38 protein-coding genes and 1 CRISPR repeat array (1 of these 39 cut by a window edge) are annotated in these 51716 nt (G+C 42.0%); of the genes, 29 read left to right on the plus strand and 9 right to left on the minus strand.

Translation table 11 applies throughout. The features are described 5' to 3' along the window. The 6 genes from holA to AB5123_RS01365 all read left to right on the plus strand — a co-directional run. Window positions 1-208: the final stretch of a DNA polymerase III subunit delta gene (gene holA, locus AB5123_RS01340; RefSeq protein WP_302838894.1), read on the plus strand. Its footprint begins 851 nt before the window's first position; only the last 208 of its 1059 coding nucleotides appear in the window; the start codon falls outside the window, past its left edge; its stop codon occupies window positions 206-208. A 3-nt stretch (window positions 209-211) separates the two neighbouring features. Next, window positions 212-835 carry a toprim domain-containing protein gene (locus AB5123_RS01345; protein WP_117891662.1) on the plus strand — a complete coding sequence of 208 codons (624 nt, stop codon included), beginning with the start codon at window positions 212-214 and terminating at the stop codon, window positions 833-835. A gap of 58 nt (window positions 836-893) precedes the next feature. Beyond that, window positions 894-2216, plus strand: coding sequence for an MBOAT family O-acyltransferase (locus tag AB5123_RS01350; protein WP_242998726.1), 1323 nt, complete (start codon window positions 894-896; stop codon window positions 2214-2216). 20 nt (window positions 2217-2236) lie between these two features. Continuing rightward, complete coding sequence (locus AB5123_RS01355) at window positions 2237-3334, plus strand: DHHW family protein (protein ID WP_337812044.1); 1098 nt, start codon at window positions 2237-2239, stop codon at window positions 3332-3334. 109 nt (window positions 3335-3443) lie between these two features. Beyond that, window positions 3444-4532 (plus strand): aspartate carbamoyltransferase, encoded by a 1089-nt coding sequence (gene pyrB / locus AB5123_RS01360; protein ID WP_242998227.1) that lies wholly within the window; start codon window positions 3444-3446, stop codon window positions 4530-4532. Between the two features lie 208 nt (window positions 4533-4740). After that, entirely contained in the window at window positions 4741-5751 is a 1011-nt protein-coding gene (locus AB5123_RS01365) for an N-acetylmuramoyl-L-alanine amidase (RefSeq protein WP_368364470.1), read from the plus strand. Between the two features lie 70 nt (window positions 5752-5821). On the opposite strand, the gene AB5123_RS01370 is transcribed toward AB5123_RS01365, so the two are convergent. Beyond that, window positions 5822-6103 (minus strand): hypothetical protein, encoded by a 282-nt coding sequence (locus AB5123_RS01370; protein ID WP_022286784.1) that lies wholly within the window; start codon window positions 6101-6103, stop codon window positions 5822-5824. Window positions 6104-6315: 212 nt separating this feature from the next. On the opposite strand from AB5123_RS01370, the gene AB5123_RS01375 reads away from it, so the two are divergent. The 5 genes from AB5123_RS01375 (at window position 6316) to AB5123_RS01395 (ending at window position 13861) form a co-directional block, all read left to right on the plus strand. Next, on the plus strand, window positions 6316-7311 hold the full coding sequence (locus AB5123_RS01375) for a LacI family DNA-binding transcriptional regulator (protein WP_278642366.1): 996 nt from the start codon (window positions 6316-6318) through the stop codon (window positions 7309-7311). A gap of 87 nt (window positions 7312-7398) precedes the next feature. Then, the gene (locus AB5123_RS01380) at window positions 7399-8859 is read left to right on the plus strand and encodes a sodium:alanine symporter family protein (RefSeq protein WP_041337278.1); all 1461 of its coding nucleotides are present in this window, start codon (window positions 7399-7401) and stop codon (window positions 8857-8859) included. Between the two features lie 237 nt (window positions 8860-9096). Further along, a complete protein-coding gene (locus AB5123_RS01385; protein ID WP_302838897.1) occupies window positions 9097-10524 on the plus strand; it encodes an ABC transporter substrate-binding protein in 1428 nt (475 codons plus the stop codon). Between the two features lie 177 nt (window positions 10525-10701). Further along, window positions 10702-11409, plus strand: a complete 708-nt coding sequence (locus AB5123_RS01390; protein WP_117876516.1) for a response regulator transcription factor — start codon at window positions 10702-10704, stop codon at window positions 11407-11409. Continuing rightward, entirely contained in the window at window positions 11384-13861 is a 2478-nt protein-coding gene (locus AB5123_RS01395) for a sensor histidine kinase (protein WP_368364471.1), read from the plus strand. Before AB5123_RS01390 ends, AB5123_RS01395 begins: the two co-directional genes overlap by 26 nt. Before the next feature lie 88 nt (window positions 13862-13949). Here the strand turns inward: AB5123_RS01395 and AB5123_RS01400 are convergent, their stop codons facing one another. The 3 genes from AB5123_RS01400 to AB5123_RS01410 form a co-directional block, all read right to left on the minus strand. After that, window positions 13950-16472 (minus strand): heavy metal translocating P-type ATPase, encoded by a 2523-nt coding sequence (locus AB5123_RS01400; protein ID WP_368364472.1) that lies wholly within the window; start codon window positions 16470-16472, stop codon window positions 13950-13952. Window positions 16473-16486: 14 nt separating this feature from the next. Next, window positions 16487-16816 carry a metal-sensing transcriptional repressor gene (locus AB5123_RS01405; RefSeq protein ID WP_288162494.1) on the minus strand — a complete coding sequence of 110 codons (330 nt, stop codon included), beginning with the start codon at window positions 16814-16816 and terminating at the stop codon, window positions 16487-16489. Between the two features lie 162 nt (window positions 16817-16978). Further along, window positions 16979-18361, minus strand: a complete 1383-nt coding sequence (locus AB5123_RS01410) for an LCP family protein (RefSeq protein ID WP_337812041.1) — start codon at window positions 18359-18361, stop codon at window positions 16979-16981. Window positions 18362-18725: 364 nt separating this feature from the next. Here AB5123_RS01410 and AB5123_RS01415 point away from each other — a divergent pair, with 364 nt between their 5' ends. The 9 genes from AB5123_RS01415 to AB5123_RS01455 all read left to right on the plus strand — a co-directional run bounded on the left by AB5123_RS01415 (window position 18726) and on the right by AB5123_RS01455 (window position 32056). Next, window positions 18726-20354: a CTP synthase gene (locus AB5123_RS01415; protein WP_022286793.1), complete on the plus strand. Its 1629-nt coding sequence runs from the start codon at window positions 18726-18728 to the stop codon at window positions 20352-20354. 181 nt (window positions 20355-20535) lie between these two features. Further along, the gene (recG, locus tag AB5123_RS01420; RefSeq protein WP_368364473.1) at window positions 20536-22572 is read left to right on the plus strand and encodes an ATP-dependent DNA helicase RecG; all 2037 of its coding nucleotides are present in this window, start codon (window positions 20536-20538) and stop codon (window positions 22570-22572) included. Window positions 22573-22660: 88 nt separating this feature from the next. Continuing rightward, the gene (locus AB5123_RS01425; RefSeq protein WP_368364474.1) at window positions 22661-23227 is read left to right on the plus strand and encodes a hypothetical protein; all 567 of its coding nucleotides are present in this window, start codon (window positions 22661-22663) and stop codon (window positions 23225-23227) included. A 287-nt stretch (window positions 23228-23514) separates the two neighbouring features. Further along, window positions 23515-24711, plus strand: coding sequence for a type II secretion system F family protein (locus tag AB5123_RS01430; protein ID WP_117923114.1), 1197 nt, complete (start codon window positions 23515-23517; stop codon window positions 24709-24711). A gap of 102 nt (window positions 24712-24813) precedes the next feature. Next, window positions 24814-26298, plus strand: coding sequence for a pilus assembly protein PilM (pilM, locus tag AB5123_RS01435; protein ID WP_329963424.1), 1485 nt, complete (start codon window positions 24814-24816; stop codon window positions 26296-26298). Window positions 26299-26300: 2 nt separating this feature from the next. Continuing rightward, window positions 26301-27011 (plus strand): type II secretion system protein GspM, encoded by a 711-nt coding sequence (gene gspM / locus AB5123_RS01440; RefSeq protein WP_347503403.1) that lies wholly within the window; start codon window positions 26301-26303, stop codon window positions 27009-27011. 147 nt (window positions 27012-27158) lie between these two features. Continuing rightward, complete coding sequence (locus AB5123_RS01445) at window positions 27159-29363, plus strand: hypothetical protein (RefSeq protein WP_368364475.1); 2205 nt, start codon at window positions 27159-27161, stop codon at window positions 29361-29363. A gap of 17 nt (window positions 29364-29380) precedes the next feature. After that, entirely contained in the window at window positions 29381-30190 is an 810-nt protein-coding gene (locus AB5123_RS01450) for a type II secretion system protein (RefSeq protein ID WP_022286800.1), read from the plus strand. A gap of 18 nt (window positions 30191-30208) precedes the next feature. Further along, on the plus strand, window positions 30209-32056 hold the full coding sequence (locus AB5123_RS01455; RefSeq protein WP_368364477.1) for a type II secretion system protein: 1848 nt from the start codon (window positions 30209-30211) through the stop codon (window positions 32054-32056). Between the two features lie 131 nt (window positions 32057-32187). On the opposite strand, the gene AB5123_RS01460 is transcribed toward AB5123_RS01455, so the two are convergent. Continuing rightward, window positions 32188-33012 carry an A24 family peptidase gene (locus tag AB5123_RS01460; RefSeq protein ID WP_041337286.1) on the minus strand — a complete coding sequence of 275 codons (825 nt, stop codon included), beginning with the start codon at window positions 33010-33012 and terminating at the stop codon, window positions 32188-32190. Window positions 33013-33171: 159 nt separating this feature from the next. Here AB5123_RS01460 and AB5123_RS01465 point away from each other — a divergent pair, with 159 nt between their 5' ends. Further along, window positions 33172-34851, plus strand: a complete 1680-nt coding sequence (locus AB5123_RS01465) for a GspE/PulE family protein (protein WP_041337287.1) — start codon at window positions 33172-33174, stop codon at window positions 34849-34851. 27 nt (window positions 34852-34878) lie between these two features. Continuing rightward, window positions 34879-35949: a type IV pilus twitching motility protein PilT gene (locus tag AB5123_RS01470; RefSeq protein WP_022286804.1), complete on the plus strand. Its 1071-nt coding sequence runs from the start codon at window positions 34879-34881 to the stop codon at window positions 35947-35949. Window positions 35950-36019: 70 nt separating this feature from the next. Here the strand turns inward: AB5123_RS01470 and AB5123_RS01475 are convergent, their stop codons facing one another. The 4 genes from AB5123_RS01475 to AB5123_RS01490 form a co-directional block, all read right to left on the minus strand. Next, window positions 36020-36901: a DMT family transporter gene (locus AB5123_RS01475; RefSeq protein WP_117923120.1), complete on the minus strand. Its 882-nt coding sequence runs from the start codon at window positions 36899-36901 to the stop codon at window positions 36020-36022. After that, complete coding sequence (locus AB5123_RS01480) at window positions 36891-37295, minus strand: DUF3783 domain-containing protein (RefSeq protein WP_117923121.1); 405 nt, start codon at window positions 37293-37295, stop codon at window positions 36891-36893. The genes AB5123_RS01475 and AB5123_RS01480 overlap by 11 nt, the downstream gene beginning before the upstream one ends. 158 nt (window positions 37296-37453) lie before the next feature. Continuing rightward, a complete protein-coding gene (yicI, locus tag AB5123_RS01485) occupies window positions 37454-39796 on the minus strand; it encodes an alpha-xylosidase (RefSeq protein WP_046441435.1) in 2343 nt (780 codons plus the stop codon). 347 nt (window positions 39797-40143) lie between these two features. Beyond that, a complete protein-coding gene (locus tag AB5123_RS01490; protein WP_337812032.1) occupies window positions 40144-41391 on the minus strand; it encodes a CapA family protein in 1248 nt (415 codons plus the stop codon). A 263-nt stretch (window positions 41392-41654) separates the two neighbouring features. Between AB5123_RS01490 and cas3 the strand changes: the two genes are divergently transcribed. From cas3 to cas2, 7 genes are all read left to right on the plus strand, one after another. After that, window positions 41655-43859, plus strand: coding sequence for a CRISPR-associated helicase Cas3' (gene cas3 / locus AB5123_RS01495; protein ID WP_337812031.1), 2205 nt, complete (start codon window positions 41655-41657; stop codon window positions 43857-43859). Window positions 43860-44165: 306 nt separating this feature from the next. Further along, window positions 44166-44885, plus strand: a complete 720-nt coding sequence (gene cas5c / locus AB5123_RS01500; RefSeq protein WP_265290754.1) for a type I-C CRISPR-associated protein Cas5c — start codon at window positions 44166-44168, stop codon at window positions 44883-44885. Beyond that, window positions 44879-46672, plus strand: coding sequence for a type I-C CRISPR-associated protein Cas8c/Csd1 (cas8c, locus tag AB5123_RS01505; protein ID WP_368364476.1), 1794 nt, complete (start codon window positions 44879-44881; stop codon window positions 46670-46672). Before cas5c ends, cas8c begins: the two co-directional genes overlap by 7 nt. A gap of 17 nt (window positions 46673-46689) precedes the next feature. Beyond that, window positions 46690-47556 (plus strand): type I-C CRISPR-associated protein Cas7/Csd2, encoded by an 867-nt coding sequence (gene cas7c / locus AB5123_RS01510; protein ID WP_117863907.1) that lies wholly within the window; start codon window positions 46690-46692, stop codon window positions 47554-47556. After that, window positions 47556-48236, plus strand: coding sequence for a CRISPR-associated protein Cas4 (gene cas4 / locus AB5123_RS01515; RefSeq protein ID WP_118158050.1), 681 nt, complete (start codon window positions 47556-47558; stop codon window positions 48234-48236). The genes cas7c and cas4 overlap by 1 nt, the downstream gene beginning before the upstream one ends. Next, on the plus strand, window positions 48229-49251 hold the full coding sequence (cas1c, locus tag AB5123_RS01520; RefSeq protein WP_117891630.1) for a type I-C CRISPR-associated endonuclease Cas1c: 1023 nt from the start codon (window positions 48229-48231) through the stop codon (window positions 49249-49251). The genes cas4 and cas1c overlap by 8 nt, the downstream gene beginning before the upstream one ends. Before the next feature lie 11 nt (window positions 49252-49262). After that, window positions 49263-49553, plus strand: coding sequence for a CRISPR-associated endonuclease Cas2 (gene cas2, locus AB5123_RS01525; protein WP_117857740.1), 291 nt, complete (start codon window positions 49263-49265; stop codon window positions 49551-49553). Between the two features lie 159 nt (window positions 49554-49712). Then, window positions 49713-51657: a CRISPR direct-repeat array (repeat unit 32 nt; unit sequence GTCACGCTCCACGTGAGCGTGTGAGTTGAAAT). Window positions 51658-51716 lie beyond the last annotated feature (59 nt).

Raw genomic sequence — 51716 nt, forward strand, 5'->3', positions numbered from 1 at the left:
CAAAGATTTTTCCTATGCGAAAAACAGAGAGTTTGCAGTAAAAAACGCCTATTCCGAGTGCGGAAATATCTCGGCGGAGCGTATAAGAAAAACGCTTGAGATTCTTTCTGAAACCGACCTTATGCTCAAAACAAGGTCACGGGGAAAAGACGGAGATATGCTCACCATCGAGCAGGGGCTTGCAAGGTCAATGGCGTTAAGGTGTTAGTAAATGGAAAAACTTAAAATATCAAGGGCAATAATCGTTGAGGGAAAATATGATAAGATAAAGCTTTCGTCCATAGTTGACGGTGTTATAATCGTCACTAACGGCTTTCGTATCTATAAAGACCCTGACAAGGCAGCGCTTATAAGATACTATGCTCAGCATGGCGGAATAGCAATTCTTACAGACTCTGACACAGCAGGCTTTCGCATAAGAGGGCATATAAAGGGTATCGTCCCCAAAGGCGATATCGTGAACGTGTATGTTCCTGAGATATTCGGCAAAGAAAAGCGCAAGACAGAGCCGTCAAAAGAGGGCTTGTTAGGGGTCGAGGGCGTTCCTGCGGATATTATCAGGGAAGCATTTGAAAAAGCAGGCATTATAGGCGAAAAGGTCGCAGACAGAGAACTTATGACCAAGCTTGACTTTTATGAGCTAGGTCTAAGCGGCAGACCTGACAGCAGCAGGCTCAGACAGCTTGTGTGCGAAAAGCTGTCGCTGCCCAAAAAGCTCACTGCAAATGCACTGCTTGAAGTGGTGAACACAATGCTAGATAAAGAAAGCTTGCAAGCACTCATAGAGGAATTGACCTCAGAAAACAATAAAGACAAGGAGAATAGCGTTGGTTAGTCTTGAATTTTTATATTTCTTTCTTCCTGTTTTTATGGGAGTATACACTTTGTCAGGGGTGCGTTTCAGAAAAGCCGTGTTCCTGCTTGGAACAGTTGTGCTGTGTCTGTGGGTGTCCACATGGGGGATAATACCAATGGCGGTGTGTGCTGTTGTATCATACTTTTGCGGCAGGCTTATCCACCGCTTCGCAGACAAAAAAGGACTTAAAAGGCTATGGCTCATATTATCGGTGATAGTAAATATGGCAGTGCTTCTTGTATTCATAAGAAGCGGTCACAGCAGCTATGACGTGACGTCTATATTCACAGGCAAAGGCGCAATGCTAAAGCTTTTCCCTGTGTGGGGAGCGGGCGTTTTCACTCTCCATGGCATCTCCTACTGCATGGATATCTATAGGAAAGAAATAGAGCCTGAGAAGAATTTTCTTTTGGTATCTCAATATATATGCTTTTTCCCATGCTTTAGCTGTGGACCGATACTCAGATTTTCGGATATGAGCGAACAGCTTAGAAAACCTGTCATAACCTCTGGAAAGCTTGCAGAGGGCATAAAGCTTATGCTTATAGGCTTTGCGGAGAAGCTTTTTCTGTCGGATCCTATGTATGAGATGTGGCAGCACATAAGGGGAGTAAGTGCAGATTCGCTCTCCGCCGCTTGTGCATGGCTTGGGATAATAGCTTTCTCCTTTGCGTTCTACTATGAGCTTAGAGCTTATTCGCATATTGCACAGGGTATTGGTTCAATGCTCGGCTTTGAACTTCCTGATAACTTTGATCTGCCGTTTATGTCAGCAGGCTTCAATGAGCTTATAAAACGATTTGCCTGCACCTTTTATAGTTGGGTGAGAGATTATTTCTACAGACCTATATGTAGAAATAAAGACAGCGTTTGCCTTTGGGCATTGATACTGTCTGTGCTTGCAGGCTCGGTTTGGTATGGCTACGGCAGACACACAATGCTGTGGGTAGCGTTTATTTGTGTTATGCTTGGCATAGAATATCTCTTGAAAAATATTCTTGCGGCTGTGCCGACATGGGTAAGATGTGCGGTGATGAATGTTCTGTTTCTTATAGGTCTGCCGTTTCTTGCGATAGACAGCCTGCCTTCAGCCTGCGGATATGTTGCCGCAATGCTCGGCGGGGGAAGCTTTGCAGGAGATGTTCTTGCATCGTATGTGATAAAAACAGGAGTTGTGATGTATCTTATCTGCGGCTTTTTTGCAACAGGTATCGGCAGATATCTCAAACGCAGGACAATGCAGCTCAATACTAATATAGTTTACATAATCGAGCCAATGCTCACTATAGGATTTCTGCTTATCAGTACAGCGTTTCTTGTGGGCGGAGGTAATTCGTCTATGAATTTATTCGTGAGATAAAATGGGAGGAGTGAACATTAATGAAAAAGGCTGCTGATTATATCGCAGTAAGCGCATTTTTTGTAATAGTCATAATGTTTGCGGCATATACTCTCGTGATGGGCAGACATGGATCTGAAAGTGAAAAGGCAGACAGTTCAGATATAAGACATAACGTTCAGAACTATGTTAGCAGTAATTTTCCTCTAAGCTCAAATTGGAAGTCGCTCAGAACGACCATGTTTGTGATGACTGGTAAGAAAAATTTTGATAATATCTATATCCTTAAAAATCGTCTTGTAGAGATCACAGATTTTGATAAGGACAGGCTTGATAAAAACATCTCGCAGATAAATGAATTTTCAGAAAACACAGATACACCTGTATATGTTATGTTAGCTCCGACTGCCGCAGGTATCTATTCTGCTAAGCTGCCTGCTTATACTTCAAACACAGACCAGCGTGAAATGATAGATAATATCTATTATGACCTAGACAGCAGGATAGACACCATAGATACGTTTTTTCCTATGTATTCTGCAAGAAATAATTACGTTTACTATCGTACAGATAGAAAGTGGACTTCCTTCGGGGCGTATTTTGCCTATGCAGACGGCATAAAAGAGCTGGGTTTTGAGCCGGTCGTTCTGTCCAATTACGATCAAGAATATACCTCAAATTCTTATTATGGGGGACTTTACAGTGAACTTTGCTATAACAGCATAGGCGCAGACAGAGTGAACATCTTCCGTTCTAAGTATAAGACTACTGTGGATTCTGTGGAGCTTTACAGAGGAGAGCAGGTGCTTACCTCAAAATCTGTTTATTTTAGATCTGCACTGAAAACAGCAGATAAAACGGCTATCTTCCTGCAAGGTGACAACTTTACTAAGGCAACGGTCAAGACAACTGCAGAGGACGCACCAAAGCTTCTTATCATCAAAGGAAGCTATGCCAATACCCTTGTGCCGTTTCTTACCCCACACTACAGCGAGATAACCTTGGTAGACCCTGACAAGCTCAAAGAGGAAGGCAAGACCCTTTCTGACGTGGCAGATACGAGTGCATATGACCAGATATTATTTATGTATGACTGCGATCAGTTTGCAGATGAAACAAATTTTGACCTGCTCAAATAATATGGGCTATGTACTTGAAAAAATGGAGCAGGTGTGATATAATAAAGAAAATGCCGTACAAGGAATGTGCGGCATAATGTATGTCTGAATATTTGAGAGGGTGTTTGATGTGAGTGAGCAAAAAAACAGACTTGATCTTATTGATCTTAATGACTATCCCGTATCTTGGTGGCTGAAACTTCTTGACCTCGGTCATAAGATAGTTCAGGATCCTGCCGCCTATAGCGAGGCTTGCAAGGGCAAGATAATGGGTACTCTTTTCTATGAGCCGTCAACAAGAACGCAGATGTCTTTCCAGACCGCTATGCTGCGTCTTGGTGGAACGATAATAGGCTTTGACAATCCTGCCACTTCTTCCGTTGCAAAGGGAGAGAATATCAAGGATACCACAAAGATAGTTTCCGGCTATGCCGATATCATGGTAATGCGTCACCCTACCGCTGGATCGGTAAAGGCTGCGGCACTCACTGCTGATTGCCCTGTTATCAACGCAGGCGACGGTGGACACCTCCACCCAACACAGACACTTACAGACCTGCTTACACTTAGAGAAGAAAAGGGCAGACTTGATAACCTGACCATAGGCTTCTGCGGCGACCTTAAAAACGGCAGAACAGTCCATTCCCTTATTAAAGCAATGGTATGTTTTCCAAACAATAAGTTCATATTAGTTTCAACTTCTGAGCTTGCTTTGCCTGTGTATGTAAAGGATATCCTTGAAGCGGCAGGCATGGAGTACAAAGAAGTTACCGACCTTGAAGAGGTTATCGGTGAGCTTGACGTGCTATATATGACAAGAATACAGAAAGAGCGTTTTGCTTCTGAGGAGGAGTATCAGTCTCAGAGCGGAAATTACATACTCGATACAAGAAAGCTTTCAATGGGAAAGCCTGACCTTATAGTGCTTCACCCTCTGCCAAGAGTCGATGAGATAGCTATCGAGGTGGACGACGACCCGAGAGCAATGTATTTCAAACAGGCAAAATACGGTATGTATATCAGAATGGCACTTATACTTACAGTTATAAACGGCGATGGTGCTTCGCAGCCGCTTATGAAGGGCAGAGTGCATAAGCACATTGATTGTTCAAATCCTAACTGTATCACTCACCATGAAAAGTATCTGCCACATTGGTTCAAGGGCGACGGCACAACGCTTGTTTGCGAATATTGTGACGAGAGAACATTGGTGGAATAAAATAAGAGCTTAATGGGGTAAACAAAGGCTGTGTCAGTCTTTGCTTACCCTTTTTTATTGTGCAGATAGCGTATATTAATAGCCTTGTGATATGCAAAATCGTTAAAAGTAACGATTTTCTTACAATATGGTAACAAACAGTCTTGAAATAATGTTGAGCGTGTGGTATAATTAAAATGGATAAATTTTTTACAGGAGCTTTGATCTAATGAATACACTTTCAGATGAGGAGTTTGAACAGATCTACGGACGAAAGCTTGTCAGAAGGGTGAAAAAGAAAAAAATATACTGGAACAGAATTATTATTGCATTGATAATACTTATCGGCATTGTGACTGGTCTGGTAAAGCTGACAGCCTTGGTAGTATCAAAGATCAAAGGAGACGACACGCAAAAAACAAACAAGGTATTGAATAATACATCTTCTGTCGCTGTGAAGGAGGACGCTTCTTCTGCTGAGGATAAAAAAGACGTGCCTGCGAAGTATTCAAATATGGACTTTACAGTGTGTGTTGACGCAGGCCACGGTGATTATGACGGCGGCACAACTGACGCCTCAGGAACAAGATATGAAAAAGACGATAACTTAAAGGTCGCACTTGAGGTGCAGAAATATCTTGAAAAATACGGCGTCAATGTGGTGATGATAAGAGATGATGACTCTTTCCTTGAGCTTGACGAAAGATGTGCAAAGGCAAATAACGCCAAGGCTGATATGTATGTTTCACTTCACCGGAACAGCTATGACGGTGATATTTCGGGCGTTGAGGTTTGGGTGAACAATTCTGAGCCTGAATATGACACAAAGCTTGCACAGAATATACTTGATGATCTTGAAAAGGTAGGTATATCTGAAAATAGAGGAGTACAGTATGGCTACGTTGGCAATTCCGGTGTAAACTATTACATAAATGCCGACACTGTTATGCCAAGCTGTCTTGTGGAGCTTGGATTTATAACCGAGGATATCGACAATAAGCTTTTTGACGAACATCTTACCGAGTATGGACAAGCTATTGCTGATGGTATAGTTCAGACAGCTATTGATGTTGGTCTTGTTGATGAAAGTGGCAAAAGACTTATGTCTGAGCAGCTTATCTCACCTGAGAAGCCTGTGAACAATAAGGATTCTTCATCTGCGGCTGACGCTATGACAACGCCGATGGAGACGGATTCTTCTGCTGACGTTTATAATACTCAGGAAAACGAGTGGTATTGATAACAAAAAAATAAAAGCGAACACAGTTCGTTTCTGCTAATGCAGAGAAACCGTGTTCGCCTTTTTGTTGCTAAAGCTCTTTTCTAATGAGTTTGAATTTCTCAAATTCTTTCGTCAGGTCTGCCAGAACGTTTTCAAGACCTTTTTCAGAGTATTCTTCGTGATATTCTGCCACAAAGTCTGTTACCTCCGTGACGCACTTTGTGCCGTACCATACTCTGACATAAAGCTCTTTTTCATCGCCGAGAATAGGGTCTATGCGGTAGCTGAAATTGGTGTAATTGCTGCCAGACCAGGTGTTTTTTTCTTCAAAATAGTGAAATGTGGGTATATCAAAATAACCATGGAGCATTGTATATTTTCCTTTCAAAAATCATTCGTTTATGATATTATAGCATATCACTGTTCCTTTTTCAAGCATTTAGTCTAATTCTTAATTAAATTAACCTAAAAAACGTTTACAATTTTGTTAGGAATGTATATTGGAGAATTGTTCAAAATATGTTACAATTAATAATGGTATGACTATTTCAGCGGTATGCTGTCGCAGAAAGGATAAGATCTATGAGCATTACAATAAAAGATGTTGCCAAGGAAGCCGGTGTTTCAGTGGCGACAGTGTCAAGGGTTCTCAACGGAAGCTGTAACGTATCAGATGAGTCAACAAAAAAAGTCAATGAAACTATTGCAAGGCTCAACTATTCTCCGAATTTTCTGGGAAGAAATCTTAGAAAGTGCGAAACGAATGTTATTCTTGTAATTATGCCGACCTCTGAACATTCTCTTTATTCAAAGATAGTCATGGGTATGCAGGATTATGCAGGACAAGTTGGTTACGATATCATAACTGCAGTTTCCTATTCAACCTCGACCGCTGAAACAAGGCAGATGAATATGCTTTTTAACAGAACTGTTGACGGTGTTATCCTTCTTGGCACTCAGTATGACGCAGATTCACTTAATAAGCTCGCAGAGAATTATAACGTTGCTCTGTGTTGTGAGGGCGTGGAGGGCGCAAATGTGCTTACTGTCGCTGTTGACGATGAACAGGCTGCGTTTGACGCTGTCGCTGCTCTTATCAAAAAGGGTCATAAAAGGATAGGCTTTATCGGAACGAACTCTTCGGCTATCTCCTCCACTGCAAGAGAGAACGGCTATATAAGAGCATTAAAAGAATATGGCATAGCAATAAAGAATGAATATATCTATAAAGAGTCCTATGACTATGACTGCGGAGGCAGAGCGTTTGAATATTTCAATGCACTTGCTGAGAAGCCTACGGCGATTTTCGCTGTGTCAGACTTGCTTGCTATCTCTGCAATGCACAAGGCAATAGATATGGGCATTGATGTGGGCAAAGATGTCGCCATAATGGGATTTGACAATATATCCATGTGTGAGTGGATAATCCCTACGCTTTCAACGGTTGAACAGCCTTGCTCAAAAATGGGCGAGCTTGTTGTGGCAAAGCTTATTGAGAACATGAATAAGACTACTAAGGATAATCATTATTATACTGTTGACCACAGGATAATTTTAAGAGAGTCCACAGGCGACTAATTACTTTCGTAAAAATAGATAGGGGAGAAATAAGGCAGTTTTTCCGTAAAAACTGCCTATTTTCTGTAAGAAAGGATTTTTTAGGGCATGGAGAAATTTACAAAAATACTTGAAACGATAGATGGCTATGTCTGGGGCATACCGCTTATCGTACTCATTATGGCAGTGGGAATATTCCTCACCTTTAGGCTAAGGCTTCTTCAAATATTCCACCTGCCAAAGGCTTTGAAATTTATGTTTCAGAACGAAAATGGCGGCAAAGGCGAGATATCGAGCTTTGCAGCACTTTGCACCGCACTATCCGCAACCATAGGTACGGGAAATATCGTCGGTGTTGCAACAGCCATTGGTGTGCTTTCAGGCGGACCTGGAGCGCTCCTCTGGATGTGGATAGCTGCTCTCCTTGGTATGGCAACAAAATTTTCCGAGGGCTTTCTTGCTATCAAATACCGACGTATGGACGCTGACGGACACGTTTGCGGCGGACCATTCTATTACATAGAATACGGCATGGGTAAGAAGTGGAAGTGGCTTGCAAAGGTATTTGCGTTCTTTGGCGCTTGCGTTGGTCTTTTTGGTATCGGTACTTTCTCTCAGGTGAATGGTATCTCATCGGCAGTTCAGGCTTTCTTTGATCCTAAAAAGGAACATACAGTGAATATTTTTGGTACTGACTATACATGGGCTGTTATAATCTCTGGACTTTTGATAACTATTTTTGCCGCACTTGTTATTATCGGAGGCATAAAGAGGATCTCAAGTGTTTCTCAGGTAGTTGTGCCTTTTATGGCGGTCGTTTATATAGTTGCTTGTCTTTCACTTATTGTTATAAACATTCAGAGGCTCCCTCACGCTGTTGCCCTTATTTTTGAACAGGCATTCAGCTTCAAGGCTGTTGCAGGCGGATCTCTTCCTACAATGTTCATTGCTATACAAAAGGGTGTTGCCAGAGGAATTTTCTCAAATGAGTCAGGTCTTGGTTCGGCACCTATCGCAGCCGCAGCCGCTCAGACAAAAGAGCCGGTAAGACAAGGTCTTGTTTCTATGTGTGGCACATTTATCGACACTATCATTGTTTGTACTATGACAGGTCTTGCTATCGTAATGATGGGAAGCTACGAGGCTATCAACCCAGTAACAGGCAAGCCTTTTGAGGGCGTTGAGGTCACAAATCACGCTTTCCAGAACGGCTTCTCGTTCCTGCCGTCAATGATACCTGCATTTATTCTTATGGTTTGTCTTGTGTTCTTTGCTTTCACAACTATCCTTGGCTGGAACTATTACGGTGAAAGGTGTATGGAATATCTTTTTAACAGCAACATGAAGGTGGTCATGGTCTACAGATATCTCTATATCCTCGCTGTATTTATCGGACCATATATGACGGTTTCTGCCGTTTGGACGATCGCTGATATCTTCAATGGACTTATGGCACTGCCAAACCTTATAGCGTTGCTTGCTCTCAGCGGTGTTATCAGTAAGGATACAAGGCGTTATGTGGCGAAGTATTCCAGAGCAAAACGAATCAATAAGCTGGTAAGAGCGTAGATATCGTATTTTATATGAAGCGGAAACGGCTGAATGTGGTTTCCGCTTTTTTTTATGCTGTGGGCTTAATCACCAAAAAAATGAATGGTTATTTGTTGAAATCACCAAAAGTATTTAAAAGAATGTAACAGTGGTTGTAACTTTGTTGACAACGATTACATTCAGTGATATAATAGCTTTGTAAGAATCAAGGAAACGTTTTCTAATGAAAACGATCTGTTACGGAGGTTATATATAATGAAAAATTCCAAGCGTGTTATTGTCGGTGCAATGGCTCTCTTGTCAGCAGTGAGCGTAGCTTCATGCGGCAGCTCATCAGGCGGCGATTCAAGCAGCTCTTATGTTGATAAGGTAAAGGTAGCAAGCACCGACGATATTGCTACTATCCCTGATGGTTCGGAAAAGGAGTTGGAGTGGCTTTCTTATTTTGACATAAACCCAACTAAGAAAGAGCCGGAAAAGAGAACCGACCTTACTCTTTTTGAGGAAAAGGGCGGTAAGATCAAGTATTCTCAGACATCATCAATGAACAAGTATGATAAGCTCGCAGCAAGACTTATGTCTAACAATCCACCGGATATGTTCTGGTATGAGCAGTCTATGACATTCCCTGCAAACTGTATCAAGGAAATGTTCCAGCCTGTTGATGATATCGTTGATTTCGACAGTGCTATGTGGAGCGATGTCAAGGACGTTGCAGAGCAGTTCACTCTCAACGGCAAGCACTTTGTTGCACCTATCAACTTCCTGCCAGGTTCTGTTATCACATATGATAAGTCTATGATAGACGCTGCTGGTCTTGATGATCCATATGAGCTTTATCAGAACGGCGAGTGGGATTGGAACGCATGGTATGACATGATGTCAGAATATGTTGAGGGCGCTGCTGCTGACGAGGAGAGATACGGCATAAACGGTTGGTTCGCACCATTTATCTTCCAGTCAACAGGCAAGACTCTTATCACATATGACGCTGATAAGGACGAGTATGTTTCAAATCTTAATGACGCTGACTTTGTAAGAGCATCTGATATGCTTTATGATATTGCAAAGAATGGTATGTACTATCCTGATTGGGTAGGACAGGCAGGCGACGCATTCAAGAAGAATATCCTCTTCTATGCAATGGGTCCATGGGCTTCTACCGGTACACATTCACCAAAGGACGGCGACAATTGGGGCGTAGTTCCAATGCCAAAGGATCCTAACTCTGATAAGCTTTATACAACTATCGACATGAATGCGTATATGTGGGTAAAGGGTTCGACAAAGAATGACGCTATGAAGTGCTGGCTCGAGTGTGCAAAGATAGTTTATACTCAGGATACATATAAGGATATCGAGAAGGAGAAGTTCTTTGTAAACAATCCTAACTGGACAGAAGATATGTATAACGTAGCTTACGTTGACCTTGTTACAGACAAGTTCACTAAGATATTTGACCCTGGTTATGGCATCTCCACAACTCTGTCAGATAATGACGCTGCAACAAATGATACTAAGGAAGCTGTTATTCCTTATCTGTATACTTCAGTTATGAAGACAGATGAGAATGGCTCACAGTATACGTGGACACAGCTCAAAGAGCAGTATAAGGGTACGGTTGATTCAGAACTTAAAACTCTCAACGAGCAGTATCACGCATATTTGGAAAAGAATAAGTAATATAACTTGCCATATAAAGACGGACGGAATTTATTTCGCCCGTCTTTTTTTGTTGTAATGTCAGAAAAAATGTGATATAATCAGAGAGTACATTAAGATTTAATTAAGAATTATGTTGAGCTGTTTTTAAAGAATGTGGCTTATAATAATAAACGTAAAAGAAAGGATCGTGCCGATATGGAGATAAAGGAGCCTGTAATCCTTGTTGTAGATGATGATAAAGATATAGTGGGAGCTATCGCAAAACTGCTTGAAATGGAGGGCTATAAGGTAATAAAGGCCTATGACGGTCTTGAGGCTTTGGAGAAGCTCACTGAGAACAGCATACAGCTTATACTCATTGACGTCATGATGCCTAAGCTGGACGGACTTTCTACAATGATGAAAATAAGGGCAACAGAGAATATCCCTATACTTGTGCTTTCCGCTAAATCTGAGGATACAGATAAGGTGCTTGGGCTTTCAATGGGCGCTGACGATTACATAACAAAGCCTTATAACCCTATGGAGCTTGTGGCAAGGGTAAGAAGCAACCTGAGAAGATATATGCAGCTTGGCGCTATCGACACGGCAAACAAAACGGATATTATAGAAATAGGCGGTCTGGAGCTTGACACTAAGGCAAAAAGCTTAAAGGTTGACGGAGAACCTGTCAAGCTCACCGCCACGGAGCTTAAAATTCTTGAGCTTCTTATGAAAAACGCAGGCAGGATATTTTCTGCCGAGGAGATCTATTCAAAGGTATGGAACGAGGACGCATATGCCGTTGAAAACACGGTAATGGTACATATTCGTCACATCAGAGAGAAAATAGAAATAAACCCTAGAGAGCCGAAATACTTGAAGGTGGTGTGGGGAATTGGCTACAAAATCGAGAAAATTTGAGCAGGCAGAATGGTTTAAGATATTCTCAGCTAAAAAGATGAGAATTATAGCATTTGTGCTTGCCTGCGTTATTGCAGGCGGTTTTTGCTTGTCTTTGGTGCTTTATGCTAACAGCCATGCCGACAGCAGCAGTAAGTCTTATCTTAAATCAGAAAGCTATAAGCTGGCTTCCAATGAAATGTATGAGGAACTGTGCGTTACAGCTTCGGCTTATCTCAGATATGTTGATGAGGATCGGAATTACACCCAGTCTAGACACTTGCTCAATGACTATCTGAATTATCTTGATTACAACCGCTATAAATACAAAAAAACAGAAGACGGTATCCAGCTTATTGATAGTCAGTTTGATTACTATGTGGGGATTACTCAAAATGGCGAAACAAGATATCTGTCAAATATAAAAGATATAGAAAATTATGACAGTGAAACGGATAAGATAAAAGCTTTTAAATCATCACACAAAAACTATATACTCCGCCGTGATAACGAGGTAATGAGCGACAGAACTTCATCAGGACAGATAGTTGACTACTATTACAATACAGCGGAGTATCAGGATAACGTGACAGAAGAGTTTTATGCCGACAATCTTGTGCCCGTAGGAGGAAGTTATTATGATAACTACGGCAGATATTTTTACAATTACGGCAATTATGATCCAATAGCTTTCTATAATGTAGACTCAAGATATAATGTTATTAAAGGTCTTGATTTGAAAAACGGTCTGAAATGTTCCGACAGGCTTGAAGATGAAGAAATTAGTGACAATTATGACACTGATGACGGCAATGTATACTATGACTATGACAACGGCAGATATTATTATGAGGATGATTATGGAAACACATGGGCAAAATGTGAAAACCTCTATGACCTGCCTGATTACAAAGCGACAGACAATGACGATTCAGGTATAACGGTATTCTTTGCGCCGAAAGCTGAAAAGCTTACGGCCATGGAAAAGGAATACACCGAGGCTTTGAATGATATGTATCGTGCAAAGCTTTTTGTGATCGTTTTTGGCGTTATTGAATTTATGCTTGTGTGCTATCTGCTCCTGATCTGTGCATATAATGCAGAGCCTGAGAGCGTTGAACGTTGGAAGCAAGGCAATTTTCTAAAAAAAGTGCCTACGGAAGTTTACCTTATCCTAATGGTATTGGCTATCACATTTGCTTTTGTATTTGGCGCCTGCTGGAATTATTATGTGAGCATTACAAAAAATATTTTTGATAATGCTTTGGCTAATTCCGTTTTCAGAAATATCCTTGCTGTAGCATTGTTTGCATTGGCATATTTTGCAGGCTTCGGCTCGCTTATGGAGTTTGTTGGCAAGATAAAGACAAGAAGCATATTCAAAGAAAGCCTTATTTGCAGATCATGTAAGTTCCTATGGCCCAAGTACAAGGAAACATCACTGTATCACTATTTTCATGGACTTCCGCTTGGAGTGAAACTATCCATAAGAACGATAGCCATAGGCGTTATACTGTTTTTGGAATCCGCTTATTATTCCAGTGCAGATGTTGAGCCGTTCTTGCTTGTTGTGGCTTTGATACTGATGGTGTTAGATATTCGTGACTTCTCACAGCTTTCAAAGCTCAGCAAACAGATAGACAGCCTTGGAGAAGAAAAGCCTTATGAGGGCAAGATAAGAAAAACTTCGCCGGTGTATGCTGAATCTGAAAAACTCAACTCAGTTCAGGATAAGGTGAGAGAGTCGGTGGAGCAGCAGATACAGTCTGAGCGTTTGAAAATAGAGCTTGTGACAAACGTTTCACACGACCTGAAAACACCGCTGACTTCCATTATCAGCTATATCGACCTGCTTAAGAAAATGGATCTTGACGATGAAGCTTCGAGCTATGTGAAGATACTTGATAAAAAGGCGCAGAAGCTCAAAGGCATTGTGTCTGACGTTTTCAGCATAGCAAAAGCCACAAGCGGCGTTGATGTAAACCTAACAAAGCTTGATTTTGTGATGCTGTTAAATCAGTGCATCGCAGACGCAGAGGACAAGATAGCTGACAGTGGCAAGATAGTAAAGATAAACATAAATGCCGACAGCGCAATGGTAATGGGCGACGGCGACAAGCTTTACAGAGTGTTCCAAAACATTGTTGACAACGCTCTGAATTACTCTATGGACGGCACAAGGATATTCCTTGATGTGTACAAAAAAGCGGACAGAATAGTATTTGCCGAGAAGAACATTTCGGCAACGCCGATAAACTTCACGGAAGAAGAGATACTTGAAAGATTTGTGCGAGGGGATAAGTCACGAACAGACGGTGGAAGCGGTTTGGGATTATCCATATCAAAGAGCTTCACGGAAGCCTGCGGTGGTATCTTCAATATCGAAATAGACGGAGATATGTTCAAGGCGATAGTCGAAATGCCGATAATTCAGGAGGATACGGTAGAAAAAACCGATGACAAAACGGAATAGCGTAAATAATAAAACGGTGGAGAATGACAAACACTCTCCACCGTTTTTACATATACGCAATTACTATGCGTGAGATAAAATATCTGCGTTATTTTATCCCCTTTACCTTATACCCAGCGTCCGTCACCGCCTTAGAAAGCACCTCGTCAGCCACGTCCTTGTCAAGTGTGATGTAAGCGCACTTGTCCTCAAGGGAAACATCTGCTGTAACGCCGTCTATCGCATTAAGCACCTTCGTTACTGTGCCTGTGCAGTGTGAACACATCATGCCGTCGATCTTCATTACCTTTTTCATTTTTCCGTCCTCCGTTTTAGTATTTATTTCAGCCTTTGCGGCTTTGTTTTCTCTGACACTTTTAAAAAGATTGAGCCTTAACGCATTGGTCACAACGCAAACTGAGCTTAAACTCATTGCCGCTGCACCGAACATAGGATTGAGCTTCCAGCCAAGCAAGCCGTAGAATACTCCTGCCGCCAGCGGAATACCAAGCGAGTTGTAAATAAGCGCCCAGAAAAGGTTTTCCTTGATGTTCTTCATAACGCTCCTACTGAGCTTGACAGCCGTAACAGCATCATTCAGATCGCTTTTCATTAGCACGATATCAGCCGACTCGATAGCAATATCCTGTCCTGCACCGATAGCTATTCCAACATCTGCCGTTGTAAGGGCAGGTGCGTCATTTATTCCGTCGCCTATCATGGCTACCTTTTTGCCCTGCTCCTGCAATTCTTTGATTATTGTAGCCTTGTCCTCAGGCATAAGCTGTGATCTTACCTGTGAAATGCCAAGCTTTTTCTGTATTGCTCTAGCTGTTTTCTCGTTGTCCCCTGTGAGCATTACAGTTTCAATGCCTGCCTTTTTGAAGCCCTCTATAGCCTCTGCACTTGTCTCTTTTATCTTGTCTGCAATGAACAGAATGCCTGCAAGCTTGTTGTCAATCGCTGCATAAAGTGGTATCTCACCATTGTCAGCGTGAGCATGAGCCGTCTCCTCAACCATCGATATGTCAACTCCGCTGTTATCCATAAGCCGCTTGTTACCGATAAGAACGTTTCTGCCCTCAACAACAGCCGATATACCACCGCCTGCTGTTTCTGTGTAGCTTTCAGCAGGGGAGAGTTCAATGCCATTTGTCTTGCAGTGGCCTGTAACGGCCTTTGCAAGTGGGTGTGATGAACCGCTTTCTGCCGAGCCACAAAGCTTTTTAAGCTCTGAAACATCAAAATCACCAAACGCTTGCGCTGAAATAAGCTCAGGCTTGCCTTCAGTGCAAGTTCCTGTTTTGTCAAGAACAACAGTGTCAATGCTGTGAGCAGTTTCAAGGCTTTCAGCGGATTTTATTAGGATACCGAACTGTGCCGCTTTACCTGTTCCTACCATTATTGCAGTGGGCGTTGCAAGTCCCAATGAGCATGGGCAGGATATAACAAGTACTGATATCGCCATGTTAAGAGCAAATGCGAAGCTATAGCCAAGTAGCAACCATACTACCAGTGAAATAAGAGCTATCGTTATAACTATAGGCACGAACACAGCGCTTATCTTGTCTGCAAGCCTTGCTACAGGCGCTTTTGAAGCGGAAGCGTCCTCAACGAGTGCGATTATCTGTGAAAGTGTTGAGTCTTTAGCTTGCTTCTCACACCTTACCTTAGCAAAACCACCAGCCGATACGCTTGCACTCATAACTCTGTCACCCACTGCCTTGTCTACAGGTATGCTTTCGCCTGTGAGTGCAGATTGGTCAACAGTGCAGTTCCCATCAATAAGAACTCCGTCACATGGCACAGACCAGCCAGCTTTGAGCAGGAATACATCTCCCACCATTACGTTTTCCGCAGGAACTTCCACTTCCTCGCTGTCACGGATAACAACTGCCGTCTTAGGCGCAAGGTTCACAAGCTTGTTCACAGCATTAGCCGTCTTGTCTTTTGAGCGAGCCTCAAGATATTTTCCCACAGTGATAAGTGTGAGTATCATTCCGCATGACTCATAATATAGATTCATCATATACTCATGTGCCGAGCCAAGGTCGCCCCTGCCCATAAAGTAAGCCATTCTGTAAGTGCCGTAAACACTGTATATGAATGAAGCAGCCGCACCAAGAGCTATAAGGCTGTCCATGTTAGGGGAGCGGTGGATAAGATTTTTGAAGCCGTTTGAAAAATAGTGAAAGTTTATTGCAATGATAGGCACTGTGAGCAAAAGCTGAGTGAGTGCGTATATCATCATGTTTTTGTGCCCTGCAAAAATAGGGGGGATAGGTATGTTCGCCATGTGTCCCATGCAAATATAGAACAGCGGTATCAAAAAGCCCACAGACCACCATAGGCGTTTCTTCATCTTTTTACTTTCGTCCTGAGCCGCCGCAACAGGTGATGCAGTTTTGTTTTCTTTGTCGCCTATCTCGCTTGCTCCATATCCTGCACTTTCAACAGCATTTATGACCGACTGAGCGTTAGTTACGCCCTCGTCAAGATCTACCGTCATTTTGTTTGCAAGCAAGTTCACGTTTACGTCCATTACGCCATTTACCTTACTCACAGCCTTTTCCACATGAGCCTGACACGCCGCACAACTCATGCCAGTTACATTGAATTTTAACTTTTTCATAGATATTTGCCTTTCTATTTAAGCTTTTTCATAAGCTCTAATACTTCATCGACAACTTCAATGTTGCCGCTTTGTATCTCCTCTGTCATACAGGTCTTCATATGTTCCTGCAAAATAAGATAGCCGAAGCTTTGCATTGCACTTTCAACAGCTGCAACCTGAATGAGTATATCTCCGCAGTAGCGGTTATCGTCAAGCATTTTGATAATGCCGTTTATTTGTCCCGAAACTCTGCTTAGCCTATTCTTTAGCTGTTTTATTTCCTTATCATCACGGGGAGTGTGCTTGTGCCTGCAAGTATCACAGCAGCCGCATGACAGTTCTTTATCATTTCTGTTGTCCATGTTTTTTGCCTCCTTACTATATCAAATACCCATACGGGGTATCTTTTGCTGCATATATATTATATACCCCTTATGGGTATTTGTCAACCATTTTTTATATTTTTTGCAGAAAGCAAAAAAATATCCGCCTTCCCCAAAGGAAAGCGGATATCAATTATTCAGTTAGTAGCCGTAATACCCAGTGTCATAGCTGTAGTTGTAAGCATTTTCTTCCTGATACTGCTTGATAGCTTCGTCAATGTTTTTACAACTGCCGTAAACTATATATTGAATGAATGCAGAGTTTGCGGCAAAGTCCGGATTAAGCACGTCCATGCTATAGATGACTTCGTTTGTGAAATAGCCGTCAGCAGGTATTCTAAGCTGCTGGATATCATATTTCATATAGTCAAAAGCATTGAGGAGCAGATTTGCGATCTCTCCATCAGTAAGGTCTGTGTTTATCTCAGGAAGGACTTTGTTCAGAAGCTTGTCAAGCTGAACAAGATTGAGCTTCTTGGATTCGGTTATGATCTCTGAGATAACACGTCTTTGACGTTCGGTACGCTCATAGTCGGAATTTCCTACATATCTAAGCCTTGCAAACGCAAGTGCCTGATTTCCGTTAAGATGAAGCTTTACCTTATCCTCATCACTCTTGCCCGCAAATATGTCGTCGCTTATATAGTCAGTGCCTTTCTTATTTTTAAGGTATTTATTCTGTTCAGCCATCGGCTTCTTCATGCCCTCGGCTTCAGCCTTTGACACTTCCATGTCGATGCCACCTACAGTCTCAACTATATCTATAAACGAGTAGAAATTCACTCTTGCGTATCTGTCTATCTGGATACCGAAATAATCCTCAATACACTGTTCAAGATACTCACAGCCACCGTGCCAGTAAGCGCTGTTGAGCCTGTTGCCCTCGTCAAACTGCGCCATGTAAATGTACATATCACGCATAAGGGAGGTCATTGTAATAGTCTTGTTCTTGGTGTTTATGGAAATTATCATCATAACATCAGTATTTCCACGGCTCTCCTCTTCTGTATCACGGATATCCTCGCCAATGAGCAGAATGTTCGTTACGTCCTCGCTGGATATCTTGGAGGACTGCTTTTGTAGCTGAGCCTTAAGCTCGTCCTCTTTTTCCTTTGCGTCAAATGTATCCGCCTCACTTGTAAGCTCGCTGGAATTTATAGGCGCTCTGCCTGAATTTATCTTAGTGTCTTTAGTTCTGTCAAGCATTCCTGTGTAGTGGAAAAACAAACCTACGATAATGGCAATTATAATAATGAATACTACAAATATTATTCCAAGAGCAATACCCGTCTTTTTCTTCTTGCTCCAGCCTTTTTTCTTTTTTGGCGTCTTATCCTGCTTTGGATCAGACTCATGTGTCGGATCAGCTTTCTGCTGTTCCTTTGAGGGGATAGGTATGACCCCCGTAGGTCCGTTTGAGTTTGAAGCATCAAGTATCTTTCTATTTTCTATTGCATTGGATATTAGCGACTGTAAATCCTTATCTCCCTGAGTGTTGGAGGTGTTCTTGTTGTCGTTGTCCATAAAATAAACCTCGTTTCCGATTAAAGTCAGCAAGCCGGAAGTCTATAGCTCGTTTAAGCATAATACAATAATAGTATATACTATTTTACCTCAAATTACAACATAAATTTCGTACGAATTTGACTTTAAAATTACATCAATTTTTATAAAATCAAATAAAACCGCTTTAATTTACAACAATTTTACAAGAGCTTATTTCAGCTATTTGATAATTTATAAAAAATTCAGAGAAAAATAGAAAAAACACTTGCCTTTTGTATAAAAATTTGTTATGATATTAGTAAGAGCGAAAAGGTGAGTTGTGTCCACATGATCTCACCTGATTTTTTTGTGTTTTATTTTTGATATATGGAGGAGAAATGATATGCCTACAAAATATGTCTTTGTAACAGGCGGTGTAGTATCAGGTCTTGGAAAGGGCATAACCGCTGCGTCACTGGGAAGATTGTTAAAAGCAAGGGGCTACAGCGTTACCATTCAGAAATTTGACCCGTATATAAATGTCGATCCAGGCACAATGTCACCTTATCAGCATGGTGAGGTTTTCGTAACTGACGATGGTGCGGAAACTGACCTTGATCTTGGTCACTATGAGAGATTTATCGACGAAAATCTTTCTATCAATTCAAATGTTACCACAGGTAAGATATACTGGACAGTTCTTAATAAGGAGAGAAGAGGAGATTATCTTGGCGGCACAGTTCAGGTCGTTCCTCATATCACCAACGAGATAAAGGATCGTCTTTACAGGGTAGGCAAATCAACTGACACAGATATAGTTATCACAGAGATCGGCGGAACAGTTGGCGATATCGAGTCCACACCATTCCTCGAGGCTATCAGACAGGCTTCTATCGAGCTTGGAAGAGAAAATTCCGTATTTATACATGTGTGCCTGCTGCCTTATATCTCAGGCTCAAAGGAGCTTAAATCAAAGCCTACACAGCATTCCGTAAAGGAACTGCTTTCTATCGGTATCCAGCCTAATATCCTTGTTCTTCGTTCTGAAATGGAGATACCAGAGGATATGAAGCAGAAGATAGGCCTTTTCTGCAACGTAAGAGCAGAGGACGTTATACAGAATCTTACAGCACCATCACTTTATGAAGTGCCTCTCTGGCTTGAAAAAGAGGGCCTTGCAGATGTTGTTTGTCATCATCTTAAGCTTGAGTGCAGACAGCCAGACCTTAAAGAGTGGCAGGAAATGATAGGCAGAGTTCATAGCTGCAACAAGAAAGTAACTATCGGTCTTGTTGGCAAGTATGTTGAGCTTGAGGACGCTTATCTTTCCGTAGCAGAAGCTCTCCGTCACGGCGGTTTTGAGAACAGCGCAGAAGTTGATATCAAGTGGATACAGTCTGAAAATCTCAATGAGAACACTGTAGCTGAAATGCTCCACGGCTGCGACGGTATAATCGTACCGGGCGGCTTTGGTGACAGAGGAATCGAGGGCATGATCGAAGCTATCAAATATGCAAGAGAACATAAGATACCAATGTTCGGTATCTGCCTCGGTATGCAGATGTCTGTTGTTGAGTTTGCAAGACACGTTGCAGGACTGGAAGGGGCAAATTCTTCCGAGTTTGGTGACACTCCATATCCTGTTATAGACATCATGGACTCACAGAAAGATATCACAGAAAAGGGCGGCACGATGCGACTTGGCCTTTATCCATGCAAGCTTGCAGACAATTCAAGATGTGCTGAGATCTATTCAGCACCACAGAATCTTATCCGTGAGCGTCATCGTCACCGTTGGGAGTTTAATAATGAATACAGAAAGCTTCTTGAAGATAAGGGTCTTATGCTTGCAGGCCTTTCACCTGACGAAAAGCTTGTTGAGATAGTAGAGCTTCCAAAGAATGTACACCCATGGTTCGTTGGTGTTCAGTTCCACCCAGAGTTCAAGTCAAGACCAAACAGAGCGCACCCTCTGTTCAGAGATTTCATCAGAGCTTCTATCGAGTATTCTGAGTTTGGCGAGAAAATATAATAACATATAGTTTTTATCAAGGACAGATGATTTTTTCATCTGTTCTTTTTTTGTGCAAAAATGCAAAACGCACAGGGAAAATGGCGTAAATATGTATGATTTGAATAAAAGTCATTGACCTTTTATGTGATATATGATATAATCGTATTAAGTGAAGTAAAAGCTGACAGGTGGTGAGGATTTGTTAAAAGATCTTGAAAAACCAATAGAGTATCTAAAAGGCGTTGGGGAAAAGCGTGCCGAATGTTATGAGAAATTAGGCGTGAAAACGGTCTATGACCTGCTTTGTCATTATCCAAGAAGTTATATCGATTATACCTCCCCCGTGCCCATAGCCGACGCACCAATTAACGAGCCTTGCATAGTAAAGGGTAGAGTAGTTAAAAAGCTCCCTGAAGCCCATATTAGAAAAGGTCTGTCAGTGTACAAAGTCATTTTTACCGACGACGTCACCGACCTTGTAATAGTTATCTATAACAGCGAGTATATGTATAAACAGCTTGAAGTGGATAAAGAGTATTACCTCTGCGGCAGGATAACAGGAAACCTTGTGCGAAAAGAGATAAATTCTCCTGTGATACTTTCGGCCGATACGGAAGATAAAGTCCAGCCTGTCTATCACCTCACAGAGGGTCTTAGTCAGCAAATGCTCAGAAAAACAGTAAGGCTCGCCCTGAATGTTTTTAATAAGAATATCTATGAGCCGCTGCCAAAAAGCATAATGCAAAGGTATAATTTCTGTTCTCTTGAATATGCTTTGGAGAATATACATTTTCCAAAAGATATGCACATCTGCGAGCTTGCGAAAAATCGCCTTGTCTTTGACGAGCTTCTTGTTTTGCAGCTTGGTATGCAGCTTATGAAAAGCCGAAGCCGTGAAAAAAGCGGCTTTGTGCTGAAAACGCAGGATATGGACAGCTTTTATAACGCTCTGCCTTTTATCCTTACAAACAGCCAGCAAACCGCCATAGAGGATTGTATCAGAGATATGCAGAAAGAACAGCCTATGAACAGACTCGTTCAGGGCGACGTTGGCTCGGGTAAGACCGCAGTTGCGGCAGGAGCGGCATATTTTGTGTATGAAAATGGCTGTCAGAGCGCACTTATGGCGCCTACTGAGATACTTGCAGAACAGCATTATGAAACCTTGAAAGGCTTCCTTGAACCGCTAGGCGTAAAGGTGGCACTGCTCACAGGCTCTATGACCGCAAAACAGAAAAAGCTTGTGAAAGAGGGGCTTGAAAACGGTGAATACGCCGTTGCAGTTGGAACACACGCTCTTGTTCAGCAGACAACGAAGTTCAAAAAGCTTGCCCTTGTCATAACAGACGAGCAGCACCGATTTGGCGTTGAACAGCGTGCTGCACTTGCTTCAAAGGGTGAAAATCCCCATAAGCTTGTTATGTCAGCCACACCTATCCCTAGAACTCTTGCCCTTATGATATACGGCGACCTTGATATTTCTGTACTGAAAGAGCTTCCTAAGGGCAGACATCCCGTTGAAACATATGCCGTTACAGGAAAGCTTCGCGAGCGTGCTTTTAACTATGTTAAAAAATATCTTGACGAAGGCAGACAGGGTTATATAGTCTGTCCAATGATAGAGGAAAGTGATATGGACTTGCAGGACGTTAAGACCTATGCTAAAAAGCTTTCTCAGGGTACGTTTAAAGATTACACTGTGGGACTTCTTCACGGCAGAATGAGCGGTGCTCAGAAAGAACAGGTCATGAACGACTTCAAGGAGCATAAAATAGACCTGCTCGTTTCCACAACAGTTGTGGAGGTAGGAGTTGACGTGCCTAATGCGGCAATAATGGTAATAGAAAATGCCGACAGATTTGGTCTTTCCCAGCTTCACCAGCTTCGTGGTCGTGTGGGAAGAGGTAAATACAAATCAAGTTGTATCCTCATTACAGACAACGTGAATGAGGAAAGCGTGAAAAGGCTTAAAATTTTGGGCAAGACTAACGACGGCTTTAAGATATCTGAGGAAGATCTTAAACTCAGAGGTCCCGGTGACTTTTTTGGAAGCAGACAGCATGGCCTTCCTGCATTGAAGATAGCGGATATGTCACAGGATATGGATATACTAAGAAAAGCACAGGAAGCCGCACAGCTTATCAGAAACGCAGACCCTAATCTTGAGCGTACAGAAAATATATATCTAAGAGAGCTTGTGGATAAACTCTTTGATAAAACTATGTCAGATAATTGAAAGATGTAAAGTTTGAAAACTTTATCGTGTAAGATGAGATGTAAAGTATAAAGACTTTATAAAGCAAAAGAATAAAACGGAGGTAGTTATGGAGCCAATAAAATTTTTAAAGTACATTCTGTCGAGAATAGGGATAATGATCGTTCTTACGCTGTTTTCAGCCTTTGCAGGCATTGTGCTGATACCGGCTCTGGTTACGGTCTTTCCGTCAAGCACATCTGCTTTCAAAAGCTTTATGACAAATAGTAATGTAGACTCATTTATAGGCTTTGCGGTCATGCTTATATTTTTCATAAGACTTTTTTATGACGACGGCAAACGCCATGCCGCATATGAAAATTGGAGCTGGGTCAATATTACAATAGTGTATCTTCTTATGCTTCTAGTGTATTTTATTCCTGCAATATTCAGGGATTCATTCAGTCAGGAGGGCAAGGGAGATATCTTCTATAAGGTGCTTTATTATCCGTGTATATGGCTGAATGAAGGCGTGGGCATGAACTACCTTGTAAGCGTGATCCTCGGCATAGGACTTCTTCTTGCAGCGTCCTATTGTTTCTATCTGATAGCCTATAAAGTGTATGTTCATAAGCATCCTGTCATTCTCAAAAGTATGAAATCTTTTAGTGCTGGCAAGACAGATAATAAAGTATAAATTGTATTATTTGAACATAAATAAGAGTATTTACTATCAGAAATCTGTATGAACTCGCTTTAAATATTAAATATTATTTAAAATGTTAGTTTAATTATTCTATTTGTACAAATTCGATAAATTTGTGAAGATTATTTTGTAAACAAATTAACGCTTAAAAAGCACTCAATCACTTGCGAAAAGATGAAAATAATGTTATAATTATAAAAATGCGTTTTGTGTATTTTTAAAGTTTTTTGTTATGAATGCACAAAATGTATAAATAAGTGGAGGTGTATCTACATATTATGAAGAAATTTTCCTATGTTGCTAAGGATACCTCGGGAAAAACCATAAAGGGTATCTATGAGGCTGAGGATGCACAGGAAGTACTGGACAAGATCCACGAACAAGGTCTTTTCTGTATAAGTTATTCAGAAGCATTGGGCGGTGCAGGCAAACAATCTGTGCACAAGTTCAATACTAAGGAACTTGCTTTCTGCTGCCGTCAGCTTGCGGCAATGATGACATCGGGTCTTACCATTGTTAAAGCGCTCGACATTCTCTATAAGGAAGAGGAGAATAAGGGTGCAAAGGATGTTTGGAGAAGCGTTTATGACGATGTTCAGAAAGGTCAGAGCTTTACCGAGGCCCTCGATACAAGAAGAGGAAGCTTTCCGGACTTTTTCATCTCAATGGTAGACGCAGGTGAGACCTCAGGTACGCTCGATATGACAATGCAGCGTCTGAGCGATTACTATGCAAACTCAAACAAGTTGAACAATAAGGTAAAGAGTGCGATGACTTATCCTATCATACTTGGCGTTCTTTGTATCGTCATGGTAATCGGTATGTTTACGTTCATCATGCCTATATTTGCAGGTCTTATGCCAGAGGATCAGATGCCTGCACTTTCTAAGGCTCTCTTCTCATTCAGTGACTTTTTCAAGGCAAAATGGTATATCATTCTTATCGTGGTCGTTGTTTTGATATTCGGTTGGATATACGCCTTGAAAGTACCGTCAGTCAGACTTAAATTTGACTACATAAAGATAAAGATGCCTGCCGCCGGAAAGCTTATGGTAAAGATCTACGAGGGTCGTTTCGCAAGAACTCTTTCATCACTTTATTCAAGCGGTATCCCAATGGTAGAGTGTCTTGAACGTTCGTCAAGAATACTTGGAAATGCTTATGTTGATAAGATGTTCATTCAGGTAGTTGATGAAGTTAAGCAGGGCGCACCGCTTTCAGCGTCACTTGCAAAAACAGAGATATTTGAAGGAATGTTTACTTCCATCATCTATGTCGGTGAGGAATCAGGTGCTCTCGATGAGATCCTTGAGAAAACTGCTGACTACTATGAGGAAGAAGCAGACGCAGCCGTTACAAGACTTGTAGGACTTATGGAACCATTGCTCATCGTGTTCATGGGTGTTGCGATCGGTCTTTGCCTTGCGGGTATCTTCCCACTGCTCTACGGTTCATTGTCAGGTCTGGAAAACTAAGGGTCTGCATTTTATGTTCGTTAATTTTAAATATCTCCTCTCCTTTAAAACGGAGAGGGAAGATATTTGTTTTGAAAAATAATTTAAGAGGTGAAGGAATAAATGCTATCATTTGATATTTCTGATAGACAAATCAACATTGTTAAAGGTGATAACTCCTCTAACAAGATAAGGATCGAGAGATCTTTGCAGGTGGACATTCCTGAGGATATGATCCTTAATGGTGAGGTCATCAACCTTTCAGGTCTGTCTGAGTTACTGCTCACTCAGCTCAAGGCTGAGGATATGATGGATAAGGACGCTATCGTTACTTTTTCATCGAGCAACATCGTATTCAAGGAGCTTGTAGTTCCAAAGGCAAAGGGTAATGAGTTCCTGCTTATGGTACAGAACCATATGAGCCAGGAAATGGGTATCACAGATGAGTATTCTATCTCATATACAGTAGTAGGTGAAGCAGGTGAGGATAATCCTGGTGCAGTGAAGGTGCTTGCAACAGCTTGCCCTAGTACGATAGTTGAAAGCTACAGAAAGCTTTATAACATTATGGGCATGAACCTCAGATCTGTTAACATCGGATGTAACTCTATCGCAAGAATCGTTCTTGCTGACAAGTCCAACATGGAGAAAATGCCACTGTTGGTTTGCCAGATCGATAAGAACTTCCTTGGTCTTACACTTTTTGAGAATGGACAGATGGCATTCGCCAGATACGTTCCTATCTCAGAAGAAGATTATGATTCTGACGATTATATCACTGAAGCTCTTAACGAGAACATCTTCAGAATGGAGCAGTTCAATAAGGCAAGAGGCGGTTCAGGACTTGAAAATGTTATTCTCTATGGCTTTATCGAGGACTACATCAAACTCGTTGACGCTCTTGACGGTCTTGATATAAAGGCTTCCGTTCTCGGTGTGCCTGCTCAGATCACAGGTTTCGAGAACTTCGAGTTTACAGTATTCGCTAATGCTATCGGTGCTCTCTATAAGAGAAACAAGGCTACAGAGAAGATCAACCTCCTCGAAGTCGATCAGTCCACAGGTAAGGGCGGCAACAGCGGAATGGGTTCGCTGCTCATGACAGGCGGTATCTTCGCTGCGGCAGCCGCAGTGCTTATCGCAGGTGCAACACTTGTTATTAATCTCAGGAAGAGTTCTATCGAGAAAGATATAGACAAGACTAATGATAAGATAGCTGTTTGCAATGAGAAGATCGCCCAGAACCAGATACTTCACAATAAGATGAAGATCATGCAGGATTATTCAAACTATGTTACATCAGCAAATGCAGCTCTTGAAACACTTCCGGTCGTGTCAAGTGAGATGTTTGACGACATCAAGGAAGCTCTTGGTTCTTTCAAGTATGAAGGCTTTACATATAACCTTGAAGCTGGTACAGTAACACTTACTAAGGTTGAGCTTGATGATCAGTCAGATGTAAAAACAGCAATCGATGCCCTTGTAGGTACAGGACTCTTCCAGGAAGATGTAGGATACAACGGATATTCGATCGGTGAAGACGGCAGCTCAGGCGTAACGCTTGATTCGCTGACACTTTATCTTAAAGAAGAGGGCGAGGGTGAATAATTATGAAGTTGAATTATCGTGATAAAATGATTTTGATAGTAGTATTCGTACTGCTTATAATTGTTGCAGGTTTTATGCTCTTTATTAAGCCTGCCATTGATGAGTGTAGTCAGGCAAGCAGTGATCTGGAATCAGCAAAGGTACAGCTCAGCGAGCTTGAAGATCAGGTAGACAAGGATAAGAACCTTGCCGCTGAGATTCAGACACTTTATACAAGCACCTCACAGGTCGCAGCTAACTTCTATGATTATCAGGTAGCATACAAGGCTACTGATAAGGTTCGTGAGCTTTTTAATGTTGATGATGTAAAGATCAAAAACTCCAATATGACTATTTCATCATACGGCAGCACAGTTCTTTCACCTTTTGCTTATGAGTCAACAGCAACAGCTACTGATTTTGACACTAAGGTAGATGAATACAATAATGCAAGCAAAACTGATTCATCAGCTGCAGACGCAAACACAGATGAAAATGCAGCTGATACCAATGAAACAGCTGCACAGACAATAGGTTACTATAGCCTTGACATTCAGTTCAAAAGCTCGCTTTCAGGTTTCAAGAATTTTGCTGACAACCTGACAACAAACAACGAAAAGAGCATGGTTATCCAGAATGTTAACATTGAGAATGTCAACGAAAGCGAGATCTCCGGTACAATGACACTCAATATGTACGTTTTGAAGAAGCTTGCTGATCCTTCTGCCAGCTAAGAGAAAACTATTTGGTAGGATAAGGAATATTTCTTATCCTGCCAATTAGTGCTATATAATGATTAAAAATTTTATATAAGTAATCAACTTGTGTAAAATGAAAAAAGTATAGCATAAGTGATAATAAAACTAAGAAAGGTGGTTAATATGAAGAATACTCCGAAGAGGAAACAAAGAAACAAACCCGGAGTCGTGCTTTTCACAGCGGTTGCTGTCATGCTCATGCTGTCAATACTTTTGACTGCAACTGTTTCTTATGTTTCGGTAAACAGGACAAAAACAAATGATAACTATAAGAGCAAACAGGCTTATCTGACAGCTTCATCTACTCTTGAAAGCTTTATTAATCAGATACAAACTGATACTGCTCCTACCAATGACCCTACTGCAAAGGCTCAGCAGAAAAAGGCCATAGATAACCTTAAAAAGCTGGCAAGTGCTAACAGCGGTAAGGGTACTACTACTACTGTAAGTTACAACGGCGGTGACGGTAAAAGCGATAATATCGGTACCACAAAGATAACTGTAGCACAGGAGGGTACAAGTGTTGCAAATATCGTTGTTACCTGTGAAACTACTTATCTGGGAAAAACTGAAAAGGTAGCAGCTCATATTTCCACGCAGTCAGTTACAAAGCCTGCCGAGTATACAAATACTATCGAGCTTGTTGGTAACGGCGGCGCAGGTTACGATAACCTTAACGTTATCGGTGATATGGCTGGTATCAATAATACAACTGGTAAGGTCTATAGATTTACAAACAATACCAGTATCTATGGTTCTTATCTTATGTATGGTTCTTTGGAGGTTTCAACTCAGCCTCTTATCATGCTCAAGCCTAGTCTTGTAGGTGAAAAGCAGGGTTCAACTGTTACAATTTCTGAAAACCTTGATGTTTCAAATGAATTCCGCATCAACTCCACAATGGCAAGAGCAGACGGATATAACTATGTTAATATCGGTCAGAAGCTTTCCACTTCAAACCATATGGACGTTGGTTCTTCAGGTTTTGATGTCGATTTGTTCTGTTGTGAAGCTAACATTGGCGGAAATTACTATACACAGTATGGTAACTTCTACGTTTATAAGGGCGCAGGTGCTTATAATGGCGATGCAACATTTGGTGCAAATGGTCAGACGATCAATGGCTCTCTCTATGTCGAGGGTGATCTTAATGTCACAAAGTCACTTAAGGTAACAGGCTCAGTTTATGTTACCGGCACTATCACGGGTAAAGATAAGATCGTCTGCCAGGCTTCAAATATTCATGAAGGAGCTGTTCTTAGCAAAGCAGGTCGTGACGCAAAGCCACAGATACCTGTATCTGCTGATGCCTATGTATATTATCCGGAAGATTTCTTCATGAGCAATGATACTAATGTGACAACGATCTCTGATGAATATCAGGCTTTCTATGATGGCTCAAACACTAAAACTTTCAATACCTTTGCAAGCGATCCAAGCTATTGGAATAATGTTGACTACACGCTTACTGAGCTAATAGACCTTACAGGAACAGGAGCTAAGACTCCAGTTACAAGCCGCTACAAATTGAGAATAACATCAAGCTGTACATGGGCATCTGATCTTTCGTTCAATGATTATGGCAATGGTTCAAGGATCCTCGTTGATGTTTCTGATTCTTCGGGTGATATCGTTATAAGACTTCAGAATGGTCTTAATCTTGGAGCAGAATGGTCACCTGTAATAGTTGTTAGAAATCGTTCAACTATAATTGATACGACTACAGGTGACAGAAAATACAACTGCTATTTTGTTTCAGACTCAGGCAGTGCTATTACACTTAATGGTATCGACTCAGTAACAGGCAAGTCACAGCATTCAGGCTCTAGTGCTTGTAACTATAGCTTTAAGGGACTTAAGGTATTTGATTATGATACTTACGTTCGTATGTTTGATTCTTCTGTTCTCAATAATACAAAGGGTAACCCTGGCTTACCACAGAGCGGCTTTGTTCTCAACCCTACATCTGTAGATGTTGCAGGCTCTTACAGACCGAAAAACAGCAGCATCATCTTCCTGTTTGGTGAGAACACAACACTTAACGCTACAGATCAAAGCTTCTTCCAGGGCTCATTCTATTCACCACAGGCTATCGTTAATATCGCAACAAGCGGTCTTGGCGGACTTGTGGTAACAGACTCAGCAGGCGGAAAAATGACCGTTCAGTGCTGTGCGGTCGGCGTAGTTATCGCAAACAGCTTTGGTAACGCCAATACAGCGTTCTATGTATACACTAAGCCTTCAACTACTTCTGTAATGCAGAATGCGAAGGGCGGTAAGGACGATTCAGCGTTCGGATATACTCTTGACAGATATGATCACTATTAATTGAAAGGAGTATACTCATGAAAAAGAACAGCAAAAATAAAAAGGGTATGACTCTTGTAGAGGTCATCATAGCAATGGCACTTTTGTCAGGTATGTCAGCTATGCTTGTTACAGTTGCTGTAGCGGCAAAAAAACAGAATCTTGAAAACTACTACCGCAACAATGAAATGTATACTCAGGCAGTAAATGCCGAGCAGTATAATGATAACAAGACCGTCAATATGAACGAGTTGAAGGTAAACAAGTTCTCTTCAAGTGGCAAAACTACAAATGAGTTTGCCCTTGAGGCAGACTTTGGAAGCGGTATAAAGTTCAATACTACAGCCTATGGCTTTAAAGCAAAGCTTAATAATATTGATGAAGACGCAGGCTATCAGCTCAAATTTCTTCAGGGTAAGGACATAAACATTACGCCTAATCCTGAAAAGAGCGTTTACTGGGTAAAGTTTTATAACAATTCAGGGGCAGATATGAATTTCTATGCTCTTACGCCTGAGCTTACAGGCGGAAAGTTCTTTGATGTAAATAATAACTCATCAGGAAATTCACTTCTTATCCCTATCGGTGACGGTGGAAATCAGCAGTTTGGCGTTGTGCTTTCAGGCGTAACAGGAAGCGATTATTTCGGCTTCTCACAGTCATCTGATCTTTACAGCAGCACTCCAACAGCCGATGCAGCTGCATTTAAGATCACAGATGCGACCTTTGACCATTATCTTGAAAAAGATGCGTCAGGTAAAGCTACAGGTTATGTAGTTATCCATTATATGGGTGGCTCTGATTACAAAAACCAGGCTGAATATGACGATGCACAATCAACACCATAAGGAGGGAGGATCTTGAAAATGAATAAAAACCGCAAGGGTTTTACCCTTGTTGAGCTTATCGTTGTGGTAACGATTTTCGGCGTGATCCTCGGAGCTATCCTTAATATGATCAAACCTGCAAATAATGTTTATCATGACGCTGATGCAACAATGGAAAGCAATATCATAGGTTCAGGTCTTATAGACTATCTTGATGATGAGCTTAGATATTCGACCAATGTTCTTGTGCTTAAAGATTATATTGGTGTGCCTGATGTTTCAAACTCTGGTACTATCGGTGCAAGCGGTGTGACCTATTCAAACTGTATCGTTATTGACAATAATAATCTTCGTGGCTATAGTCTGAAAAACTATTCAGGCAGCGACACGGATACAGCCGCAAAGAGAATGGGTGCAAAAGGCTGTATCCTCAATGTAGGTAATGTAAATACAGAGGGCTTAAACTTTAATAATTCTGCTGTTGCAAGAGGCGTTGATTTTTACGACAATTATAAGTTTGATATCGATGCAAGTATCAGCAAAATTGAGGAAATGTATACTCTCGACGTTTCTCTTACAGCTTATCAGCCAACATATGAGAACGGAAGCTATACTTTTACGAAAACAAAGTATAAAAAGGATGCAGCAGTAAATCTCACAAATATTAACATAGATGAAGGTGATTCATACAATGTTAATGACTATAAAGATTTCTCTGTAGCTCCTGATTATGTCACATATCCTCAGGCAACCACTGCTCCTGCAGGTTGCACAGCTCAGCAGGAAAAGTATTACAGCCTTGACGCTTCAAACACATATACTTATATTTTCTACGATAAGACAACAGTTTCAAGTTCAAAAACATACAGTGTAAAGTTTATCTACTCTGCAAGCGACCCTGATTCAACGCTTCGTGGTAAACAGATAGATACTAAGTCTGTCAAGGCGGGTACAGTTTATAAAACTCCACCTTCTATGCCATCAAGAACAGGTTATGGCACGCCTTATTGGGTAGACAGCAAGAATAACGTTGCTGATTTTACAACAGGCGTAACAATAAATAAGGATATGGTATTCTCCTGTGTTTATCCGCCTGTTGCACCGAAAGCCCAATTTAATGTAACGTTTGAGAATATCAACGGTTCTACATTTACAACAACAAAAGTCTATGATGGCGACTTTGCAAATGACCCGGGAATTCCAACTGACATGGATACTATAAAACAGGATTTTGTTAAGTGGGTATACAAATCAGATAACTCAAAGGGTCTTACTGATGTTTCTATTACAGATAGCTCAGTTGTTTTCGTTCCAGTTGTACAGAACAAGCATAAGGTTGAGTTTAAATTAAATGGTTCTTTAATAAATGCCTCAACTATTTATGTTTCTGATGGACAGTATGCAAATTATCCAGGAGCTACCCCTGTTTCGTCAGACGCTAATAAGGTTTTTTCTAAGTGGGTCGTTGAAGGTACATCAGACGAGATAACCAGTGTTACAATTACTAGAGATACAGTGTTTGAAGCTGTATTTGTTGAAAAGCCATCTTTGCCTACCAGTCAGTCGGATAGAGTTACCATTATAATTGATTGTAGTGCAGGTAATAATTATTCCTATATGTATGGATACTTTTGTAATATGAATGCTAAGATAGTCAACGAAACGGATAATGAAGTCATTGTAGACAACTTTACTGGTAATTCTAATATTGATATTTCTAAGTATAAGGGCAGAGAAGTTCGTTATGTTATAACTGCAACAATTCCTTATAACGTTCCTTGCCGTGTAAATCTTTGGGAAAAAGAGTGGCAAAATATTGATAATGCCTTTACTAATGTTACTCTTACAACCAGTGATCTTGGAAAAACATATTATGTAAAGATGTAGTTTATAGTCTTTCACGATCAGACCCCACCACGGGTCTGATTGCTGAAAAAATCCCCTTAACAGAAAACTTCTATTAAGAGGATTTTTTGAGCAAAAAAATTCCGCAGTATCAAACTGCGGAATTTGTGCAATTATCTTATTATCAGCATTGCTTCGTTCATCATCTCGTTAAGGCCAGTAAAGTCCATGTACCATGAACCGATCTGCTCTGAGTACAAAGCTGCAACAGCAATTCCTATGGAGAGATATGGACCAAATGCAAATACTGAATCACCGCTTCGGTGCTTCTGGATAAGTCCACCGATCGAGCCTGTTATCAGTCCGATAAGAAGCGCTACCAAAGCACCCTGCATTCCGAGAAACAGCCCTGCGGCTGCCATGAGATATACATCTCCCATGCCCATTGCTTTCTCATGTGTGATAAGACAAATAATAAGCAAAGGCACGCTCACAATGAAAAATCCAATCAAGTGTGATTTAAGCGTAAGTCCCGTCTGATCTCTGCAGAAGATGTATTCTGCAATACCAAGCAAACCTATGAATATCACCACATATGTGTTGATAAGCTGAGTGTCCCAGTCCATGAAGAATACAACGATAAGAGCAGAGAATAACAGACAGACAAGTGCCGCACGCAGAGGATTGAAAATTCCATTAAAATGGTAGAATACCCATAAGTAGAGCAGTGCGTTCAGCGTTTCAACTATAGTGTATCTTGCCGATATCTTTGCACCGCAGCTTCGACACTTTCCACGAAGTATGCACCAGCTTACTATCGGTATCAGGTCACGCCGTTTGATCGGCTCACCGCAGGTCATACAGTGAGAATTTCGCTTGATAAGACTCTCATTTTTCGGCAATCGATATATGCAGACATTAAGAAAACTGCCTATGCACGCTCCGAAAATGAACACAAATACATAAATGATTATGTATGATAAGGTTAAATTATCCACAGTGATCCTCCTTTGGATTCATTAGTTAATATATTAATTTTATCATACTTTCATGAAGATTACAATAGATAATATGATTTTTTTGCGGTTTTTGCACCGCAGCAGACGTTTCCGCAGCGTCGGATCCCTAAATCAATGCGGAGGATTGGAGTAATATATATGAGAAACGGCCCTATCGGTCAGTATCTGGTACAGAAAGGTCTTATAACTGAAGAACAGCTTCAGGAAGTCCTTGCCAAACAGAAGGAGCAAAAGGGAAGACTTTTTGGTGATGTCATTATTGACATGAAGCTCGTTACCGATGTTCAGTTCTGTCAGGTCCTTGCCGAGCGACTTAATGTGTCTTATATCGACCTTGATAATACTGAGCTTATGCCTGATATCGTCAAGAAGATACCGGAGGCAACTGCAAGAAAGTATAACGTCATCGCAGTCAGCAAAATAGGCAAGCGTATGACCGTTGCAACTAATGACCCTATCAACTTCTATATTTTCGAGGATCTCCGTGTTATCACAGGCTGCAGCATAACACCTGTCCTTGCCACAAAGTCATCTATCAACCGTGCAATCGGTAAGATGTACTCAGAAGGTCAGGTTAACTCCGTTGTTGACGAAGCTACAAAGCAAAAAGAGGAAGAGCTTAACCTTGAAGAGCTCAAGGATATCTCCGAGGAGAGAATTGAGAACGCTCCTATCGTTAAACTTGCTACCGCTATTGTCGAGAACGCCCAGCGTCAGGATGCAACGGATATACATATCGAGCCATTCAAGGATAAAACCGTTATCCGTATCCGTGTAAACGGCGACCTTATCGAGCTTATGACTCTTTCCGCTGCACTTCATACTTCGCTTGTTACCCGTTTCAAGATCTTGAGCGGCATGAATATCGCCGAAAAGCGTATCCCACAGGACGGTCGTATGTCACAGGTCGTTGACGGCACAACTCTTGACCTCCGTGTATCTAACCTTCCAATGGTGTACGGTGAGAAAGTCGTTCTCCGTATCCTCGCAACAGGCGATATGTCCCTTAGAAAAATAACCGACCTGGGTATGACAGATTATAACTATAAGAGATTTGAGGCGTGCCTGAAAGTGCCGCAGGGAGTTGTCCTTGTAACAGGCCCTACAGGTTCAGGTAAATCTACCACACTTTACGCCGCACTTGGCGAAATATCTAAACCAAGCAACAACGTTATCACTGTCGAAGACCCAGTCGAGAAGAAGATAGAGGGCGTAAACCAGTGCCAGATCAACGAAAAGGCAGGCATGACATTCGGTGCAGCCCTTCGTTCTATCCTCCGTCAGGACCCTGACATCATAATGGTCGGAGAAATGCGTGATACCGAAACTGCTGAGATCGCTATCCGTGCCGCTATTACAGGACACCTTGTTCTGTCAACACTTCATACCAATGACGCCGCTTCTACTGTAACAAGACTTGTGGATATGGGCGTTGAGGCATACATGGTCGCAACATCACTTATCGGTATCGTTGCTCAGCGTCTTACAAAGGTGCTTTGCCCTGAGTGCAAAAAGCCTAGAATGTCAACTGAGGAAGAAAACGAGCTTATGGGTCTTGACCATTCAGTACAGGTGTACGACCCATGTGGCTGTCCAAAGTGCAATAACACAGGATATAAGGGAAGAACCGCTATCCATGAGATCCTTCTCGCAACACCGTCTATGCAGGCTCTTATCACAAGGGGAGCAAAAGCTGACGAAATTCAGGAGCTTGCAAAGAAAGAGGGCTGTCACCTGCTTCGTGACAACGTTTCAGAGCTTGTTCAGCAAGGCAAGACCTCAATGGACGAACTTATCCGTGTAACATATGCTGTATAAAAAAGAAATATATGGAGGTAAATTCTAATGGCAATCGACATTAACAAAATTCTTGATGAAGCAAGAGCCCTTGGCTGTTCCGACCTGCACTTCACCGTAGGTATTCCGCCGATAGTTAGACAGGGCGGTAACCTGAGAAAGCTTTCCTCATATCCTGATATGACCGAGATCGAAATTCTCAAAATATGCGAGGATATGTGTACAGATAAGCAGCGTCAGTCTATCAAAGACCATATTGATACCGACTTTACATATGTATCTTCAAGAGGTTTCCGTCACCGTGTAAACGTGTATCGTCAGAGAGGAAACACGGCCATCGCTCTCCGTCTTTTGAGAAACGATATCCCGACCCTTACCGACCTTGACCTGCCACCTATCCTTGCAGAGTTCTCAATGAGACCTCGTGGACTTGTGCTTGTAACAGGCCCTACCGGTTCAGGTAAGTCAACAACTCTTGCCGCAATGATCGACCATGTAAATATCCATAAATCAGCTCATATAATCACTATCGAAGACCCTATCGAGTATATGCACGCTCATAAGAGATGTATGGTAAACCAGAGAGAGATCGGACCTGACGTACCGAGCTTCTCGCTTGCTCTCCGTGCTGCTCTCCGTGAGGACCCGGACATTATCCTCGTAGGAGAAATGCGTGACTTCGAGACTATCGAAGCTGCTGTTACCGCCGCTGAAACAGGACACCTTGTTATGAGTACACTTCATACAACGTCCGCACCGTCAACTATCGACCGTATCATCGACGTTTTCCCTGCTCACCAGCAGCATCAGATCAGAACTCAGCTTGCTTCCGTTCTTGTAGGTATCTGTACTCAGACACTTTGCCGTACATTCGACGGCACAAGCCGTGTAGCTTGCTGTGAGATTCTTAATGCAACAGACTCTATCAAAGCTATGATCCGTGACGATAAGGTGCATCTTATCGGTTCAGCTATGCAGACAGGTAAAGCAACAGGAATGCAGACCATGGATCAGGAGCTTGCAAAGCTCGTTCGTTCGAGAACGATCTCCATGGACGTTGCGCTTGAAAAGTGCGTAAACCCACAGGATCTCAAGAGATTTATCGCAGGCGGAGCTTAAACCACAATATAAATAATAAAGAGCGTTTTTACCGAGAAAGTAAAAACGCTCTTTTTTGTTTGCCTTTTTGTCAGCCCTTGACCTCGCTGTCATTGTGCCAAACATTGTTGTAAAGAAAAACAAGCACAGCCATGGCAATTATGATAAAATATCCAAGAAAGCTCCAGCCATCAGGAATATCTCCAAAAAGGAAATATCCCAAAATCGTGGTAAAAATCAACTGCGAGTAATCATAAACCGATATCTCCCTTGCAGGAGCGTGAGTGTAAGCCGCAGTTATAGCGAACTGCCCGCCTGCCGCACCTGCGCCAGCTCCCAATAAACAAAGTATTTGGAAAATCGTCATAGGGTGGAAATCTAATATTAGAAATGGCAGGGTGAACAAGCAGGAAAATCCCGAGAAGTATGCAACTATCACCGCACCATTTACTCCATGCTGTCCTAAGTATCTTACGCAAGCGTAAGCAAGTCCCGCTCCCATTCCTCCTAGAAAACCGATAAGGGCAGGGAAGAAGTCCACATTCTGAAAACTCGGCTTGATGATAAACAAGCTTCCTATAAATGCACAAACTACAGTGAAACCCTGAAAGAAAGTCAGCCGCTCTTTAAGGAAAATAAAAGAGAAAATGATAACGAAAAACGGTGACATTTTGTTTAGCATGGAAGCGTCAGACAGCACAAGATGATCTATGGCATAGAAGTTTCCAAGCATTCCTAGCGTGCCAGCAAGCGCTCTCACAAAAATGACCGCATTGTTCTTTTTGCCATCAATGTGAAAGCGTATGTGATTTTTCTTTAGCACTCCAATAGCGAAAAACAACGCCACAAAGTTTCTGAAAAAGGTCTTTTGCACCGTCGGTAAGTCTCCCGAAAGCCGCACAAATGCGAACATGAATGCAAACGAAAAAGCCGACATAATAATGTAAATAATAGCCTTGTATTTACTTTTCATCTCTGTCACCTCCGTTCATGTAAATGTGTTCACGCCGCAGCTCTTTTATAAGCTCGCCAACGTTCCACTTTTGATTGTGTGCCGTGACAATGGCTTTCAGTTCCACTGCTGAACCTTTCTCCCTGAGCTTTTTCAGTATTGGGTCAAGTGACCTGCCGTCAATGCCCGAAAAAATAAGACATTCGTCAGCAATATCCTCTCCCACTTTCTCAGACCTTTCAAAGCCCTTGAAACCGCAAAGATATCCCACCTGCTGTCCCATTATCTCATTGTCAAAGAAAACAGCCTCCGCATTTTCGCTTTTAGCAATATCTTCAATGATATCACGCTTTTGCGAACTGATATTTATGCCGATTATCTTTTTCGGTATAGCACTTCTTATTCTTGACTTCATAAAATTACTCCTCAAATCGTACTATCTATATTATACCCCGATCTCATATTTTCTTCAAGAGCAAATATACAGAATTTTTACCCTCATTTGCCCCGATTTTATGTGTGAACGCAAAAAAAATCGCCCCGATCTCTCGGAGCGATAGTTTTATTTAGTCATTAGAGTTCAATGATGACCTTGCCACTGAAGTTAGGAGCAATTTCAACAGTCTTGTCTGTGTTAGCCACAGCGATCTTGAAGCTTGCCTTTGTGTCAGTGTATTCGCATTCGATCTTGTTGCCGTGTCTTGTAGCTGTCAGCTCGAATACCTTGTTTGCCTCAGTGTCATAAATAGGGCAAACAGCAGACTTGCCGTCTTCAAGCTCGTAGATAGTGAATGTTGTACCCTCAAGATAATCATACTCTATCTGTCTTTCAAAGTTGCCATATGCAATAATGCTGTTTGGCTTAGCAAGAGCAGGTATCTCAAAGTATGAGCATTTGTGCTTATACCACTTGCCGCCCTCAAGAACCTTGCCGGTGATAATATCTGTCCACTTGCCCTCTGGAACATAGTATTCAGCGATACCCTCGTCATTAAGGATAGGAGCAACAAGAATGTTGTCGCCGAACATATACTGTCTGTCAAGCGTCAGGCAAGTTGGGTCGTCAGCAAAGTCGATGACCATTGCTCTCATTACAGGCACGCCGACCTCGTGTGTCTTGATAGCCTGAGCCCACAGATAAGGCATGAGCTTGCCCTTGAGCTTTGTGAAGAAGCGCAGAACGTCGCAGGATTCCTCATCGAAAAGCCATGGCACTCTGTATGACTGGTTACCATGCAGTCTTGAATGTGATGAGAACATACCGAACGCAGCCCATCTCTTGTAAATGTCAGGTGTAGCAGTAGCTTCAAAGCCTGCCATGTCATGTGAAGTGTAGCCGAAGCCTGAGATACAAAGTGACAGACAGCCTCTTACAACCTCAGCCATTGAGTTGTAGTTGCCTGAGCAATCTCCGCCCCAGTGAACAGGGAACTTCTGACCGCCTGCTGTAGCAGAACGAGCAAACAAGCAAGCCTTGTTCTCTCCAAAATATTCTTTCAGTACATTGAATACGCACTCATTATAAAGATATGTGTAGAAGTTGTGCATCTTGATAGGGTCAGAGCCGTCATAGTAAACAACATCTCTTGTAGGTATTCTCTCACCGAAGTCTGTCTTGAATGTGTCAACACCCATTTCGCAGAGCTTTCTCAGATATCCTGCATACCACTTGCAAGCCTCAGGATTAGTGAAGTCAACAATAGCCATACCAGGCTGCCACTCATCGCACTGGAATACAGAGCCGTCAGTTTTCTTGATGAAGTAGCCGTTCTTCATACCCTCGTCAAAGAGCTTTGAACGCTGACCAACATATGGGTTGATCCATACGCAAGTCTTAAGACCCTTGTTCTCGTGAAGTCTCTTGAGCATTGCAGGTGGGTCAGGGAACTGTGACTTGTCCCACTCAAAGTTACACCACTCAAAGCCCTTCATCCAGAAGCAGTCAAAGTGGAATACCTGAAGAGGAATATCTCTCTCAGCCATGCCATCAATAAATGATGTGATAGTCTCCTCATCATATGTTGTTGTAAATGAAGTTGTGAGCCACAGACCAAATGAGAATGCAGGCGGCAGTGAAGGCTTGCCTGTAAGGTCAGTGTAGCCCTTAAGTACGTCAGTGAGGTTAGCACCGCCGAATACATAGTATTCAAGGCTCTCACCTGGAACTGTCATGGATACCTTAGAAACAGTATCAGAGCAAACCTCATATGAAACCTTGTCAGTGCTGTTTACAAATACGCCGTAGCCCTTTGAAGAAAGATAGAATGGGATAGACTTGTAAGACTGATCGGAACAAGTACCGCCGTCAGCGTTCCAAATCTCAACGTTCTGACCGTTCTTAGTGAATGTTGTGAACTTTTCGCCGAAGCCGTAGAAATATTCGCCAACAGAAGTGTCAAACTGCTCTCTGATGTATGTTCTTGTAGGATCGGCAGGGTAGCTCCAGAATGTGTCGTCGAGCTGTGTCTGAAGTCTTGCCTGCTGCTTGTAAGCACTCTCAAAAATAACGCCTGTCGATCTCCAGCCGCCGCTTGTGAGTTTCTTATCCTTATAATAGTATGTGAAGCTCCAGTTTTCCTTAGAAACAACGAGCTTTGTGTCGCCTGTAACAAGTACGGCTTCCTTATCTGTAACAGTTACCTGTGGCTTGAAGCCCTTGTCCTCGAGAACAAAGTGCGGACCATTGTCAACATGACCCTTGTGGTGTGTGATGCTTACCTTTACGCAGTTCTCCTGAGTTGAAGTGTAAGCGATCTCAAGGTTTGCACTTCCGAGCATCATAGCTCTGTTGTATACAACGAAAGGTGTTGCCACAACGAGGAATCCGTTTTCGATCTCTTCGATCTCGAAAGCCTGATTTGCATAGTTTACTTCGTAGCCTCTCTGGTTGAGCCAGAAACCGTCAGCAAATTTCATGTAATAAACCCTCCTGTAAATTTAAAATAGTTTTCAGAATATAAAAAAATGAAAATTTTATCGGGAAGTCCGTTCCTCCCCCTTTATGTATATTTTATAGCATATTTGCCTAAATTACAATAGTAAAAAAGTGATATGTGCAAGTATTTTAATGGATTGAGCATATTTTGGTGTAAACATTTCATGAATTGATATTCACATTATATAAATTTATTAAGATATATGTAAACCTTTACACAACACCCCAAAAAAGCGGACGGCATAAAAGTCGTCCGCAGAAAAATCATATTCTTAATCAACTTTGCAAACGGAACGTCGAGGGCGCCGCCCCCTACATATTGCCCCGACTACTCAATACTAAGAAATTCATCAGGTATGTAAGACAAGCATTGCTGCACGCTCTCACGAGTGAAGCCCTCAACATAATTCTTGGCAAACAGCTCGTCAGTGTATTCCGCATAAGGATAAACAGTGCAGTTGTACCAATCGCCATAGTATGAATCACCCTCAAAGTGCGATATTATCGGTATCGCCTTAACGTTCTCGAATGTCACCTCATTGGTGTCAGGGTCCTTCACAACATTGAGCTTGCCAATAAGTCCCACAAGCGACTTTGTGTCATACATAGTGGAAATAAAGTTGCCCAAACCGTAGTAAACGAAAGCCTGTCCGCCCTCAGGCTTGTCAAGATATCCGCAAGTGCTGATAGTGTGCGCCTGCGTGCCTATTATCAGGTCAGCACCCCACTCCACAAGCTTAGGCGTTATCTCCGTCTGCTGTTCGTTAAGCTCGTTCTGTATCTCTGTGCCGTAATGACATGAAACCACAACAACGTCCGCCATTTTGTCAGCCTCTTCTATCTGAGCCTTTATCTTGTCCTCTTCATCAAGATATATCACCTGAGCACCGTCACCGCTGAGATAATTACCATTTGTGTGCTCCATATATCCCAGAAAAGCAAATTTTATGCCGTTGACTTCCATGGTCTTGATAGTGTCAGCGTCCTCTTGTGAACGGTAAGCACCGTAATGCACAATGCCCTTTGTGTCCCAGTAATCAAGAGAGCTTATAAGCCCCTCTTCACCTTGGTCGAGAACATGATTGTTTGACATAGAAACCACATTGAAGCCCATGTCAACTATTTTGTCGCCCACAGCAGTTGGCGATGCGAACATAGGATAGCTTTGTGGTTCAACGCTGTCTGTAACAAGCGTTTCCTGATTGATTATAGCCACATCAGTGCCTTCTATGTACTTTGTAACGTGTTCATAAGCCTGCGTGAAATCATATTTTTCACCACCGCCAAGCTTTAGCGCCTCATTATAAATGTTGTCGTGTATAAGGTTGTCGCCCACGCAAACCAGCGAGCAGGTGTAGCTTGGCTGTTCCTTTTCTTCTTCATTCACCTCGACCTCTTTTTTGCTGGAGCTGTCCTCAGTTTTTTTGACTTCCGCTTTGCTCTCGGTTTCGGTCACTGTCAAAGCGTTTCCGTCAAGCTTGCTCGTGTCAAGCTTACCGCATGATACAGCACTCAGCGACAACATCGCCGAAAGAGCCACTACTGTGATCTTATTGTATAAAAGTCTGTACTTCATATAAATTCCTCTCATAACATTTTAAAAAAATACAAATTTACTTACAGTTTAATTTTAACACATTTTTAAATAATAATCAAGTCGAATTTTCAAAATGTCGGATGCTTTATGTTGACCTGCATACTATAGTGCATTATAATGAAAATATAACAATTTGTACAAATGTTTGTTTATGTGTACAAAAATTTTCCCCACAAGTATTAAATTGTATGCTATAATAAAATAACATAGATAAACTTGTATATCTAAAAGGAGGAATGACCATGGAATTTTATGCACATACCCGTGAGGACGGTGAAAGGCAAACTGTAAAAGCCCACCTTATAGGCGTAAGCAAATTGGCGGAGGGCTTTTCAGTAGACTTTCTGAAACCTTTAGCTAAAAAAGCGTCTTATGATCACGACACAGGAAAATACGCCCTTAAATATCAATGGCGATTGGACGACGATAATATAAAGTTCAGCCACGCTGCCTGCGGAGCACTAGAGTATAAAAAGTTTGCAGATAAAAACGATTGTTTCGCACCCCTTATGGAGTATTGCATCGCAGGACACCACACAGGACTTATGGACGGCGGCACAGGCGCAGACAACTCTGACAGCCCAACCTTAAACGGTACACTAAAAAGAGCAGACGAATATACAGGGGATAGTGACTACAGCGCATACGCCACTGAAATAGAATTTGCCACCCTAACTCAGGAAGAAATAACACCGCCATTAAATGAACTGCTTTCTGCAAAAGACCCCACCGAGCTTATCGAGCGTTACGCCTTTTTCACCAAGTACGTGTTCTCTTGCCTGACAGACGCAGATTTTCTCGATACCGAAATATTTTGCAATAAAAATGTTGAACGTGGCATGAGCGGTGATTTTGAAAAGGCACTTGATAAACTGAACAGAGAATTAAGTGATATGCCGTCAGATAACCCGTTAAGGCAAGCAAGAAGCCGTATCCAGCAACAAGCTTTTGATAATTCGGTCAATAAAAGTCATATTTCAATTCTTGATATGCCAACAGGTAGCGGAAAAACCTTATGTAGTTTGAAACTAGCCTTAGAGAGCGGAAAGAAGAGAATCATATACGTCATACCTTACACAAGTATAATAGAACAGACCGCTAATAAGTTTGAAAAAATGTTCGGCGACGTTCTCCCTGTCCTACAGCATCATTCAAACTATTCCTATGACGGCAACACAGAGGAAGAAAAGAAAACCGTAGAGAAGCTCAAAAGGACCTGCGAAAATTGGGACGCACCACTTATAATCACCACAAGCGTGCAATTTTTTCAATCCATATACCATTATAAAGGCTCAGCACTGCGAAAGCTCCACAATCTCCGTGACAGCGTGATAGTTTTTGATGAAATACACCTTATTCCAACGGAACTTCTTCGTCCCTGCCTTAAAGCTGTGGGCTATATAACAAAGTATCTTAACAGCGAAGCCCTTTTTCTCTCCGCCACAATGCCCGATTATTCTAAGCTTTTTGATAAGTTCCTGCCTGATGTGAACTATAATAAGCTTGTTACCGACCGAACCAATTTTAAGTATTTCAAGAAATGCGAATATAAAGACATGGGCAAAACCACTCTTGAAACCATTGCAGAAAATGCCTCTCGGTGTAAAAATGCTCTGATCGTTGTGAATACCAAGAAAACAGCGGCAGAGCTTTACAATCTTGTTCAAGGTGAAAAATATCACCTTTCCGCCAATATGACCCCAGCCCACAGAAGCCGTGTCATAGAAGTAGTAAGAAAGAAGCTTAAAAAGGGCGAGTATATCACAGTAGTTTCAACTTCACTTGTAGAAGCAGGCGTTGACCTTGACTTTAACACAGTTTTCCGCCAGCTTTCAGGATTAGACAGTATTTTGCAGGCAGGGGGCAGATGTAATCGTGAGGGTAAAGATGCCAAGGGCTATGTGTACGTTTTTGACATTGACGAAACATACCGCAAGGGAAGCGACCTTGCCATGAGAATTAACAAGACTAAAGGTTTGCTGGAAAAGTACCAAGATATAACTTCCTATGATTGTATTAAAGAATACTACGACGGAATTTTCGACTTCAACCAAAGTCGTATAGCTGAAAACTCTATTGCGAAATATAACGAACAAAGCAACTCATTCGACCGCCAAGGCTTAATGTCACCATACAGCATACCATTCCGAAGCTACGCAATGCAGTTTGAATATATCTCCGCCGACACTATCTCTCTCGTTATCGACGATCCTAACGACCAGACTTGCCATAAACTTGTTGAAACCTTGCGTAATGGTGATATGTCAGTAAGAAGAGCATTGCAGAAATATTCAGTGTCTGTCTATATGAACGTTTTCAAGGATCTTTATTCTCAGGGTGTTCTCAAAGATCACGGCACAGGCATATTCATTCTTGAAAATCAAAGTTATTATAATAATGAAACAGGTTTGGACACCCAAGCCGCAATGCAGGATTATTTCATCTAAAACAAATGGCAGGCTGCCACCAAGACAGTCTGCCACTTGCTGCATTCCATATCGTACCGAATACGAATATTTTTCAACTCACATATGCGTAAAGCATAGACAAGTATATTATACAAACATTATTTTAAAAAGTCAACTTTTTTATACCACAAACCATTGAACGTAGAATTGTGAAATATGCCTAAAATCCGACACTTTTTTTATACATGAAAACTATTGACATTTTATTCATAATGGAGTATCATATATGTAGAGCGAAAGTAATGTACCAAATACTAATATAAGCTTAAAAGGAGTGATGCTAAAATGAGCTATGGTTTTAAGACCATCGTGACAGGTGACTACGCTTGCTTCTCAAGACCTGAAATGAAAGTTGAGAGGGTGAGTTACGACGTACCCACACCAAGCGCACTGGAGGGACTTATCAAATCAGTATATTGGAAGCCTGCCGTGCGCTATCAGATAAACAAAATAGTGGTGTTCAACCCTATCGAGTTTACCAATATCCGACGAAACGAGGTCAAAGATAAGCTGTTGTTATCATCAGTGAAACAGCAAATGAAAGGCGGAGGCTCAGCGGAGATGTACACCTCGGAGATACGAAGTCAGCGTGCGGCAATGGTGTTGAAAAATGTGAAATACGGTATCGAGTTCACGTTTGAGCGCACCTATCTTAAATCAGACCACCCCGACGAATCTGATGAGAAGCATTATAATATAATGCTCAGACGTCTCAGAAACGGCCAGCATTTCAGACAGCCATGCCTTGGCTGCCGTGAATTTGCAATAAAGAGTATTGAACTTGTTGACGACTTTGACCTTACACAGATAGCACCGCAAAATATGGGTGATAAAGACCTTGGCTTTATGCTTTACGGCATGAAGTTTGAGGACGGAGGCAAGCCTGTCAATAATGATTGGAACGACCCTAAGTTTTCTGACAAGGCCGACGCAGTTTTCTACCGTCCACATATGATAGACGGTGTTATTGATGTTGCAAAATACAGGGAGGAGATTAAATGCTGATTAAAGCCTTGTGCGATTACAGTGCTTTGCAGGAGAATAAAACTCCTGCAGGCTATTGTAAGCAAGCCATACACTTTGAAATTCTTCTTACCCCCGAGGGCAAGATAGCCGCAATAAACGATTTGAGAGTACCCCGAATTATCCCTCTGAAAAATAAAAAGACAAAAACAGTCTATGATCCAGTAATGGAACAGCTTCCTGTAAGAACGCAGAAACCGGGCATAGACAAAAACACGATCGAACACAGACCACTCTACATATTCGGTCTGAACTATGATAAAGGAACTTTGACCCCTACAGACGCTACCAACAAAGCGGCAAAATCACACAATTGCTTTTGCGAATGGAATGAGAAGTTCTTTGAGAATATCGACTCACCTATCTGCAAAGCCTATCTTAATTTTATCCGTACATGGAAACCTGAGCAGGAAACCCAAAACCCACACCTTCTTGCCCTAGGCAAGGAGTATTCAAGCTCCTACTATGAGTTTGGACTTGACGGCTCACCTGAAACTAAGCTTCACAATGACAGCAAATTCAAAGCTGCCTATGAAGGTTACTTCGCCCAGCTTAACGCCGACAGCGACAGTGACGATACCGAACTATCCACCTGTTCCATTCTTGGTGAGAAGCTTCCGCAAGCCCGTATCCATGATAAAATAAAGGGTATCAAAGGTGGAATGTCCTCAGGCTGTGTTCTCGTTGGAATGAAAGAATCTGCCTTTGAGTCCTATGGCAAGAAGCAGTCATACAACAGCAATGTTTCTGAGAAAGCCATGAAAATGTATACCTCTGCGCTTAATTCTCTGCTTGCTGACAGAAGCCATTACAAGACTTTTGACGATATGACAATAGTTTATTTCGCAATGAAGAAGAACGATGCAGAAGAATGCAATATGTTTGCCGGTATGTTCAGCGGATTTGAGGACGAATTAAATAAAACCGTTGTGACCGAAGCCGACCGAAACATAAACACTGTCATGACCCAGCTTAAACAGGGCAGGACAGCCGATATGCCTTATGACCCTAACGTAGAATTTTACGTTGCAGGCTTCACACCCAACAGCTCCAGAATATCCCAGAAGTTCATCTTCCACGATAAGTTCGGCAGGATATTTGACAATGTACTCAAACATCAGCAGGATATTTCATTTACTGAGGGTCAGCATCAAGTAAGCATTGAACGTATCAAGCGTGAGCTTATCTCACCAAAATCGTCCAAAGAAAAAGTTCCGTCACCTCTCACCGCCGCACTTTTTGAAGCAATACTCAAAGGCACAAGATACCCTGACGAACTGCTTTCCACAGTAATAACAAGGGTCAAGACCGACAGTGACGAGGAGAACAACCATTTTATAAAACTCAATGATACAAGGGCAGGCTTGATAAAAGGCTGCATAAACCGTAAACAAAATAAGGAGGAGATCAAAATGTCATTAGACCTTGAAAACCAAAATCAGGCTTATCTCTGCGGAAGACTTTTCGCAGTGCTTGAAAAGATTCAGCAGGACGCTTCAGGCGGAGGACTTAACAGAACAATTAAGGACTCATACTTTGCTTCTGCGTGCTCAAAACCGTCAACAGTTTTTCCAAAGCTGTATAAGCTTTCACAAAACCATATCAAGAAGCTTTCAAGCCCAATATTCTATAACAAACTCTGCGGAGAGATACTTGACGGACTTGACGGCAAATTCCCGTCTACACTCTCCCTAGACGATCAGGGCAGATTTATTGTAGGATATGCACAGCAGAATAAAGCGCTTTACACCAAAAAATCAGAAGAATAAAGAAAGGACGAAATATTATGGAAAACGCAATCAAGAACAGATATGAATTTGTAATGCTTTTTGACGTTGAGAACGGCAACCCAAACGGCGACCCTGACGCAGGCAATATGCCTAGAACAGACCCTGAAACAAGCCTCGGTATCGTTACAGACGTGTGCCTTAAGAGAAAGATAAGAAACTTTGTAGAGCTTACCAAAGAGGGCGAAGCAGGCTACAATATCCTTATCAAGGCAGACAAAGCCCTCAATACAAAGTTCACCGAAGCCTATAACACCCTTGGTCTTGCCACAAAGCAGAAAGGCAAGAATCCTGATGACGTTAAGCAGGCTCGTGACTATATCTGTCAGAACTACTTTGACGTAAGAACTTTCGGTGCAGTAATGAGTACGGGCGATGACCCGTGCGGTATTGTAAGAGGTCCTGTACAGCTCAACTTTGCAAGAAGTATCGACCCTGTTTTTGCTCAGGATATCACAATCACAAGACAGGCAAGAACAACAGAAGACAGACAGCAGAGCGGTGAGACCGAAATGGGCAAAAAGAGCATAATCCCATACGCTCTCTATCGTGGCGAGGGCTATGTTTCCGCAATGCTCGCTCAGAAGATAACAGGCTTTAGTGAGGACGACCTTGAGCTTCTTTGGACATCTATCATCAATATGTTCGAGCATGACAGAAGCGCCGCAAGAGGAAAGCTTTGTATGCGTAAGCTTATCGTGTTCAAGCATGACTCCGCCCTGGGCAATGCCCCTGCACATATCCTCTTTGACAAGGTGTCAGTTAAGCTCAAAGACGGCGTGACAACACCAAGACATTACTCAGACTATGATATCTCCATAGATAAGGATATGCCTGAGGGCGTTACCCTTATTGAAAAGCTCTGATGAGCGAAGATGTAACTATCAATATCCGTGACATACAGCATTATATGTATTGTCCACGCAGGTTTGCTCTTTTAGAAGTTAATGACGACTGGGCTGAAAACGCCTTTGTCGTCAAAGCAAACCTCCTCCATGAGAACGTCCACAGCGGCGAGCGCAACTTTGAAAATAAGCATAAGATCGTCCGAAGTGACGTGTCAGTGTATAACGATGACCCTAAGTACAATATTTTCGGAGTTGTAGATTGTATCGAGTTTGTCCGTGATAAAAGCGGCGACTATATAGATACCCTGGACGGCACATTTCGTGTGGAAATTGTGGAGTATAAACCCACCAGACCCAAAGCAGGGGAGTTCAATCAGACCGACGCTATACAAGTCTATGCGCAGAAGCTTTGCGTGGATAACGTATTTCATTGCAATAGCCGATGTTTTCTGTACTATGCAGATGTGCGCAGACGATCAGAATTGCCCTTTGATACTCAGGGCGCAGAGTATGATAAAATGCTTTGCGACTATCTTGGAAAAATGCGTGAGATACTTGCAGCGGATATTATTCCAAAGCGTGTAAAAGGTCAGAAATGTTCAGGCTGTTCACTGTCGGATATGTGCTTTCCAAAAGTGAAGAAATATAGCGTGAAAAATACGATTTTCTCCATGAACGGAGGCGAAAACAATGCGTAAACTGCTCAATTCACTTTATATTCTCGAAGAAACTGCCTACCTCACACTTGACGGCGAAAACATAGTGTGCAGGGCAGAGGACAGCGAGAAGTTCCGTGTGCCTTTTACTAATATCGAGGATATCTATATTTTCAGCTATTCTGGCTGTTCACCTGCGCTTATGGGCAAGTGTGCAGAATATGGCATAGCCGTTAATTTTATTTCTCCTCAAGGTAAATTTCTCGCAAGAGTTCAGGGCAAAACAAAGGGCAACGTCTATCTGCGAAAAGAGCAGTTTGAGCTTTTTTCTACCCCTCAGCTCGACCTTATCAGGAATACTGTCGCCGCAAAGCTTTCAAATACACGTTATCTTATCAGACGTTCGCTCCACGATAACCCGGATATAAACAGTGACGGAGCGCTTACAGATTGTATAAAATATCTTGAAAACGGCATAAAGACCGTCTATGAAACTGCCGATAAAGATATCATCATGGGTATAGAGGGAAGCTGTGCAAAGGCATATTTTGATATATTTGACCGACTGATACTCCACCAAAAAGAAGATTTTTACCTTGCCAACCGCACCAAACGCCCACCCCTCGACAGAGTAAACGCCATGCTCTCGTTTCTGTATACTATCGCAATTTCATCATATACATCAGCCCTTGAAAGCGTAGGACTTGATAGCTGCCTCGGCTTTTACCACGCCCTGCGTTCAGGCAGAAGCAGCCTGTCCTGCGACCTTGTAGAGGAATTTCGTTGCGTGGTGGAGCGACTTGTGCTTACCATGATAAACTTGAAAATGATAAAGCCCGAGGACTTTGAAACTCAGGTCAGTGGCGCAGTATATCTCTCCAAAGAGGGCAAGAAAAAAGTCCTCACCGCATGGCAGGAGCGTAAGCGCACAAGCATAGTCCACCCATATCTGGGCGAAAAGATACAGCAAGGGCTACTCCCATATGTGCAAAGCTCGCTTCTCGCAAAATATATCCGTGGCGAGCTAGACGAGTACCCGAACTATTTGCTGAAATAGAGGTGATATAAATGATGACCTTAGTAAGCTATGACGTGTCTACCACGGATAATAAGGGCAAAACAAGGCTCAGAAAAGTATCGAAAGAGTGTCAAAATTATGGTCAGCGAGTGCAGAACAGCGTGTTTGAAATAGACGTAGACTATGGCACTTTTCTGAAAGTGAAAGATAAACTTCTGAAAATAATAGACCCAAAGCATGATAGTCTGCGGATATATTACTTAGGAAACAATTGGAAGCATAGAATAGAACACTACGGCATCAAAGAAACCTATGACCCCGAAGGCGTCCTAATATTTTGACCAGCGTACCCCAAGTGATCCACAAATCCCTAGTAAGTTCGCATGAAAATGCCATGCTATTTGTGAACGCACAGTGAACAAAATCAAACCGATACCCATTAAATAAAAAAATAAGTCCGCATCACGTTGAGCAAGCACCAGATATACACAACATCAAGTGTCACGCTCCACGTGAGCGTGTGAGTTGAAATGAAAAAATTAACAAAATGTTTGGTACAAGCATGTCACGCTCCACGTGAGCGTGTGAGTTGAAATACCAGATACCATTGATGAACAGGTGATGAACTTTGTCACGCTCCACGTGAGCGTGTGAGTTGAAATATGCTCTTATGGATAAAGATTTTTTGAGATATGCGTCACGCTCCACGTGAGCGTGTGAGTTGAAATGCAAAAGTTTGTAAAATTATTAATACTGGTGTTGTCACGCTCCACGTGAGCGTGTGAGTTGAAATAGTCGCTTTGTTATCTAGCGAATTTCTAGTTACGTCACGCTCCACGTGAGCGTGTGAGTTGAAATATACTAATAGCGTGTTTGCTTTGTGCGTTTATCCGTCACGCTCCACGTGAGCGTGTGAGTTGAAATATACCACTTAGCATTAAACTGCATTTCAAATCAAGTCACGCTCCACGTGAGCGTGTGAGTTGAAATTTGTAAATGGTTGCATTGGATATTTTTTTCTAATCGTCACGCTCCACGTGAGCGTGTGAGTTGAAATTTAGCGGTTATTTTGACCGCTATACGATTAAATCCGTCACGCTCCACGTGAGCGTGTGAGTTGAAATTAACACTGATTTTCCTTGCTTCTTCACTAAATATTGTCACGCTCCACGTGAGCGTGTGAGTTGAAATGACAATGAAATTGTAATATCATTCGTTTCATAGGTCACGCTCCACGTGAGCGTGTGAGTTGAAATTTTATTGACAGACCCGTGTTTTTGGCAATGCTTGTCACGCTCCACGTGAGCGTGTGAGTTGAAATTGATGGTTGATATGTCAAAAGGTTATGTATGGTGTCACGCTCCACGTGAGCGTGTGAGTTGAAATCTTGGCCAGCAATATATTGATGTACAGTCACGAGTCACGCTCCACGTGAGCGTGTGAGTTGAAATGCCTTTGCTTGTCGGAACTTAGCTTTGCCGTTGCGTCACGCTCCACGTGAGCGTGTGAGTTGAAATTCAAAGACGGTTTTGCGGACGTGACCGCCACATGTCACGCTCCACGTGAGCGTGTGAGTTGAAATTTGGCAGCGTTTAAAACGCTTTGCGGGATTCTATAGTCACGCTCCACGTGAGCGTGTGAGTTGAAATGACAAGGCGCTGAAAGAAACAAACAAAAAGAGCCGTGTCACGCTCCACGTGAGCGTGTGAGTTGAAATATTCAGTGGGACGGTCAGAAGCGTGTATTCCAGCCGGTCACGCTCCACGTGAGCGTGTGAGTTGAAATACACCATATTTTGGTACAACACCTACATCAACAAGGTCACGCTCCACGTGAGCGTGTGAGTTGAAATGACAGAAACTGAGGAAACCCCTACAGAGGAAGAGGTCACGCTCCACGTGAGCGTGTGAGTTGAAATTTTAGGGTTGCAACGTTTTAACTATCATTTTGTGTCACGCTCCACGTGAGCGTGTGAGTTGAAATTATCATTGGAATATAATCCCATCGAAAACTATTCGTCACGCTCCACGTGAGCGTGTGAGTTGAAATATAAGCGTAACGCTTTGCACCTAACGTCTTGAATGTCACGCTCCACGTGAGCGTGTGAGTTGAAATTTGGATTGTAAATACTTGTAACCCTTGGATTAGCGTCACGCTCCACGTGAGCGTGTGAGTTGAAATAATATTAGCTGACAATTTTTGATAATTTTTAGCAGGTCACGCTCCACGTGAGCGTGTGAGTTGAAATTGTTATATTTTGTATTATATTCTATTTTTTTACGGTCACGCTCCACGTGAGCGTGTGAGTTGAAATATTTAATGCAAAAATCACGTTCACAACAGTACAGTCACGCTCCACGTGAGCGTGTGAGTTGAAATAATTTAAGAGATTGTCAAACCTACAAGATAGCATGTCACGCTCCACGTTGTAGTGCTACAATAGATATTGGACAAAATTAAGAAAAAAGAAAAGAGAGATAGGCAAAAATCTGATAAAATAAAGT

Source organism: Ruminococcus sp. RTP21204st1_B2_RTP21204_210225 (genome assembly GCF_040914135.1).
Lineage (GTDB): Bacteria > Bacillota > Clostridia > Oscillospirales > Ruminococcaceae > Hominimerdicola > Hominimerdicola aceti.

What these genes read in the sequence shown, in the direction of transcription:
- yicI (WP_046441435.1), bottom strand. Translation starts at nt 39,796, where the DNA reads ATGAAATTTGCTGACGGTTTCTGGCTCAACCAGAGAGGCTACGAAGTA.
- AB5123_RS01425 (WP_368364474.1), top strand. Translation starts at nt 22,661, where the DNA reads ATGGAGCCAATAAAATTTTTAAAGTACATTCTGTCGAGAATAGGGATA.
- AB5123_RS01370 (WP_022286784.1), bottom strand. Translation starts at nt 6,103, where the DNA reads ATGCTCCATGGTTATTTTGATATACCCACATTTCACTATTTTGAAGAA.
- AB5123_RS01490 (WP_337812032.1), bottom strand. Translation starts at nt 41,391, where the DNA reads ATGAAGTACAGACTTTTATACAATAAGATCACAGTAGTGGCTCTTTCG.
- AB5123_RS01470 (WP_022286804.1), top strand. Translation starts at nt 34,879, where the DNA reads ATGGCAATCGACATTAACAAAATTCTTGATGAAGCAAGAGCCCTTGGC.
- cas1c (WP_117891630.1), top strand. Translation starts at nt 48,229, where the DNA reads ATGCGTAAACTGCTCAATTCACTTTATATTCTCGAAGAAACTGCCTAC.
- AB5123_RS01455 (WP_368364477.1), top strand. Translation starts at nt 30,209, where the DNA reads ATGAATAAAAACCGCAAGGGTTTTACCCTTGTTGAGCTTATCGTTGTG.
- cas5c (WP_265290754.1), top strand. Translation starts at nt 44,166, where the DNA reads ATGAGCTATGGTTTTAAGACCATCGTGACAGGTGACTACGCTTGCTTC.
- AB5123_RS01410 (WP_337812041.1), bottom strand. Translation starts at nt 18,361, where the DNA reads ATGGACAACGACAACAAGAACACCTCCAACACTCAGGGAGATAAGGAT.
- pilM (WP_329963424.1), top strand. Translation starts at nt 24,814, where the DNA reads ATGCTATCATTTGATATTTCTGATAGACAAATCAACATTGTTAAAGGT.
- AB5123_RS01480 (WP_117923121.1), bottom strand. Translation starts at nt 37,295, where the DNA reads ATGAAGTCAAGAATAAGAAGTGCTATACCGAAAAAGATAATCGGCATA.
- cas3 (WP_337812031.1), top strand. Translation starts at nt 41,655, where the DNA reads ATGGAATTTTATGCACATACCCGTGAGGACGGTGAAAGGCAAACTGTA.
- AB5123_RS01450 (WP_022286800.1), top strand. Translation starts at nt 29,381, where the DNA reads ATGAAAAAGAACAGCAAAAATAAAAAGGGTATGACTCTTGTAGAGGTC.
- cas2 (WP_117857740.1), top strand. Translation starts at nt 49,263, where the DNA reads ATGATGACCTTAGTAAGCTATGACGTGTCTACCACGGATAATAAGGGC.
- cas8c (WP_368364476.1), top strand. Translation starts at nt 44,879, where the DNA reads ATGCTGATTAAAGCCTTGTGCGATTACAGTGCTTTGCAGGAGAATAAA.
- AB5123_RS01430 (WP_117923114.1), top strand. Translation starts at nt 23,515, where the DNA reads ATGAAGAAATTTTCCTATGTTGCTAAGGATACCTCGGGAAAAACCATA.
- AB5123_RS01345 (WP_117891662.1), top strand. Translation starts at nt 212, where the DNA reads ATGGAAAAACTTAAAATATCAAGGGCAATAATCGTTGAGGGAAAATAT.
- AB5123_RS01355 (WP_337812044.1), top strand. Translation starts at nt 2,237, where the DNA reads ATGAAAAAGGCTGCTGATTATATCGCAGTAAGCGCATTTTTTGTAATA.
- AB5123_RS01380 (WP_041337278.1), top strand. Translation starts at nt 7,399, where the DNA reads ATGGAGAAATTTACAAAAATACTTGAAACGATAGATGGCTATGTCTGG.
- AB5123_RS01475 (WP_117923120.1), bottom strand. Translation starts at nt 36,901, where the DNA reads ATGAAAAGTAAATACAAGGCTATTATTTACATTATTATGTCGGCTTTT.
- gspM (WP_347503403.1), top strand. Translation starts at nt 26,301, where the DNA reads ATGAAGTTGAATTATCGTGATAAAATGATTTTGATAGTAGTATTCGTA.
- AB5123_RS01400 (WP_368364472.1), bottom strand. Translation starts at nt 16,472, where the DNA reads ATGAAAAAGTTAAAATTCAATGTAACTGGCATGAGTTGTGCGGCGTGT.
- AB5123_RS01465 (WP_041337287.1), top strand. Translation starts at nt 33,172, where the DNA reads ATGAGAAACGGCCCTATCGGTCAGTATCTGGTACAGAAAGGTCTTATA.
- AB5123_RS01375 (WP_278642366.1), top strand. Translation starts at nt 6,316, where the DNA reads ATGAGCATTACAATAAAAGATGTTGCCAAGGAAGCCGGTGTTTCAGTG.
- AB5123_RS01445 (WP_368364475.1), top strand. Translation starts at nt 27,159, where the DNA reads ATGAAGAATACTCCGAAGAGGAAACAAAGAAACAAACCCGGAGTCGTG.
- AB5123_RS01415 (WP_022286793.1), top strand. Translation starts at nt 18,726, where the DNA reads ATGCCTACAAAATATGTCTTTGTAACAGGCGGTGTAGTATCAGGTCTT.
- cas4 (WP_118158050.1), top strand. Translation starts at nt 47,556, where the DNA reads ATGAGCGAAGATGTAACTATCAATATCCGTGACATACAGCATTATATG.
- AB5123_RS01365 (WP_368364470.1), top strand. Translation starts at nt 4,741, where the DNA reads ATGAATACACTTTCAGATGAGGAGTTTGAACAGATCTACGGACGAAAG.
- AB5123_RS01390 (WP_117876516.1), top strand. Translation starts at nt 10,702, where the DNA reads ATGGAGATAAAGGAGCCTGTAATCCTTGTTGTAGATGATGATAAAGAT.
- AB5123_RS01405 (WP_288162494.1), bottom strand. Translation starts at nt 16,816, where the DNA reads ATGGACAACAGAAATGATAAAGAACTGTCATGCGGCTGCTGTGATACT.
- AB5123_RS01385 (WP_302838897.1), top strand. Translation starts at nt 9,097, where the DNA reads ATGAAAAATTCCAAGCGTGTTATTGTCGGTGCAATGGCTCTCTTGTCA.
- cas7c (WP_117863907.1), top strand. Translation starts at nt 46,690, where the DNA reads ATGGAAAACGCAATCAAGAACAGATATGAATTTGTAATGCTTTTTGAC.